This is a genomic window from Sphingomonas sp. (genome assembly GCF_964263785.1).
Taxonomy (GTDB): Bacteria; Pseudomonadota; Alphaproteobacteria; order Sphingomonadales; family Sphingomonadaceae; genus Sphingomonas.
The window spans coordinates 1-54,519 of sequence record NZ_CAXVWL010000080.1 but is presented as its reverse complement, the minus strand read 5'-3'; the positions used below and the strand labels follow the sequence as shown (position 1 = coordinate 54,519).

Here is a 54,519-nt window from a genome sequence, read left to right as displayed (position 1 = left end):
GTGCGCGCGAGATCAACGCGCTGCACGTTCCCGTTGGCGTGCCGGTCAGACTGGTGATGACCAGCCAGGACGTGATCCACAGCTTCTTCGTCCCCGCTTTTCGCTTCAAGCATGACGTGCTGCCGGGCCGCTATGTCGAGGCGTGGTTCGAGGCGACCAAGGTGGGAACGTTTCACCTGTTCTGCGCCGAATATTGTGGCACCGATCATGCGCGCATGGGCGGCGGCATCGTCGTGCAGACCCCCACCGATTACGCCCGCTGGACCGCCGCGCAACCGCAAGGCGACAGCCTGGCCGATCAGGGCGCGGTGCTATTCGAGCGAATGGGCTGTTCGGGGTGTCATGGTGGTTCCACCCGCATCCGCGCGCCGAACCTGCAAGGCATCTACGGCCGTCCACAACCGGTCGAGGGCGGCGGCTTCGTCACCGCCGACGAGAGCTATTTGCGCGACTCGATCCTGCTCCCGCAAAAGGACGTGGTCGCCGGCTACGCACCCATCATGCCCAGCTATCAGGGCGTCGCGTCGGAGGACGATCTCATCCGCCTCATCGCATACCTCAAATCGCCCAAGGTCACGGCGCAGCGCCCGGAGGCGCGGCCGTGAGCCGGGACGAAACCAGCGCGCTCGGCCGGGAGCCGGGGCAGGCAAGCTTCCTGACCGAAGGCGGCACCACCGTCCGGTCCTGGCTCTTGTCGACCGACCACAAGCGGATCGCGTTCCTCTATGCCGCGGGAATTACCCTCTTCTTCTTTCTCGGCGGCGCGGCGGCGACGCTGATCCGCGCCAACCTGGTGACGCCGCACGGGTTCCTCACCGCCGACCAGTATAACCGGGTCTTCACGTTGCACGGCGTAGTGATGGTGTGGTTCTTCCTCGTCCCCGCCATCCCGACCACGCTCGGCAACTTCCTGCTGCCGCTGATGATCGGCGCGCGCGAGGTGGCGTATCCGCGGCTCAACCTGTTCAGCTGGTATCTGTACGTTGCTGGCGGGCTGCTCACCGCCGCCGCCCTGCTCGCGGGCGGGGTGGATACGGGCTGGACCTTCTACACGCCCTTTTCCACCCTTTATTCCAATGGCTTCGTCCTGCTCGCGGCGGCTGGCGTGTTCGTTGTCGGCTTTTCGTCGATCGCCACGGGCATCAACTTCCTCGCAACGATCCACCTGCTCCGCGCCAAGGGTATGACCTGGATGCGGCTGCCGCTGTTCGTCTGGGCGATGTACACGACCAGCATCGTGATGGTGCTGGCGACGCCCGTGCTCGCAATCAGCCTGCTCCTGATCTTCGTCGAGCGCGCGTTCGGGCTGCCGATCTTCGACCCCCGCTCGGGCGGCGACCCGCTGCTGTTCCAGCACCTGTTCTGGTTCTATAGTCACCCGGCGGTCTACATCATGGTCCTGCCCGCGTTCGGCGTGGTCAGCGAGATCATCGCCTGCGAGGCGCGGCGGCGCGTGTTCGGCTATGAGTTCATGGTCTATGCGATGGTGTCGATCGCCGTAATCGGCTTCATGGTGTGGGGACACCATATGTTCGTGTCGGGCCAGTCGCCCTTCGCGAACCTGGTCTTCTCGTTCCTGAGTTTCGTCGTCGCGGTGCCGAGCGCGATCAAGGTGTTCAACTGGACGGGCACGCTCTACCGCGGGCAGATCCGCTTTTCGGCGCCGATGCTCTATGCACTCGGGTTCGTCGGGCTGTTTACCCTGGGCGGGCTGACTGGCTTGTTCCTGGCGTCTGTTCCGATCGACGTCCATGTCACCGATACCTATTTCGTGGTCGCGCATTTCCATTATATTATGGTCGGCGGCTCGGTATCGGCGTTCTTCGGCGGGCTGCACTTCTGGTGGCCCAAGATCACGGGGCGGATGTATTCGGAACGGCTGGCCCAGTTCGCCGCAATCTCGATGTTCTTCGGATTCAACTTCACCTTCTTTCCGCAGTTTATTCTCGGCTGGCTGGGGATGCCGCGGCGCTATCACGAATATCCGCCCGAGTGGCAGCCTTGGCACGTGATGAGCTCGACCGGCGCCGTGGTGCTGGCGTTCGCTTACCTGTGGCCGCTGTTCTATCTCGCGTGGAGCCTGGTGCGCGGCGAGCGAGCGCCCGACAACCCGCACGACGCGACCGGGCTGGAGTGGACGACGACATCGCCTCCGCCCAAGGACAATTTCGCGGTGCCGCCGGTGGTCACCGCCGAGCCCTATCTCTACCACGCCGAAGGCTTCGCCCCGCACGGGGTGGAGGACACCGCTGAGCCGCAAGCGTCGCAATGACCGACACCGCGCTCAACGAGCCCTGGGCGACGCCAGAGCGGCAGAAGGTCGCGACCGAGTTCGGCCTGTGGGCCTTTCTTGCGACCGAAACCCTGTTCTTCGGCGGCGTGATGCTGTTCTACGCGGTCGCGCGCCATGCGCACCCGGCCGGCTTCATCGCGGGCGCGCGCGAGGCGGAGGTGCTGTTCGGCACCATAAACACCTTTGTGTTGCTGACCAGCAGCCTCACCATGGCGATCGCCGAACGGGCCACGCGCGAGGCGCTGGTCCCGCTCGCGCGGTGGATGCTGATCGCGACCTGCGCGCTCGGAGTCGCGTTCCTGGTGGTGAAGGGGTTCGAGTACCGGTCGGATATCGAGAAGCACCTCGTACCCGGGCCCGGGTTCAAGCTGACGGAGACAGGAGCGAGCCAGTTCTGGGCGTTCTACTGGACCGCCACCGGGATGCACGCCTGCCATATGCTGATCGGGCTGGGCGTGGTTGGGCGGCTGCTGCTGATCCCGCGCGACCAGCTGGCGAGCCGCTGGACGACCGCAGAAGGCTCGGCACTTTACTGGCACCTCGTCGACGTGGTGTGGATCGTGCTTTACGCGCTCATTTACCTGGTGGGGCGATGACGAGGGAGCAGCGCGCGCACGTTCTTTACGGCCCGCTCAAGGTCTGGGCGGCGCTGCTCGTGCTGCTCGCGGCGACGCTCGGCTATGCCTACTGGCCGCACGCCCCCGCCAAGCCGGCGGTATCGCTGGCGATCGCCGCGACCAAGGCGGGGCTGGTGGCGATGCTGTTCATGCAGCTCAAGACCGCGCCCTGGCTCGTCCGCCTCGCCGCGCTGGCGGGGCTGGTGTGGTTGTCGTTCCTGTTCGCGATCACCTTCTCGGACTATCTGACGCGATAGCTCACTATCGTCGGCGAAGCATCGCGCGGTCAGTTGCCGAAACCGCGTGCGCAGACGTCGAGCGGTTCTCGCTTTTGTTACACCACACGTGCGCCCGCGCCATGCTTCGGTTCGCCAGAAAGGGCCTATAATCTCGCGCCGACCCGATCATCATTGCAGGTCGCTACACATAGCGGCGGATCAGAGCGCGGCGTAGAACGCGATCCTCGAGCGAGTAGTAGAGCGCGATCCGTTCGCCTTCCAGCAACGTCGATGCGGCGAAGGCGATGTCGGTCGAGCCGCGATGGGTCAGCGGCGGCGGCACGAGCACCTGCTCGAGCCCGCGTCCGGTAATGCAGGTGAAGTCGGGGTCGAAACTGACCCAGCGGATCCGCCAGCGCGCGTCGTGCGTCGCGCCATTATAGAACATTACCGGATCCTGCCCCTCGACCATCGTCATCGGGCCGGTCGATAGGTGCCAATTGTCCCAACTGTCCTCGCGGATGCCGAACGGGTCTGGCAGCACGGTCCAGGGCCCATCCGGGTCAGCGCTCGCCGCCAAGCCGATGCGTGAGGCGCCTTCGGCTGCATATTCATATAACAGCCGCCACTCGCCCGACGAAGTTTGGGCGAGCGTAGCCTCCTTGATGTTGCCTTCGCCCGGCGGCGCTTTGAGCACGAGCTCTGTCTTCTCCAACGAGTCAAGATCGCGGCCGGCGGCGAGGATCATCGAGCTCTGCTCGCGCGCCGCGTCCACGCCGGTGTAGAACACGCGGTATTGACCGTTGGCGAGCCTCACGACGGTTGGGTCTTCGCAGCCGCCCTGATCGTCCCGCCCCGGCCCTGGCGCGATCGCGAGCTTCTCATCCATCGTGAAGGACAGGCCGTCGCTGCCGCGCCCGCCGGCGATGAGACCGGTCGCATCGTGGGGACCAAGTGGATAGGGAACGCCGCGAACCATGATGCAGTAGCTGTCGTCCTCCCGCCAGACGAATGGGCTCATCAGGTCCATGGTCTTGTCCAGCGGACCTCCGGTCAACGTGACGTCATCGAGTTGTTCGACCGCGTAGGTCACCATGACCGATCGCCCCCGGTTACTGTCACGCTGCGGATCGTCACACTTTTCGGCATGCTCTCTCCCGCAGTCAGTCAGCACGCGACCGCGCGTCGCTCGATTCCGCGACTGGACACGACGATCCGGAACAGTCCGCCCGCGGACGGCTCACGCGTTAACGCGTCTTTGCTCAGCTTGTCCGAGGCGCTCGTGATGAAGAGGGTTTCGAGCTCCGGTCCAGCGAACGCGCACATCGTGGGCTGGCTCACCGGAAGATCGATGTCACGATCGAATGATCCATCGCCGTTGAACAGGCGCAGCTTCCCGCCGCCGTGCAGCGCGCACCGATAGCCGCCCTCCGCATCGACCGCCGCGCCGTCCGGAATCCCCAGCTCGTCGGGGATCGTGGCGAATACCCGCCTGTTCGAGAGCGTCCCGTCCTCGCCGGCGTAATCGGAGGCATAGATCGTCCGAGCGTTGCTGTGCGACAGGTAAAAGGTGCCGCCATCGGCGCTCCACGCCATGCCGTTGTGAAGCTCGGCGGCGTCTGGCTCGGCGCGCAGGCCGCCCGCCGCAGGCCGCCCGCCAGGGTGAAGCTGTGCAGGCCGCCGGCCTGTGCGGGCAAATCGCCTTCGAGTGGGTCGAACATCACGCCGATCCAGAACCGCCCGCGCGCGTCGCAGGCCCCTTCGTTGAACCGGAACAGCGCGGGATCGAACGGCGGCGACGCGAGCAGCGCGAGATCGCCGCTCGCGAGGTCGAGGCGGTGCAGGCCATGACGCAGCGCCACGAGCATGCCGCCGTCCTCCATAAGCGCGAACGCACCGACGTCGCTAGTCAGAGGCCATTGCCGCGTCGCGCCGGTCGCGGGTTCGTAGCGATGCAGCGCGGGCGCCTTGACGTCGATCCAATAAAACGCCGCCTCCGACGCCACCCAGGTCGGTGATTCACCGATGATGGCGTGCGCATCCAGCACCAGCTCGACCCGTGCGGTCATGTCAAAGATCCCACGGCGGCCAGCTTCCCGATCCGGTCGGCGGTACGCATCGCGATTGTCTGAGTTGTGAGCGACGGATTGACGCCCCCCATCGTCGGGAAGACCGAGTCGTCGCACACCCACAGGTTCGGGATATCCCAGCTGCGGCAATCGGCATCGACGACGCTGTGGCGACGATCCGCGCCCATCCGGGCGAAGGACGACCACGACCACCCCGAAGGCGTTTGGACACTGCCCCCGACTTACCAGTTGAAGGACGTCGACCGCGCGAAATATGCGGCGATTGGCGAGAGCGACCGGTTCACGCTCAAGTTCGTGAAGGCGCGATAGGCGCGCTGTTTCGCGCATTGTCCGGCACCAGGAAGGAGAACGCCATAAACCCGACCCACATACCGGGCAACGAGCCTGATCCCGGTGATATGTCGCCAGAGCAGGGCAGGACGCCCGACCCACCAGCCGTTCGCGAATGGCCTGCCGGATGATGAGGCCGAGGAGCTGGGCAACTTCGCCAGTCTCAGCGGGTCTCCGCGTAACTCCTGGCAAATCTCGAACGTTGCAGGTCAGACGAGGTCGTGACAAGTTGCTCACGGGGGTGACCATGCCGACGCAGCAAGAAGAACTGACCGATCTGGTGAACCGTCGTGCGCACCGTGTTTGGCTGAGCGCAACGACGCAAAAGTGAATGCACGCCTCGAATTCTGTGCGGCTATGATGAGCAGTTTCGCGAACGGCTGCGCCAGACCAGTATGATCAAGGGCATCGACTTCCGCTTTCATGCGGAGTTCAAAAGTATCGAACGCCAAGCCGACGGCAGGCTCAGGGTCGCAATTACCAATCACGACGACATCGAAGTCGACTGCGTGCTGTTCGCCACCGGTCGCGTGCTTAATATCGCCGGACTGGGGCTCGCCGAAGCAGGCGTCACACTCGACGGAAAGGGCGCGGTCGTAGTCGGCGACGACAACCGCTCCTCGCTGCCCAGCAGCTACGCAGTGGGCGACGTCACCGACCGCGTGCAACTGACTCCCGTTGCGATCCGCGAGGGTCAGGCGTCCGCCGACACCGAGTACGGCGGCAAGCCTACGTTGGTCGACTTCGATCGCCGGCGCGGCATGACCGCCGCCCAAGTCGCTGGCGGAAAGAAAGCCGTATCGGACCGCGTATCGAACTGATCGACAGCAATGATTTTGGGTGGACCCCACGCCGGTGTTCCCTCGTTCAACAGCGGAACCGTACGAGGAAACCCATGTCCGACCCTATCGCGCTGAATGCCCGCCCAGGTGGCGAGACGCATCAGGTCACCGACGCCGATCATCCGGTGCTGACCACCAATCACGGTACGCCGATCAGCGACAACCAGAATCAGCTCAAGGCGGGCGCGCGTGGCCCGGTTCTGCTGGAGGATGAGGTCTACCGCGAGAAGATCAACCACTTCGACCACGAGCGTATCCCCGAGCGCATCGTCCATGCCCGCGGGAGCGCGGCGCACGGCTATTTCGAGTGCACCGACAGCCTCGCCGGCATCACGTGCGCCGACCTTTTCCGGAAAAAAGGCCAGCGCACCGACGTGTTCGTCCGCTTCTCGACCGTCGCGGGCGGGGCGGGATCGCCCGACACGCCGCGCGACGTGCGCGGGTTCGCGGTCAAATTCTACACGCGGGAGGGCAATTGGGACCTGGTCGGCAACAACATCCCGGTGTTCTTCATCCAGGACGCGATCAAGTTCCCCGATCTGATCCACGCTGCCAAGATGGAGGCCGATCGCGGCTTTCCGCAGGCGGCGACCGCGCACGACACCTTCTGGGACTTCATCGGCCTGATGCCCGAGTCCACCCACATGATCATGTGGGCGATGTCCGATCGAACCTTGCCGCGCACCTTCGCCAACATGGAGGGGTTCGGCATCCACACCTTTCGTTTCATCAGCGCGGAAGGCAAGTCGACTTTTGTCAAGTTCCACTGGAAGCCCAAGGCCGGGCTCGCCTCGACCATCTGGGACGAGACGGTGAAGATCGCAGGCGCCGATCCCGATTTCCAGCGGCGCGACCTGTTCGAGCGGATCGGTCGCGGCGACTTCCCCGAGTGGGAGCTTGGCGTGCAGCTGTTCGACGAGGCGTTCGCCGACGCGCAGCCCTATGACGTGCTCGACGCGACCAAGATCATCCCCGAGGAGGTGCTTCCGGTACGGATCGTCGGCAAGCTGGTGCTTGACCGTTACCCTGACAACTTCTTCGCCGAGACCGAGCAGGCGGCATTCGTGCCGAGCCACGTCGTGCCGGGGATCGGCTTCTCGAACGACCCGCTGCTGCAGGGGCGGCTGTTCAGCTATACTGACACGCAGCTGTCGCGGCTCGGCAGCGTCAACTTCCATCAACTACCGATCAATGCCGCCAGGGGCAGACCCGAAGGCTGCCCGTTCATGAACCAGCAGCGCGACGGCCACATGCAGATGCAGGTGCCCAAGGGTCGCGCCAATTACGAGCCCAACAGCCTCGTCAAGGCGGGCGAGCCCGGCGGCGCACGCGAGGATCCCGAGAACGGCTACAAGACCTTTCCGTCCGAGGAGGGAGGCCAGAAGCTTCGGGTCCGCGCGGAGAGCTTCGCCGATCACTATAGTCAGGCGCGTATGTTCTGGCGGTCGATGGACCCGGCGGAGCAGGCGCACATCGCTTCGGCGTTCGTATTCGAACTTTCCAAGGTTTCCCTCGAGCACATTCGCACCGCGATGCTGGCCAACCTGCGCAACGTCGACGAGCAGCTTGCGCAGCGTGTGGCGGAAGGGCTCGCGGTCGACCTGCCCGATGCATCGCCGACCGCGGCGCCGATCCTCGACATGGCGGCGTCGCCCGCACTCAGGATCATTCGCGGGCCGCTGGAGAAGCACACGCTGGAAGGCCGGACGGTCGGCATCCTGATCGCCGATGGCACCGATGCCGATGCGCTGGCGACGCTGACGAGCGCCATCTCGTCGGCGAAGGGTCACACTCTCCTGATCGCACCCAAGGTCGGCAAGGTACCGCTGTCGGACGGCTCGGCGGTGGCGGCGGACGCGCAATTGTTCGGGCAACCCTCGGTCACGGTGGACGCGTGTGCGGTCGTGCTGTCGAGCGACGCGTGCGCCAAACTGGTGAAGGAAGGCGCCGCGGTGCAGTGGGTGATGGACGCGTTCGGTCACCTCAAGGCGATCGGCTGCAACGCGGCGGCCAAGCCGCTGCTCGACAAGGCGGGTGTCGAACCGGACGAGGGAGTGACCGATCTCGACGGCTTCGTCGAAGCGGCCAAGAAGCGGTATTGGGACCGCGAGCCGAACGTGCGCACCCTGGCCTGATTGACCCGGCGAACGGATGGCTGCTGCAAGGTCGACGTGACCTGCGGCAGCCGCCGGACTTGCGCCGTGGCGCCAAGGTGCTGGTACGCAGGCAAAAGCTGCTCGGCGCACTGCGTCGCGGCCCACGCCGCCGCAGATGCTCGCCGTGACGGGCGAACGGCGTGGAGGTGTCCTTGATACCGGTGACGAGCGGGGTGGGGCAGGCGATGTCGCCCAGACGACCGGCCAGCGCCACGTCGCGGATCGGCGCCGCAGCCGGCTTAGCCGCTGGACGCCATCGCCGCCAGCCCGCGGCGGACGGTGGCGGCGACGTCCGGTCGGCCGCAGCGATCCCGGGCGACGCGAAGCGCGTCATGGCGAGATGGACGACGCCTTCCACGCCTCCGCGACTTCCGTGCAGGTCCATCGCGCCGCCGCTGGCTGCCTGAGAGGCGCCTCAAGGATCGGTCGGCTGCAGACGCCGCCGGGCTGCATACACGCGCGCTGCGCCTTTAGCGCAGGCTGGCCAGCATGGCGCGGACGATGTGCCGAAGCAGCGGTTCGCGGTCCTGGTTGGCGTGATCGGCGATCAGCTTGGGATGGTGGAACGCAGCGGTCGCTTCCAGCAGGAGCGCCGCCTGGTCCTCCGGGGTGCCGACCGGCAGCGCGGCGTCGGCGAGCAACCTTGCGAGCTGGCTGCGGGTGGCTGCAAGATGTTCCTGGACATGCGGCTTGCGCAGCGCTGCGGCAGCGTCGAAGGCGCGATAGACCTCCGGCTCCGTCCGTGCCCGTCCGCGCTTCCGGCGATAGCGCTCGACGAGCCATTGCTCGATCCGCTCCAGCGGTGCCCCTTCGCCGTTGCAGATCGCCAGCAGCGCCGTCTCGGTCTCGGCCAGCCAACGTGCAGTGACCGCGTCGAGCAGCGCGCCGCGCCCGTCGAAATGGGCGTAGAGCGCCGCATGACTTACGCCCAAGGCACGGGCGACGTCGCTCAACCGCACCTTTTCGAACCCGTCGCGATTGACCCCGGCCAGCGCAAGATCGATCGCCCGATTCCTGAGTTCGGCGGCTGGCATTCCCGTACGCGGCATGGCCGGAGCGTCCCCTTGAGCAGCGGTCCTTACGATCTTGGCCAGCTGTAAGCTATCCTTGGTCCACCGCGCGATACGCGAGCGGCATCACTGCCCACAGTCGTGTATTTGTCTGTCGCCGCGACAGGGTCCAGTGCTATTCGCCTAGCCTGATCGAGCAAAGGACCGGACTTGGCCGAAATGCGGATGCTCGCGATCTCCGGGAGCTTGCGAAAGGGCGCGCTGAATACGGCGCTGCTGCGCGCGGCGCAGGGCCTCGCGCCCAAGGGTTGGGCGATCGATCTGTATGAGGGGCTCGCCACGATCCCGCCCTATGACGACGATGTGCGGCTCGCCGGCTACCCCGCGGCGGTAGAGGACCTGCGTGAGCGGGTGCGCCATGCCGATGCGCTGATCTTCGCGACGCCGGAGTACAATCGATCCTTCTCCGGCGTGCTCAAGAACGCGATCGATTGGGTATCGCGCCCACCCGACTCGCAACGGCGCTGAAGCCGCGGTGAACAAGGGCAGCCGACGGTCTGTCGCGCGCAAGACTCCGGCAGCAACGAGGGAGGCGACAATGAAAGCAGTGATGACATTGGGCGCGTTGCTGGCCTGTGTCGCCGGCGATGCGTCCTCGGCGCAGGATTCTACACCTGCGACGGCGCGCGCCGGTGGCGTGCCGTCCCTGCCGGTCGGTGCCGTGCAGGCCGATCGGCGGAGTTGGGCCGACCGCTATATCGACCGGGGAACGTTCGTCGAGACCGACATGGATGCCGACCGCGTCTATCTGTACGATCCCGCGAGCTTTCGGCGACTACCCGACGGACATGTCGTCGGCTTGATCCGCGCCGAGCTGATGCGCCCGCGCGTGGTCGCCGGGCGGGCGGTGCGGTCGGTGCGCAAAATGGCGGAGATCGATTGCGCCGCGCTGCGTTACCGCGAGCGGACGGTCGAGGGCTTCGCCGCCAGCAACCTGACCGAACCGGTGCCCGGGCTGCCGGTGAGCGGCAAATGGACCGACCCGGCCACCGCCGGTAGCCCGGCGGGGAGGCGGTTGTTCCCGGCCTGTGCCGACGTGACAGCCTTCGCCAAGGACCGCACCGCGCGTTTTGCATCGGTCAAGGCGGCGCAGCCCCCCCAGGAGGCGACCAATGCCGAGATCAAGGCGAAGACGGCCGCGCTGGTCGCCGCCGCCGGCCCGATCGGGGCCGCGGACCGTCCGCCGATCGTCTGGCGCACCTCCGACAAGCCGGCACTTGTTTTCGACGTTGCGGTCGGCCCGCGCATGGTGGTGGTGCCCGCGGGCGAGTTCACGATGGGGCGCGAACGGGTCCGGCTGACGCGGCCACTCGCGGTCAGCATGTTCCCGATCACCTACGGCGAGTACAGCTGGTTCGTCGCCGAGACGCGCCGGCCCACCATCGGCTCGTGCGTCACGCTGGAAGGCGGGCGTTTCAACGACCGACAGGTACGCGACTGGTACAATCCCGGTTTTGCGCAAGGCGGACGAAGCCCCGCCACGTGCGTCGGCTATGACGACGCGGTCGCCTACACCACCTGGCTCTCACGCAAGGCCGGGCACACCTACCGCCTGTTGACTGAGGCCGAGTATGAGTTCGCCAACCGCGCGGGCAGCGGTGCCGCTTATTGGTGGGGCAACGATCCGGCAGGCGCCTGCACGCGGGTCAACGGCTTCGATCAGGACGCCCGCGCCAACGCGCCCGCACTGAAGCCGGGGGGCTGCGGCGATGGCCACGCCTATACGGCGCTGCTCGACACGTCGAAGCCCAATCCGTTCGGATTGTACGACACGACCGGTAATGTCGCGTCCTGGACCTCGGACTGTTGGGCCCGACGGGCCTCGGCGACGTGCCGCGTGCGCGCGGTACGCGGTGGCTCGTGGGCCAGCCCGCCCGACGCGTTGCGCGCCGACGCCCGCGCCAAGGGCGATACGCGCAAGGCGGCCGCCTGGCTGGGCTTCCGCATCGCGCGCGAGCTGTAGTCAGGCTTGCGCAGAACCGTGCAGGTGACTGGTATCGTAGCACGCGAACTCGTAAGGCGTGCCGCTCTCGTTCAGCGTGCCGAGGACATATTTGACGTCGCCGTAGGTGTTCTGCACACGATGTCGCGCGTGCCCTCCAGCATCCGCGGCTCCCAGTCGTGCCGGACATCCTTGAAGCGCTTGAGCATCGGGAACAGGCCGAAGTTCATGCTGCACATGTAGAGGCTGGCGACCTCCGGCTTCCAAGCGGCGGCGGGGCCAACCCGCTCCTCCACCGTGCATCAAGAAACCGAGAGAGCCGCTTTTTTTCGACAGGATGATGATTGAGGGGATGATGGAAGGGCAGGCCACGATGGCGACGGCGCATGCAGCGGACGCTCCTTTGCTCGATCTCGACGTTTTCGCGGAGGCCAGCCTGCGCGATCCGTTCGCGGACTACCGGGCGCTGCGCGATGCAGGTGCGGCTCGAGCGGCCCGACGTCTATGCGATCGGGCGCTTCGCGGACGTGCAGGCCGCGCTGCGATCCTCCGACACGTTGATCAGCGGCGAGGATGTGGGCTTCGGCGACTCGTTCAACGCGTCCCAAGGGACTCAACGTCATCCAGACCGATGGCGAGCTTCATCGGCGGATGCGTATGACCGTCATGAAGCCGCTCTCGCCGGCACGGTTGAAGGAGGTACGGCCGGATCTGAAGGCGATGATCGTTGGCCGCATCGATGCGCTGGTCGGGCAGGGTTGGTTCGACGCGATGGCCGAGATCGCGCGCTTCCTGCCGGTCGAGGCGGTGTCGCACTTCATCGGCCTGCCCGATGTCGGGCGCGAGCGGCTGCTCGCATGGGCCGCGGCCGCGTTCAACGCGATCGGGCCCGACCAGGACCCGGCGGACGTAGTATCGGTGCGCGAGGCGTTCGCCTTCATGGCGAGCCTGAGCGAGGACAAGGTTCGCGACGGAAGCTGGGCTGGCGACTTGTTCGTCGCGGCGCGGACCGGGCGGCTGTCGATGGCGGAGGCGATGGCGGCGCTCAGCGCCTATGTGATTCCGAGCCTCGACACGACCATCCTCGCCAAGGGGCATCTGCTCGCCAATCTCGCACGACATCCCGAGCAATGGGCGATGCTGCGGGCGCGACCGGAGATGATCCCGGCCGCGGTTCTGGAAGCGGTCAGGCGCGATTCGGTGCTGCGCTGGTTCGCGCGGGTCGCGGTGCGCGATCACGACGTCGATGGCGTCGTCGTGCCGGAGGGCGCGCGCGTGATGCTGCTTTACGGCTGCGCCAACCGCGACGAGCGGCGCTACGCCGACCCGGACCGGTTTGACATCACCCGCGACGCGCGCGATCATCTCGCCTGGGGCACCGGCCCGCATATGTGTGCGGGAATGAACCTGGCGCGGATCGAGATGGAAGTGCTGCTCGAGGCACTGGTCGAGGCCGGCGTGACGCTGGAGGCAGGCAATCCGGTAATAAGCGCGAACCGCGGGCTATACGGTTTCGAGGCGTTGCCGCTCAGGATCGAACGCGGCTGACCCGCTGCCAAGGACGATTTGCATGATCACGTCTTTGCTGACCCGCGCTGGCCTGTGCCCCTGTCGCTGCTCGGTCGTGGCAAGACGCGCGCTGCCGACGCGGAGCACAGCCACACCCATGCCGCGCCGGAGCAATCGCCGGAGCTGCATTTCGACGGCGTCACCGTCGTCGATCCGCGCGACGGCAGCAAGACGCCGGGAATGACCGTGATCACCAAGATGGGTCGGATCACCGCCGTGGTGCCGACCGCGTCCAAGCGTCCGGCGAACGGCGCGAAGACGATCGACGCGCGCGGCAAGTTCGTCGCGCCCGGCTACAACGACATGCACAGCCATGTGCTGGAGCTCGCCGACCCGTCGGGCAGTCTCGCGCTGATGCTAGCCGAGGGCGTGACCGGGTTCCGCCAGATGTCGGGCTCGCCCGCGCTGCTCGCCAAGCGCAAGGCCGGCACGTTGCCGATCGGCAAGGCGGCGCCCCAGCTGCTCGAGACGCCGGGCTTGATCCTGTCGCCGTTCAATGCGGGCTCGCCCGAGGCGGTGCGCGAAGAGGTCCACCGGCAACAAGCGCAGGGCGCGGACTTCATCAAGATGGCTTTTGCCAATCCCGACTGCTTCTTCGCGGCGGTGGAGGAGGGGCGCCGCCTCGGCATTCCCGTGCTCGGCCATCTGCAGGAGGGCACAGACCCCAACGAAGCGACCGCGGCGGGCTTCCGCTGTGTCGAGCATCTCGGGCCCGGCAGCACGATGTGGGTCCGCTGCTCCGACGACGAGGCAGCGCTGCGCGCGGAAAGCTACAGCCGCGATCTCATCAAGCTGCCACCGTTCAAGATTCCGTTCCTCCAGCGGATCGTGATGAAGCGGCTCCAGCGCCTGCTGGTCAACCCGTCCGCCTTCACCAAGCCGGAGGACGTCGACCGTCTGCGCCGCGCGATCGACAGTTTCCGCGAGGACAAGGCGCAGGACATGGCAGGTCGGTTCGTGGCCGACGGCAGCTGGCAATGCGCGACACTGGTGCGGCTGAAGACCCAGACCTTTGCCGACGATCCTGCCTACCAGCAGGACGAGATGCTCGAATATCTGCCGGCGAAGAACGTCAAGCGGTGGCAGGAAGTGACCGCGCTCTGGAAGTCCAAGCCCGACGACTTCCGCCGCGCCTATCGCGAGGCCTATCCGCGCCAGCTCGCGCTGACCAAGCTGCTGTCGGACGCGGGGGTGCGAATGATCGTCGGCACCGATGGGGGATCGTATCTCGGCCCGGGCCTGACGCTCAAGCAGGAATTCGGGGAGCTGGCCGACGCCGGCATCTCGGCGCTGGCGATGCTGCAGATGGCAACGGTCAATGCCGCCGCTTATCTGCATCGCGAGGACACGATGGGGTTGGTCGAGAGCGGCTACGACGCCGATCTGGTGCTGCTCGATGCCGATCCGACCGCGCGGGTCGAGAACCTCCATGCGATCGCCGGCGTCGTGCGTGGCGGGTTCCACTATACGCGGCGGGAACTGGATGGGTTGAAGGCGGAGGTGGCCGCGACGCGGGGATATCTGCACTGAGCACAGCGTCACCCCGGGCTCGACACAGGGGTCCCGCTTCTTCTTCTCGGCCAGCAGTAGAAGAAGAAGCGGGGCCCGGCTCAAGGCCGGGGCGACGAGAGTGCCTCGGATGGTTGGATCAGGTCAGACGTTCGCGCCCAGCCGCACGCCGATCGTGCGTGGGTTACCGTGGAAGCAGGTGACCGCTTCCGACTGACCGGCGACGTCGAGCGCGCCGAGCTGCGGGCCGAACGGGAGGTAGCCTTCGTTGACGCAATAATGCGTGTCGGTGAGGTTCGCACCGAACACCGCGACCGAGAAACGATCCTCCGGCGCGAAGATCGAGAGGCGGCCGGAAAGCAGAGAACAACCGCGCTGTACCGTCGGCGGGCTGCTGTCGATCAGCGCATTGATGTTCTGGCTGCTGACAGTGGTCAGGTCGCCGCGCAGGCTGAAGCGATCGCCCGACGCGAAGCCGTGGCGGAGCTCGACGCCGTCGCTGGTCGACCATTTCTGCGCATAGGTCAGCCGCGTGCCGATCAGGTCCTGCGTCCCCGTGAACCACGGCAGCGGCGGCGCATTGCGATAGTTGGTGAATTTGGTGTCGTTATACGCAAATCCGGCTTCAATCTAAACCAGTCGGCCGAGATTGCGGCGAACTGCCGGTCGACACCCGGGCTGCGGATCGATCCGACGTTGCGGATCACCTAAGCCGTGCTGGTCAGCCCGCGCTCCTGAAACCGTCGACATCCATGCGGTGAACGGTGACGTTGGCGGTAATCGGGCAGTCGAGGAACTGCGAATTGATGCGCCTTCGTAATTCTTCACCGTCTCCGGCCCGTAGATGCGCTGCTGGTCGAGCCGGAAATCCTCCTGAAAGTAATGCAGCTCGCCGACGAAGCTCAAGCGGTCGCCGAGCAGCCGATCCGACCGGGCCGGCGCCGACCACCAGCACATCGGTCTCGATCGCGCTCATCGGACGCGTACCGTGTTCTCGATCGCGCCGATGCCCTCTACCTCGTAGCGGACGACATCGCCGTGCGCAGAAATGCGGTGGGATCATCGCCACGCCGACGCCGTCGGGCGTGCCGGTCGCGAGCAGGTCGCCGGGATCGAGCGTGAGCGCGGTCGACATATAGGCGATCTGATCCCACACGTCATAGACCAGCTCGCCGGTATTGCCGTCCTGGCGCGGCTCGCCGTTGACGAAGGAACGCAGGCGCAACGCGTGCGGATCGGCAATCTTGTCCGCGGTGACGATCCACGGCCCCAAGGGTCCGTGCGTGTCGAACGACTTGCCGATCGTGAAGGGTGGCGAATGCCGCTGCCAATCGCGCGCGGACACGTCGTTGCAGACGGTATAGCCGAACACGTGGTCCCTGGCCTGCTCGCGCGTGACGCCCTTTGCCGGCGCCTCGATTTCTATGCTAAGGCTGATCCACGCCGCACCGGCCGAACCCGAAGCGCCGCGTAGCCAGGCGAGCGTCAGGTATGCCCAGCTCAAGCCGGATATACTGGCGGGCAAGGTACGACCCGGCAACAAGCTGAAGATCAACGACCTCGCGGCCCAGCTCGGCGTCAGCCCCGGCGCGGTGCGCGAGGCGCTGTCGCGGCTGGTTCCGGAAGGCTTCGTGATCTCGCAGGACCAGCGCGGCTTTACCGTTGCGCCGATCTCGATCGACGACCTGCTCGATCTGACACGGCTGCGCTACGACATCGAGGAAATCGCACTCCGGCGCTCGGTCGCGGAAGGGAATCACGGGTGGGAGGCGCCGGTGCTCGCCACTGCGCATCGCCTGCGCCGGACGCCGAGGATCGTCGACGACGCGCCCAATTTCGACTGGCTTACCCAGCACGAGCTGTTCCACCGTGCGCTGGTCAACGGCGCGCACAGCCCGCGGCTGCTCGCCTGGAACGTCGATCGCAGCCGCGATGTCGATGCCGAGCACCAGGCGCTGGTCGATGCCGCGCTGGACCGCGATGCCGACGCGCTCGCCGCGCGCATTTCGAGAAGACGGCAACGCTGATCGTGAACGCGTCGCGCGATGCAACGGGCACCGCGGCGGGCTGAACGCCTGCGCCGCCAACGCAGGAACAAGGACGAGGATCATGCCGAGCGTATTCAGACTGGTCTATGTCGACTTGGCCACCCCGTCGCTGGACGCGTGCCGCGCCTATTACGACGGGGTACTCGGCGCCACGACGGTGGAGCAGGCTGGGGACGTCGCCTATCTCAGCCTGGGGTTCGACCATCACAATCTTGCACTGCGCCGGGCGGAGCGGCCCTGGCTGGCGGCGATCGGCTTCCTTACCGGCGGACTCGGCTTCTCGACCACCAGCTGGTTCGAGGACTTCGTGACCTTTGTCACCTGCAACCGCGATCATCACGTGCTGAACGTCATCCAGGCGCCGTTCGCGACCATGCACTGCCCTGCGTTCCAGCTCGACGGCCGCGACCATCAGTTCCGCGCGGCGAACCTGCTTACCCGTCATGCCGTGCCGACCCTGTGGGGGGCCGGCGCGGCACACCGTAGGGCACAACGTCGCCTCCTATCACTACGGTGCCCACGGCGCGGTGATCGAGCTCTACAACGATATGGACGTGTTCATCCCCGAACTCGGCGCCTGCGAGCCGCGGCCTTGGCACGCGGACCTGCCGCAGGTCCCCAAGCATTGGCCGATCACGCAGGTAAGCCGCTGGGAGACGCGCCACGAATTCGATCCCGCCACGGCCGCGCTCGGCGGGCCGCCTGCCTTACCAGGGGACAGGTAATGCAGATCCAACGATGCTCCCTCAGGCGAGCGGGTGCAACATGCCGGTCGGTCGATCTCGTTGATCGACCCGATAGCCGCGCCGCCTTCCGCATCGGCCTCGACACCTGACGGTCGCGGTGGAGCGGGCATGTGCGACGAAAATCGTCGTCTCCAAGGCTTGCAGAAGGCATTGGCGGAGCGGGAGGCCGCCACTCCCGCTCCTAAGTCCATGACTTTGTTGGTTTGCTCGAAGCTGGATTAAGCGCGGACTGCCTTCCGGACTGCACGGCGCGGCTCATCAAATCAACCGGTCATCGTATCGCGTCCGGTCTCAAACGGACTGGTGATCGGCAAGCCTCACGGTTCAGCCGCAACCTTATCCCATCGGCAAAGGCGCATGGCGGCTCCGGCCCCGGCGGATGTCGCCGAAGCGAGCGAACTGATCTTGCATCGCAGGCACCACCGACTATGTTGAGCGGGTATCCGGCGATAGCCCACTCCTCACGGTTGGCTATGCTTGAGTGACGCCTTAGCGGACATTCGGGTATACGCTTTGACGAGCCTTAACGGGTTCTCTTGGTTGACGACTCCTACGCAGATGGAGTTGTGGGTTGCCGGTACGAAGCAAAGGAGAACTGAGCTATGGAGAAAAAGCCTGCTCAAACTGACCTTGCTGACAGAACGATGTCTCTGTTGTTGGTGGGTATTCCCCTACTGACCGCAATCATCGAGCTCATCAGCAAGGTCGTCAACTATGGCCGTCCAGTTCGAGAACTTCGCATATAGCTATGAGAACGGTGGTAAGCCGTATTTTGCTCCCAGCGATCTGGGCAGAAAAATCGGTGAAGACATCAAGGCGCAGGTCGAAGACGCCCACAAATTTGACCCCTTTGTCTATCATCTGAAGAACGGCGGTCACGTCGCCGCGCTTCACTCGCACCGTCACCACCAACTATTTGCGCGCGTCGATATTCGGCGCTTCTTCTACGGCATAGCCCGGAGCCGGGTTCAGCGAGCGATTAGTGAAATCGGTATCCTGCGCTCGCGCCATTATGCCAAATGGTCATGCGTGAAAAATCGATATGGGGAGCCGAGCTACGCGCTGCCTTACGGCTTCGTGCAGTCGCCGATCCTCGCAACCCTCGTTTTGATGCAGTCCGCAGTGGGCGCATTCTTACGTAAGATAAGCGCTGATCCGGCGATGCAGGTTTCGGTCTACATGGACGATATCGCAATCTCATCCGACGACGCCGACAAACTGCGAGCGGCTTTCGACGGTCTTCTTGCAAGCCTAGCCGAGGCCCACTTTGAGATAAGCGAGGACAAGGTTCGCGAGCCGGGACCGGCAATGGACCTATTTAACTGCAATTTGAGCTTCGGTCACACCGAAGTACGCCAAGAGCGGGTTGATAAGTTCCTCTCGGAGCAGCGCTCGCAGGAGTCCTTGGACGGCTTTGCACGCTATCAAGTGAGCGTTGAAGACGGCAACATCTGACCGCGATAAGGCGCGGCGGGGGAGCCTAGCTCATCCCGCCGCCCCGCCGCACGAGCGCCAGTCCAACAACGCGCGCGCGGAGCCGGTTAGGCGACCCGGAGCAGCCGGATCGCGAACGGGTCCAGCACACCGCCGCCTACGCGCTTCGTGACGTAGAAGTTCACGAACGGCTTGTTGGTGTACGGGTCGCGAAGGATGCGGGTGCCGATGCGATCGTTGATGAGGTATCCCGCCTTGAAGTCGCCGAACGCGATGGCGAGGTTGCCGGAGGTCGGAGCGGGCATCGCCTCGTCAATCTCCACCGGACGCCCCAATAGCGTCGCGGGCTGACCGACGATGACGCTCTCGCGCCAGATGAGCTGCCCGTTGTTGTCCTTGAGCTTGGCGATGCGGGCGGCGGTAAGGCTCGACATGACCCAGCTGGCGTTTTGCCGATAGGCCGACCCCAGCCCGTAGAGCGTGTCCGTGAGCGGGTCGATATCCACGATCCCCGTCGCGACCTCCAGCGCGCCACCGGGATGCGTCGCGGCGTTCGCGCCGCCGGTGACGTAGGTGAGCAGCCCGGCGGGCTTGTTCACGCCGTCGCCGGAAATGAAGGCGATACCCTCCTGACGATTGAACTCGCGTTCGACACTCTGCGCCAGCCAGCTTTCCACGTTGATCGCCGAATCATCGAGCAGCCGCTGCGTCGCGGCGGGCATGGCGTAAATCTCCCCGGCGGCGAACGTGATCGGCGCCAGCCCGGCGGAGGTAGTGAGCGGACGTGCCGCCGTCTCGCCAACCCAGCCCGAACCCCAGTTGTCGAGGTTCCACAGAGTAGTGAACGCGCCCGTAGTCGTGGTTTGCGTCGTGGCTAGGCGACGCATGGGGGAGGTCGCGCGTTGGCGCTCCTGCAACTTGCGGTCCCATTCGACCGGCGCGAGATAACCGCCGTCCGTGTTGCTGCCCACGCTCATCGCCGCGTGAACGGTCGCGCGTTCGCCGGTCGCGTTCGCCGCCTTGAGCACGTCCACGCCGTCGCCGCGCCGGAAGTAGCTCGCGAACGCCTGCGTGTACGCCGGTTCGACGGGCAGGATCGTGCTGGTCCCGCTCACCGCGCCGTTGTTGATCTGCTCCTGCATCGCCTGCATCGCCGCTTCGAGGTTTTCGGCGCGTTCGCGGTTCTGGACGAACCCGTTCCGAAGCGTGTCGCTCAGTTCCGCGTACATCGCTTCGATGCTCTGCGGCCCGGCGGCGCGGATGGTGGAGCCGGTGCGGGCGAGCGCGGCGGGGATGGGGCGGGTAGCGATCATGGGTTCCTCCTGTGTCGGAGGGTAGATCGGCGGTTCGGGGTGGCGGGAATACGGTTGACGACAACCGACCGCTATCGTTTACGTCGTCTCCCACCCGCGAGGGCGAGCAGACGAGAAAGCGTTAGGCGGTGAAAGGCAGCTTCAACGAGCGTAGCGCGAGGGCTTTCGGTCGGGACAGCCGCAAGCGCTGTCGAGGTGAGCGGTCGTACAATGCCCGTCCTTAGCGCCATCGTGGCTAACTCAACGGCAAAGCCGAGTGTAGACGCACTATGGCCGGTTTGGATCACCGATCCGACCAGCATACCCTTCCTACATGCAGCGGACTTCTGGTTTGGATCGGCTGGATTTGTAATTACGCTTGCGACGTTTGGGCTAGGCTGGAGAAAGCTACTGAAGGTCGAGCGTGCGGCTAAGGCTGCGCAGAAAGCGGTTGAGGACATGAAGCTCCGAGTTAGTCGCTATGATGCCACGGTAGACGCATCAGAAGCACTGTACTCTTATCGCGAGATTTCTCGTCATCTTGACGCGCCCGATTGGCGAGGGATTGTCGTATCTATGTCCAACGTACGTCATTCAGCTATCAGGATGGATAAGATATTAGAAGAGGTAGATCAGACTACAGCCAAGGAGTTAAAGCGCGCTGCTAATAAGTTGGATAAACATATCAGAGTGATCGAGGAAGCTATTAGCAGTGCTTCGCCGTATCCCGAACAGCATGTCATCCGCGCGTCGATCAGGACAGGTGAAGAGGTTCTCGTAAAAGCGAAGCGCCTTATAGAGGATGTAATATCATGAATGACGATGTGGCAAAGAAGCACGCCGCTCTAGTAGAGCGCTTGTACAAGCGTACTAACGACAAGTCTCTGAAGTGGGTACTGGATGATAGTAGGCAGCCTAAGGCGGAGCTTGGTGATTATACGCTCACGTTATATGACGGAAACTCTAGGGGAAATCCGGTTGAGTATCTTACTATAGCAACGCAGTATAATGAAGTAATTGAGACTGTTGATGATGAGGACTTGTCAGAACTTACACCGAAGATTTCTAAACATGACTCTTATTATCCCTTAATGGAAGAACTACGTGCCCTTGCCTTCAGGCAGGCGGTTGGCGCCGATAGGGCCCTCGATGATCTGCTGGAGGAACTAGACGACGACGATCTTTAGCCATCTGGCTAAATCCCTGCGCTATACTGTGAATATTTCCACCCCTTTTTGAGGATAGTCAGACTGCGCGAAGGTGACGAAGGTAGCGACCCGTTAGCCGACGTTCCACCTCGTTAAGAATTGCGCGTCGCTCAACATCGTCGGCGCCAGACGAGTTCGCCCGACCAGCCCGCGCGCGAAGCCGCGCAACGCGCTCATCAACGAACAGCGCCAGCGTATCAATGTCCGGGTCGGTTGCCAGCGCCCGCGCCGGTGTCGGCATAGTGCGGCGCTGGAACTCCCCGAACGCCACTAACACCGGATCGTCCTCGGCAAGAAAGGCGGATAGCTCCTCCACGACCGCCCTCGCGAGCGCGCGCGCGAGAGGTTCGCGCGGCCCGGTCGCGTTCGCCACCGCTTGCCGGACCAAGCGCGCCTCTGCCGCCGGGCGTCCGGGTTGCCCGACTTTCACCGCGGGGTGATCGCGATGACGTTGAGGTGCTTCAACGCGAGCGTGAACTTGCGGGCATCGCCCCGGCTAAAGCCGACATTCTGGAAGGCGCGATCCAGCTCACGAGGGCCTAGCGGTGCCGATATCTCATCCAGCGCCTCTAGTGCGGGCGCACGGACGTGCGGCGGCAATGCCCGGAGCTTTTGCAGCGGAGTCACTGGACCGTATCCGCTTGGAGGGGCACGCCGTCCTCCATCACGTCCAGCGCCCGCCGCGCCCACGCTATCGCCGCGACGGTGCCGCCCGCGTGTCGCTGGGCAACGTCGATAGCGGAGTAGATCGCGGCGATGGCGATGTCGTCGGGACTGGCGCCGATACGCGCCTGTTGCTCGGCCATCCGTCGGTTGAGGGAGCGGCACTTGTCGATGACGATCATGGAGCAGGCTTCGCGGTCAGCGGTCATCGGAGCCTCCGCATGGGCCGTGGAAATGGGCTTTGCGTTCGTATTCGAGGCGAGCACCGGTCTGGACGTTGGGCGATCGTGAACTTTCGGATACCCCCTCCCTCTCGGCACCGCCGTCCTTGGCCGGAGGGGGTGGAGGAAGCGCGTTGGAGGCTTCGCCTGGGTCGAGGTACTGCCCCGAGCCTACCGCACACGGAACGTCCCCTTTGCGGCGGAAGCGGTACTGCCGCTCTTCGGCGCACCACACGATGGCAGGGTCAGCCGCCGCCGCCCGCCGCGTCTCGCGATCGAGCGCGCATAGGTTGAGGTGGCGCACCTTCCAGCGGACCTCTTCGCGCTTCGACATGAAGTCGGGTGGGAGCAAGCCGGGCATGTAGCCGGTACGGGCGTCGCAGATGATTTGAGGTTCGGTCACGGTCATGTCCTAAGTTCCACGGGAGAGTTGGCAGGGACGGGGGACGGCCCGGAAGGACGTTTCGAGCCTGTTCCCGTATTTACCTCCCTCCTCTTCTTCTCGAAGTAAATCTTGGTTCGAGTAAGAAAGAGGGGGTTTACCCGTCCCCCGTCCCCAATCCGAAGCTCGCGCTTTGATGTCAAAATGGCTCATCTAATCCCACCCCCGCTAAGTCGGTCAGATACTCCTTGAGATCAGCCCACTTGTCGCTGGGCGCGGGCGAGAAGTTCATCACCAGCGCTTCCTTGACGCCCGCGAACTTGACCCGCTTTGCATCTCCCCAACATGTGATACCGCGAACCTTCCGCATAACGCCGATAAGGGTGGCTTGCGCCTCAAGAAACCGATGCGAGAGGTCCGGCTGATCGCCACGCTTGAAGTCGCGCCGGAGCGCCACCCACTTGCGAACGTCGCTGACCTTCAAGATCACGCGCTTGTCGAGTTCTACCAGATGCTCGGCAAACTCTATGGCAAGCTGCTGACCCGGTGTCCGCGAACCATCGGCGATGGCCGACTTTCGTTGCGACAGTGGTGGGCGGTCCTCCGTCCGCACATACCGACCTGCCTTCACCCGCGCCGATGCCCATGTGAGGATTGCTCCCGGACCATCGGCCTTGAGCCAGGCATAGAAGTCTCGCCAGAACTCTTGCGGCTTCGTCTCTTCGGCTAACGTCGGCACAAACCATCGGCGGTCTTCGTCATCGATGTGCAGCGCCCTGTCCGAATTGGAACAGATGACGAAGTGCATGTAGTTCGGTATGTCGAAGCCGCTCAGAAACTTCTTATTGATCGGGATTGTGTCGTCCGTAACATACGGCTTCAAGGCGTCGTAAGTGTCGCGGCTATGGCCGGAGTATAGCTCGGCAAAGAACGCCAATCGCTTGCAGAAGGCCCAACTATTGAACTGAGCGGTAATGTCGCGAGCCGATGGAAAGCTGACGTTGGTAGAGCCTAGCAGGACGCGCAGAACCTCCCCGAGCGTCCCTTTACCGACACCCTGCGTCTGAGAGATCAGGAGCAAGCCCCAGCGCATGCGAATGTCGGGACGGGCGATGAGGGTCGCTATCCAGTCCGCCGCCGTCTCGCGCTCCGCCTCTACCGGGAACAGGTGTTCTAGGAACGTCAGCCAGAGCGCGAGGTCGCCCGGCTTGGCGACGATGCGGGGGCGCTCATACACGTTGAAATAGCGCCCGCCGTCGTGAACCACGGACCCCGCATCGCACCACGGCAGATAGACAATACCGGCGTGCTGGCATTGCAGTTCGGATAGCACCTTGGTCGCGGTATCCTTGACGTGCGAGAAGGGGGACGCGAGCGCGTTGAACTCGTCGGGCTTGCGGAGAACAGTGGGGGTGTGGCGCGAGATGAAGCGCAGCGGCTCTAGCGTGTAGGCGAGCGTGTCGAGGTATTCGGGCCGCAACACGGCTAGGGGTCGGTCGCGTCCGTTCGCCGGGTCCGGCGGGAGGAGGTCGGTGGCGCGCATCGCCGGGCGCAGGAAGTCGCGGTATGGCGGGCCTGTGTAGCGCCCTTTGCTATCGAAGAGCGTGACCGGCCATTCGTCACCGAGATCAAAGCCCTCATCAAAACGCTGGTCAAATTGAAGGATGTAAACCTCGCAATCGAACTTGCGCGCGATGTTGACTGCGGCTTTGATCCCGAGGTTGTCATTATCCGCGACGATGACGACGCGCTTCCAGCCCAAGCTGGTCAGCTTGTCCCAATCGGACCCTTCAACGGAATGAACCCCGCCCAGCCAGCCGACGTGATGCCCCCACTTCATGTCCTCCAGCCAAGGAAATGAGGAGTTAGGCTCACCCGCCAGTATGCGCTTGACCCGCGCGGCGGCTCCCGCGCCTTCGTGCAGGAACAAGGTGCTATGCTCCTGCCATCCGGGAAGGCCGAAAAACGGGAGAGTATCCGGCTCCATGAGGCGCCAGCGCCCGTCAGACCAGAATGTGTATGTCAGAAAGCCCTTGCGCCCGTCCTGCGTGTCGTACCGCTTCTGGACCAGTGCGATCTGACCGGCAAAGTCGTGGCAGATGAACACTTTCGGATCATGGACGTCGATGCCGGGCGGAGGATCGGCGATAGCGGTCAGCGTGGCAAGCTTGGGGAACTCGACCAGCGCGAACGCTTGCTTGATCGCCTCCGCCTCTTCGGACGTAGGCGCGGCTGCATCGTCTTTGACCGTCACGCTGCCGTCAGCGGCGAAGCTGATTCTGCCGACCGTCTTAGGATAGCCGTTCACCATCCGCTCGACCTTGGCGGACACGAAGTTGATCGGCTCGGCACCGGCCCGACGAAAGTAGGCGGCGACGGCTGGCACGTCGTCTAGGTCGGATACCAGGCCGATGCGGGTAGTGCCTTCCGTTTGGATCATCGCAGCGCGAGAGGGCGCTTGCGGCTTCCCCTCCGCACCCCCCGCGCCCGTCGATCCCATGTCGGCGGGCGCTTCGCTTCCCAGCTCACTCGGCATCGTCGGCGATCATCGCGGCGTCCACCGCCGCGCGATAGGCGCGAAGGTCGAAGGTGAGGCGGAAGCGACGCGGCCCTGCGACCGTGGCGGCCTCCGGCGGTTCGTCGGTGGTGAAGGCGAAGCTCGCCCCGTTCGCGCGGAACTCGATATGTAGCGTCGGGGCGTTCGGATCGAACGAGAGGCTTTCGGCGATGCGATCAGCGACCCGGCCCGCCAGCGGAGACTTGATGCCGAAGCGCACAAGGTCGCCAGCGATCATCATAAGGAACGCTTGACGTTCGTTGAACATGCACGTCCTACCCGCGAACTGCTGTTCGGGACGGATGCTCTGGAACTCGGCTCGCGTCAGCATCTGCTGTACGGGGATCACCGGCATACGCATAGCGTCCGCAAGTTTCGCCGTGGTAATCTCTCGCATAATCATAACTCTTTCTCCTCACGGCTTTGTAAAGGCGTGAATTACGGTCCAGAGAGAACAGGATAGTTCGCGCGATCGTTATCGCGGCAAAGTGCGGCCCCAATTACCGCTACTCTCGTCCATGAAACCGAGGCGGTGATCCTGCCAAAGCTCGCGTGCGTAACCGAACGCCGCATCACGATGAAGCGCCGGGAACTCGCGACGATACTGCGCGCCATTGGGCAAGGGCGGGTCGATCAACACTTGCAGGCCGTCGCTACTTGAGCGGAGCCGCACGATCGGCCCGGCGTAGGGCAGTTCCTCCGTTTCGCACTCCACGTGCGCGACGGCGCGTTGGTGTCGCTGAAAGGTCACGGCGCGGCGCTCAGGCGGCGGAGCGAGCGACTTCATACCGGGCGGCGCGCTCGGCATCGGTCAGCGGGTTCGGCACTGCCGGGTCGATGTAGTGGGCGCGGGCAGCGGCGCGCTCGGCAATCCAAGCCATAATGCTGTCTCGGCTCCACGCCTTCGCCTTCACGCCGATGAGGAAGGGGCGGGGGAACAGATCGGCCCGGATTGCGCGGTCTATCGCGTGGGGCTTCAGACCAACAAAGTCAGATACCTCCTTCATACGCATGAAGTATGGCTGGGTCACATACAGTCCTCTCTAGTCGCATCAGCGCGGCGTCGTTGAGAAAGGATGTATTCGCTCCATTTAGAACACGAAAGAACAATAACGCTTCCGTCCGCATCTAACAAGTAACTGTATTGTAGCGAATGCAGTCACAAGTCCATGCTTGAGCGAGGCCAGCCTTGCGATATTCAGACCATGCCAATTGCGCGAGCTTGGCGGCATCGTGGCGCGATGCGGCATACCGCTGTGCGATGATCCGCTTGTACTCCGCCTCACCGCCGGGGAGATGAACCTGTCGCCCGCGCCGTTCCGGCCAGAAGCGCGGGAGGATGACGACCCGTATCAGCCACACGTCCCACGCTGCCCGGATCACGGCGCGGCGTTGATCGTCGGGGTCAACGCGGCGCGCGGGGCCGCGACGCCTCCTGCCCGAAGCCAGCGCCTCCGCATCGTTGCTCATGGCGCGTTCGATGGCTTTGAGGTCTGGCGAGCGCCCACCTTTCGTCATCTGCATGGCTTTCAGCGCATATCGTTGCCCAACTCGGACGAAGTCGATGCGCGACAACGAGGTATGCAGTGCTTCCGCAAGAGCAGGGAGAGCCGTTTCAAGGGCGGCGGCACGCGCAGCCCTGAGCCTTCCCGCCGACAGGTCAGCGGGTTCGAACTCTTCCAGGCGCGCGACCAGCCAGGAACGAAAGGTCACGTTAGCGGCGTAAGGCCACGGCGGGCGATGGGGCGGCATCCATTCCGGCTCGAACGCAGGGTCAGCGAACCGCCGAGCGGTGTCCTGCCATCGATCATCGCTCACGCCGCCGTCCGCTGTTCGAGGTATGCGCGGTGCGTTTCTTCGCCGCCCAGCCAAGCCGCCCACTCATCCATGAGCGGCCCGCGCCGGTCGAGAAAATCCGTCCTCTGGTATGCGGCACGGACGCGGTTGGTGTCCTTGTGGTGCAGCGCCGCTTCGATCAACTGCGAGTCATAGCCGCGCTCCGCCGCCCAAGTGCTCATGGTGGCGCGGAAGCCGTGCGGCACCGCCTCTTCGCCCATATCGCTCATGATCTTGTTGAGCGTGTTATCGGACATCGGAGCGCCCGCCTTGGTCGGGGACGGGAACACAAGGTTGGAGGCTTGCTCCCGATACAGCGAGCGGAGCAGGGTAACGGCGGCGGGCGCGAGCGGAATGCGGTGATCGCTATGACGCTTCTTCATCCGGTCGCGCGGCGCGGTCCACAGCCCGCGCTCCAAGTCGATTTCATCCCAAGTCGCGCCGCGCACCTGCCCGGACCGCGCGCCCGTCAGGATCAAGAATTGGAGCGCCTTCGCGCTGATTGCCTCTTTCTCGCGCAGACGGGCTATGAACCCCGGCGCGCTGTCGGCGGACATCGACTTGTGGCCCTCCTTGCCGTCGTCGCTCAACTTCTTGAAGTCGGCCATCGTGCGCGACAGCTTTGCCAGCGTCGCCTCCGCCAACCAGTCGTGCCGGGCGGCATAATCGAGAACAATCTTGATTCGCTGCTTCAACTTCATGCCGGTGTCGATCTTGGGGCGCTCCTTCGGATCGCTTGGCGACCATAGAGCTTCGAGGATGCCCGCCAAGTCAGATGGGGTGATCTGATCGACCGGGACGCCTTTCAGCTTCGGATATGCATATGTCTCCAAGGTCGAGCGCCATTGAGCCTTGGCCTTTTCATTCGTCATCTTCGCGGTGCGTTGGGGCAGCACCTTCTCCACCATCTCATCGAACGTCGGCACGCGCTTCGCGGCAACGGCAACGGGCGCAATGCCGAGGTTCGCGGCCCGCTCGGCTTCCTGCTGCGCCAGCGGGTCGATGCCGCGCTTGACGAGGTCGCGCAGCCGGAGGGCTTCGTTGCGCGCCTGATCGAGCGATAGGAGGTCGATGGACCCAAGGCCCATGTGCCGTCGCTTCTTGTTGATCGTGTAGAGGAAGGCCCATGTCTTACGCCCATTCGGATCAACCATAAGCCAAAGGCCGCGCCCGTCGCCTAGCCGGGCATGGCGGCGGTGGCCGGTGGTCTGCGGGGCGGGCTTGGCGGCCCTGATCTTCGCGAGGGTGAGCTTCATGGTCGGCTCCGTGTGATTTCACGGACCCTCTTAGGACTGTCTTTTCTAAAGCGAAAGCACGAATACAAACGCACACAGACGCACTAAGCGCTTCTCTCTACCGCGCCAGAAACCACGCATTTACGTGGGTTTTGGGCAAGAACGGCGATGTATGGAGAACAGACTTGGCGGAGCGGGAGGGATTCGAACCCTCGATACGCTTTTGGCGTATACTCACTTTCCAGGCGAGCGCCTTCGACCACTCGGCCACCGCTCCGCAGAATTTGCCCGGAGAGGCGCGCCTAATGCCCGGGGCACGCTTGCGCAAGCGATTGCGTGCGCCGCGGTGCTGGGGCAGGTTGGCGCGATGATCGTTCTTGCCCTCACACTAGCGGCAGCCGCGCAGGCCGCGCCGCTCCCTTCCGATCCGATCGCGGCCGATTGGCGCGCGATCCCCGACGACGAGATCATGATCGTCACCTTGCGCGGCGGCCGCGCGGTCGTCGTTCGGCTTGCGGCGCGGTTCGCGCCCGAGCATGTCGCCAACATCCGGACGCTGGCGCGGGCGCACTGGTGGGACGAGGCCAGCGTCTACCGCGTGCAGGACAATTGGGTCGCGCAATGGGGCGACGTTACCGAGCGAAAGCCGTTGCCCGCGGGCGTCACCGAACATCCGGCGGCGGAATACCAGGGTACCCCGTTCGCGGTCGCGCAGCGGCTGCGCAAGGCCGATGCCTATTCGGCCGCGTCGGGGATCACTGCCGACGGCTGGCCGATGGCGTCCGACGGCGCCACGGGCTGGCTGACGCATTGCTACGCCAGTGTCGGCGTCGCGCGCGACGCGACGACGACCGGAAGCGGCGCCGAACTCTACACCGTCATCGGCACGCCTGCACGACGGCTCGACCGCAACTATACGGTGGTGGGGCGGATCGTCGAGGGGATGGCCTACATGTCCGCCATGCCGCGCAGTGCCGCGAAGATGGGTTTCTATGCCGAGGCGGCCGAGCGGACCCCGATCGTGTCGGTGCGGCTCGCCGCCGACCTACCCGCCGCGCTTCGCCCGCATTTCGAATATCGCAGCCCCGACACGCCGCGCTTCGCCGCGCTGATCGCGCGCGCCGAACGTCCCGACCCGCCGACGGTGGCATCGGGCGGGGTGGACGTGTGCGCGGTGCCGCTGGAGGTGCGGCGCGCGCGCTAGGCTCCCGGAACCTAGGTGTCGCCGGTCAGCGAGGATTTGCGCGGGATGGTTTCCTCGTCGGGCTGGCCGCGATCCAGGGTGTCACTGGGACGGCGCGCGTCGCCCTGTTTCTGATGTTCGGTCGACAGATTGGGGTCCCTGGTCTCGGTCGTCGGCTTGATCGCGTCGGTCATGATCGTCTCCTTGCGTGTCGTAACCCGCAAGGCCGCAAAATCGTTGCCGGCACCGCATCAGCGCAGAGGCTGGCCCGAATCCTTCCAGCGATCGAGCACCTGTGAGGCGGCGGGAAGAGCGTCGGTCCGTATGGGCCGGTCGCGTGGCGTTCCGGTGGCGGCATACGGCGCGCGAATCGTTGCTGGCGGCGTGACGAGCGGCACCGCGATCGCGACCGCGGTCGGCACGAGCGGGGTCGCGACGCCCGGATGCGGCCCGGGCAGCGGCTCGCCGCCCCGGTACCGCTGGCGGAAAGCCGCCGCGGTGCCCCAATAGCCTTTCCACCGGTGAAAGAAGTGCGCGCCGACGACGTCGGTCATCACCAGGCTGCGGTTCCACGCGGGCGTCACCGCATAGGTGTGATAATGCGTCGCCAGCCCCACCGGCGCATAGACATAACCCGCCAGCGCCGCCCCGGCCGCACGAGCGGCGCGCGCCCAGGCCGATCGTGCGGGGACGCGTGCGGTTGCGCCGTCGCAGGCGAAGCTGAACTGGCAGCCGGCGCGCTCCGATCCCTGATAGACGACTCCGCACACGGTAGCGGGAAAGGCGGGATGGCGGACGCGGTTGAGGACCACCTGCGCCACTGCGGCTTGCCCGGCGTCGGGCTCGGACGCGGCCTCGTAATAGATCGCGGCGCTGAGGCATTCGAGCGCGCGGCCACGATCAAGCGCGCTGGCACCGGCAAGCGCGAAGGGCGCGGCGGGAACGATGCCGATGTCGGCGGCCATCGCGGCGACAGCGGCTGCGGGCGGCAGCGGAAGCGCGGGCAGCGCGATGGTGCCGGTCACGCCGGTCGCCGGAGCGGCGGTCGCGCGATCTGCGCCCGTATCCTCCCGATCGGCGTACAGCAGCGCCGCACCGGGGAAATGATCGTCGGCGTCGTAGCCGGTGGCGAGCGAGGGCGCGGGCACGACCGCGCGCGCCTGCTGGGCGGCGATCGCGCGCAGCGCGGCGTGTGCGGACATGGCCACGGTTATCGCCAGCGCCACCCCCACCGCGGCAATCCAGGTCCAGACCAATCGGCGCAGCAGGCGGAAGGAGATGCGGGGCGCTTTCACGCCCGGCGGCATAGCCGATCGAACCCTAACCGTCCGCTATGCTTTCGGTGGCGTCCCGAGGTGGGACGAAGGGGGCTCGAGTAAATCCGGCACGGTGATGCGATCCGGTCGAAGTGCTTGCAACCCCTGCTTGTGCCGGCCACGCTTCACGGCCACTCTGCGGCGATGAAACGCTGGCTTCCCTTGCTCCTCCTCGCCCTCACGGCCGCGACCGATCCGGCGCCGCCGATCCTGTCGGCCGCCCGGATCAAGGCGGACGTGAAAATCCTCAGCGCGGACGATTTCCATGGTCGCGGGCCGACCCAGGCCGGCGAACCGGTGACGCTTGCCTTTCTGGAGACGCGATTTCGGCAGTTGGGCCTCAAGCCCGGTGGCGACGATGGCTACCGCCAGACCGTGCCGATGCTGCGCTGGACGCGCGAACGCGCGAGCTTCACGCTCGACCTCGGTGGAAGCAGGCGGACGCTCGTTCCCGGCGTCGAGATCGCCGCGACGTCCCGGATCGTCGGCACGTCCACGCTGGATCGTGCGGCCGTCGTCTTTGTCGGCTACGGCGTCGTCGAACCCACCCTCGGCTATGATCCGTATCGCGGCGTCGACGTGCGCGGAAAGGTCGTCGTTGCGCTGGCGGGCGATCCCGACGTGGACGCGGGACGCGATCTCGGGTTCGGCGGCCGCGCGTCGAGCCCGGCTGCGCGAACCAAGCTTGCCGAGGCGCAGAAACGCGGTGCCGCCGCATTTCTGACGATCCACGAAACATTTCCCTCCAGCTATCCATGGCTCCAGCTCGCCAACGGCGACGCGGTGCCGGGCTATGCACTCGACACGGGAGTCGTGCCGCCGGCCTTCGGCGTGCGCGGTACGATCCGCAACGATGTGGGCGTCGCGATGCTCCGGCAGGGCGGGATCGACTATGCCGCCGCCAAGCTCGCCGCGCAGCGGGCCGATTTCCGCGCGGTGGAGGTGAAGGGCGCGTTTCTCAGCGCGTCGACGACGGTCGGCCTCGACCGGGTGGTCAGCCACAACATCGTCGGCGTGTTGCCGGGCGCGGACGCCGCGGCCGGTAGTATCCTTTATGGCGCGCACTGGGATGCGTATGGCGAAAACGCGTTCGATCCACCCGCCGACCGCATCCGCAACGGTGCGATCGACAACGGCACCGGCACCGCGACCCTCCTGGAGATCGCACGCACCTTCGCCGGCGCCGAGCGCCCCCGCCGGTCGGTGGTGTTCGCGTTGTGGACAGCCGAGGAAAAGGGTCTGCTCGGCGCGACCTGGTATGCCGACCACCCCTTCCTCCCACTCGCGACCACCGCGGCGCAGTTCAACCTCGATCCCCACGTCGTGCTTGGGCGGACGCGTGATCTGGAGTTGATCGGTGTCGGCAGGACGCCCCTGGAGGCAGACCTCGCGCGCGTCGCCGCCGCGCAGCGGCTGGCGATCGTACCGGAGGAGAATACCGAAGCAGGATGGTATTACCGGTCGGACCATTACGCCTTCGCGCAGAAAGGCGTGCCGGGTGTCTACTTCCGCGCGGGTCGCGATCTCGTGAACGGCGGCCTAGACGCCGGGGAGCGCGAGCGTGCCCGCTACAATGCGCGATGCTATCACCAGGTCTGCGACCAATTCGACGCCCGCTGGGACATGACGGGTGCCGCGCAGGAGGGCAGCGTCGCCTATGCGCTGGGTCGGGAGATCGCCACGGGCCGTAACTGGCCCAGCTGGAACGCGGCGGAACCGTTCGCCGCGGAACGGGCCAGGACGCAGGACGCGCGTCGGCCCTAGCAGGCTGGTCACCGTCTCGTCTTGTTCGGCAGTGGTGGCGAGCACGAGCCTGGCCAGCGACGTCAGGCCGCATCTCGCATCGTTCGCCGCCTGCCCATGGCAAGTGTCCGACACCGGTGTGCCCACACTTTCGTCCGCCTCTAGCCGGATCGGCGCGACGCCGTCCTTCGTCTCGGCCGCACGAGCCTGTTGAGCGCGGCGGTATTCTACATCGGCGTCGCCAGCGAATGGAAATCGTTTCAGGGCCCGAGCTGGCCATCGCTGTATGCCGGGCTCGATCTGCTGCCCGCCACGCACGATCCGCTCGCCGCTTACTTCGGGGAGCAGGCACTGCGGGCTGCGGGCTGCGCTGGCGCGAATGCGCGGGTCGATCCCCGCAATCGTCGCTTCCGCCCCGAGCCACGCAGCCTGTACCGCTGCGCACTGCGCCGCGGCAGTGCCCCAATGGCGCGCGTGATGCGACGCGCCATCGGATGGCACCGAACGCCGATCCGTTTCGGAAATGCCGAATGCAGGTGCCCGGACGGACCTTCCACAAGATGCATTGCACCGTTCGGAAATAACCGCCTGTTACGGGAAGCTCTCCGGGCGGCCGGTGCGCTGCGAATGGGGTTGAGCGCGGGGCTGCGTTCGCGCAGGATAGTTGCCGAGCCTGATCGCGGCGGCTGCGAGTGCGGACGTCGGCTCCGGTGAGCCGCCACCCATCCTCAGTCCGAAATGCAGATGACCGACTTCGCCCCCGAGCCCCTTGTGCCGATCGAATCCGGGACCGCGCGCGGCCGCGCGATCCAGCGGCTGTTCGACGACACCCGCAAGCGCCTTGTCGAGACGGGTACACGCAATCGGCTCGTCCATGTAAATCGGGCAAACGCCCGTGGGAACGTCCTGAACATCGTCAACGAGCGATCGGACGATGTCTACGCATTGCTGTGCGGCAACCGGTCGATGCGCTTTCGTGCTCTGGGGACGGATACGCACACGGAGGGCGAGATCGTGCTTGCCGACGCGGCGGACGGCGTCGTCGCGGAACACCGCTACACCGACAATCAGCTCGAAACGCGGCTTGGGCCCGATGCCCTCGCCAAGAAGCTGCTCAAGATCGCGCGCGAGGCGAAGACCGCCGAGGAGGAGCAGGGGATCAACATCCTGTACCTCGCACTGGGTTTCGCCACTTGGTTCGAGGACAAGGATTCCGGTGTCGCGCGCGAGGCGCCGCTAGTCCTCCTGCCGGTCGAGCTCGTGCGGGACCAGCGCCGCTCCACCTACGATCTCAGGGTCCGCCCCGAAGACATGATGACGAACCTGCCGCTCCAGCAGCGATGGCAGGACGATTTCGCTATTCGGCTGCCCGAACTGGACGCGGACGAGGACGGCTGGAGGCCGCGCGACTATCATGCCCGGGTCGAGGCCATCGTCGCCGAACGGCGAGGTTGGAAAGTGGATCGCGACGCCATCCAACTCGGCTTCTTCTCCTTCTCCAAGTTGCTGATGTACCGGGACCTGGCGCTCGACGCCTGGCCGGAGAATGCGCTGGAAACGCACGAACTCACCCAGGGCCTGCTGCACGAGGGATTTGCGCATGAGGCGCCGCTGTTCGGGCCGGAGGACCGGCTGGATGCCGTCCTTCCGCCCGAGCGGCTGTTCCACGTCGTCGACGCCGATGCCAGCCAGGCCAAGGTGATCGAGGAGGTGCGCGCCGGACGCAACCTGGTGGTGCAGGGGCCTCCGGGTACCGGCAAGAGCCAGACGATCACCAACATCGTCGCTGCCGCCGCCAAGGAAGGCAAGCGCGTGCTCTTCGTCGCGGAGAAGATGGCGGCGCTGTCGGTCGTGCATGACAGGCTGGTCAAGGTCGGCCTGCGCGACCTGATCCTGGAGCTGCATTCCAAGACCGCCAACAAGAAGGCGGTGCTGCTGGAGCTCGCGCGGACGCTGACCGCCGGGCAGTCGGTGCCCGCGGTACCGCTCCCACCCGATGCGCTCCGCGGCGCCCGCGACCGCCTGAACGATCTTGCCGAAGCGCTGCACGCGCCGATCGGCCGCAGCGGCGAGACGCCGTTCAGCGTTCTCGGCAGGCAGGCGCGATATCTGGGCATGGGCGCGCCGATGCCCACACTCGAGGCCGGTGCCGTGGCGGCGATGTCGCGGGAGAAGGAGGCAGCCGCCTGCGAGTCGATCGCGCGGTACGGCGCGCTGGTCGCCGGGGCCGGTCCCCAGGCGCAGCACCCGTTCGACGGCGTCCGCGCAACGGGTCTCCAGCCGGTTGCCGTGACGCGGCTGGGCCGGGACCTTGCCGTAACCGCGTCGAAAGCGACCGAGCTGCGGTCGACGCTGGACGAGCCGATGTCCGCGGCCGGGCTGGACGGCGCACGTTCGATGGCGGCGGTCGCGATCGTCCGCGACCTGCTGGAGCGCGTGAAGGGGTTCGATCCGGCGGATGGCGCGCTTGCCCGGCGCCTGATCGCCCTCTGCGACCTGCCAAGACTGCGGGAGGGGGTGGGCGCGGCTGCTGCATGGCGGTCCGCACGCGACGACGCCGGCGCCCATTTCGTCGACGAGGCGTTCGCGGCCGATCTGTCGATGTTGCGCGAACCGCTGGTCGGCGGCACCGCTTCGTTCTTCGCCCGGTGGGGCGGTGCCTACCGCGGTGCCTCGCGCGCGCTCGCCGGCCTGCTTCGTGGCCCGCTGCCCAAGAGCGCCGCCGACCGGCTCGCATTCGCCGACCGGTTGGGCGGGGTACAGGCGCTGCGCCGCGACTGGGGTGTCGACGAGGCCTGGCTGGCCTCCACCCTCGACGGCGACTGGCGTGGCGAGCGCACCGACTTCGCGCGGATCGCTCGCGTCGCGCGCTGGTACGAGGCCGCCGCGGGCGGAGAGCTCGATGTTGCCCCCGATCGGCTGATCGCGATTGCCAGCGACGGTCCGTCGCGCGCGCGCTGGTCGGCGGCGTTGGACATGGCGCTCCCGGACGTACGCGACCGCGTGGCGGCGGCGGTGAAGGTGCTGGCGCTCGACGAGCGGCGCTTTGGCGCAAGTCACGTCGAAACCGACCTGGCGACGGTCTCCGTGATCTTTGCCCGAATGGCGGACGCGATCGATCGTTATGGCGAGTGGGCGGCGCTCTGCCAGGCCCGCGACGCGCTCGAAGGTTCCGGACTGGGCACGCTGGCCGAGCGCATCGCCTCGGGCGATCTCGACGCGAGTGCTGCCGCGATCGAGCTGAAGTTCGCGCGCGCGGAGCAGCTGTGGAACGCCGCGCTGGCGACGAACCCGGCGCTCAAGGACGTGGCGACGCTCGACCGGCACGCGCTTGTCGACGATTTCACGCGTCTGGAACGCGCCCGCTTGAAGGAGAACGTCGTCTCCATTCTCGCGCATCACCTCGCGCAGTTGCCCCAGGGCGCACAGGGCGAAATGAAGGTGCTGAGGGGCGAGATCGGCAAGAAGCAGCAGCACATGGCGCTGCGCAAGCTGTTTCTCGCCGCGCCGGCCGCCATCCAGCGGATCAAGCCGGTGCTGCTCATGAGCCCGATCTCGGTGGCGCAGTTCCTGACCCCGGGCGTCGTGACGTTCGATCTGCTGGTCATCGACGAGGCCAGCCAGGTGCGGCCCGAGGACGCGCTGGGGGCGATCGCGCGATCGCGGCAGATCGTCGTGGTCGGCGACAAGAAGCAGCTGCCGCCGTCCTCCTTCTTCGACCGGCTCCTCGCCGATGGCGAAGGCGAGACGGATGCCATGGACGAGGAGGCCGCAGGCGAGCCGGCCGAGGATCTGCTCGGGAATGCAGCGGCGCTGGGTGCGTCCGAAAGCATCCTGACGCTGTGCGAGGCGCGGGGCCTGCCAGGCCGCATGCTGCAGTGGCACTACCGCTCGCGCGACCCTTCGCTGATGCACGTGTCCAACGCCGAGTTCTACGACAGCGCGCTGGTGCTACCGCCATCGCCGCTGGAGAAGGACCCGGCCTACGGGCTGATCTTCACGCAGGTCGAGGGGGTCTACGATCGCGGCGGGCGGCGCGACAATCGCCGGGAAGGCGAAGCGCTCGTCAAGCGCGTGGCCGAGCACGCGCGCAGGACCCCCGACCTGTCGCTCGGCATCGTGACCTTCAGCCATGCGCAGAAGAACACGGTCACGGAGTTGCTGGAGCTCGCCCGGCGCGAAGACACGGCGTTGGACGCCTTCCTGCGTGAGGGCCGCGCGGAGGACGTGTTCGTCAAGAACATCGAGAACGTGCAGGGCGACGAGCGCGACGTCATCCTCATTACCGTCTGCTACGGCCCGACGCAGCCGGGAGGCGCGATGCTCGGCGCGAGCTTCGGACCGGTGAACGGCGAGGGCGGGGAGCGCCGCGTCAACGTCCTCTTCACGCGCGCGCGTCTGCGGTGCGAGGTGTTCGCGTCCTTCGATCCCGGGCAGCTGGACGTGAGTCGGGCCAGTCAGCCGGGCCCGAGAATTCTAAAGCGGTTCCTGGCCTATGCGAAATCGGGCGTGGTCGAGCAACCGGTCGCGACGGGGCACCAAGCGGACACGCCGTTCGAGGAGGACGTTGCCGAGGTGATCCGCAGTTTCGGCTACCTCGCCGATCCGCAGGTGGGCTCCGCGGGGTTCCGCATCGACATCGGCGTGCGCCACCCCGACCGGCCCGGCAGCTACCTGCTGGCTGTCGAGTGCGACGGCGCGACCTATCATTCGGCGTTGTGGGCAAGGGAACGTGACCGGTTGCGCCAGGACGTGCTGGAACATCTCGGATGGCGCTTCCACCGCATCTGGAGCACCGACTGGTTCTACGATCGGCGCAGGCAAATGGAGCGGCTGCGCGCCGCGCTCGATGCGGCGCGGACGGCGGAACAGGGCGAACACGTCGCCGGCGGTGCGAACGCCGCTGGAGCGGACGCCGGCGGAGCGGACGGGGGCGTCATCGAGCCCGAGCAAGTCCCGCGATCCGAACCGATCGAACTGCCCGGGATCGCGGGACGAACGATGCCCGCGTACGTCCGCGCGCAACCGCAGGCGGGGGTCGGGATCGATCCGCATGAGGCACCGATGCACCTGCTCGTTCCTCTGGTCCGCGAGGTGGTGACGGTCGAGGGGCCGATCCACATCGACGAGGTCGCGTGCCGGATCGCCGCAGCCTTCGGCAAGAAAAGAACCGGCCGGCGTGTGCTTGCGGCCACGCATCAGGCGCTGGTCGCGGCCAGACGGAGCAATCCCGAGATACAGAGCGATGGGGAGGACTTCTGGTGCACGGCGGGTCAGGCTGCCGAGCCGCCGGTGCGCGACCGGTCGGCGGAAAGCGGCGCGACCGCGAAAGCGGAAACGATCTCGCTGGCCGAGATCCGGGCGGCGGTCAGGCTGGCGCGCGAGGACAATCCCGGCGGCGGCGACGGCGACCTCGTCCGAGCCGCTGCCCGCCTCCTTGGCTTTCGCCGGGTCGGGGCAGAGTTACAGGCCCGGATCGGTGAAGGACTTGGCTGATGCAGAAACCGGCGGCTGGCTTGCCGCGCGCGATTCCCTGGGTTCCGGCGTGCGCCAATGCCGCGATCATCGGCCGGAGCATCCCTGCCGCTAAACCTTGGGCGGTGCGGCTGCGGCAAAGGCCGCCAGCGCGCCGGCCCGGTCGGCCATATCCGTCACTCGCGGAAAAGGCGTGAGGTCGACCTTGAAGCGCCGCGCGTTGTACATCTGCGGCACCAGGCAGGCGTCGACGATGTTCGGCGCATCGCCACCGGCGAACGGCGTGTCGGGCAGCAACCGCTCCAACGTCGCGAAACCCTGTTCCACCCAGTGCCGATACCAGCCGTCGACCGCCGGCTTGTCCTGCGCCATGTCGTGTTCGAGATATTGCAGGATGCGCAGATTGTTGATCGGGTGGATGTCGCACGCGATGGTCAAGGCCATCTCCATCGCCCGCGCGCGCGCCACCGGATCGGCGGGGATCATGCGCGGTTCGGGGTGGACCGCATCGAGATAGTCGATGATCGCGAGACTCTGCCCGAGCCGCAGGCCGTCGGTCTCCAGCGCGGGGACGAGCCCGGCCGGGTTGACGTCGAGATAGGCCGGCGCGCGCTGCTCGCCCGCGCGCAGGGCGTAGTTGCGCTTCTCGTAGGCCAGCCCTTTCAGGTTGAGGACGATGCGGACTCGGTAGCTGGCGGAGGACAGCGGGAAATCGTGAAGAATCATGCGGAGCTCGCTTCCTTGTCGCTGAAATGCCTGTCGCTGAAATGGCCGTTTGCGGTCTCGGGTAGATAGGGCAGGACGGCCGCATTGGCGACACGCGTGTCGGCTCGAACCCTTCGCGCTTCGGCCGAACAGGCGAGGGCGCTACTTCCGCAACATCGTCTGGCGGTACAGCAAGGTGATCGCGACCCGGCGATTGCGCGGGTCCGATGGATGGTCGGCGATCATCGGTTCGCGGTCGGCGACGCCTTCGATCCGCGCGAAGCGGCGCTCGGGGATGCCGCCGAGCGCGAGCCGCCGCCGCGTCGCTTCGGACCGCCCCGACGACAGCATCCAGTTGTTCATCGCGCGCGGATCGCCGTAGGGCAGGCTGTCGGTGTGGCCGCGGATCATGATCTGGTTGTCGGTGCCCGCGATCGACGCGGCGATCAGCCCGATCAGCTCGGACGCCTTGCCGTCGAGCATCGTCGTGCCGAGCGCGAACATCGAATAATCGGCATCGTCGACCAGGTCGATCCGCAGTCCTTCCGAAGTCGGGATGAAACGGACGTGGCTGGCGAGCTTGGCCAGCGGGCCGCCCTTCATCATCGCGCGGGCGATTTCTTCCTTGGTCTTGATGAAGTTCTTGCGATCCTCGGCAGCGGTGCGTTCCTTCAATGATCCCTTCTCGCCCGAGCCGACGTCCTTGCCGCCTTCCGCGCCCGCGGGGATGGTCAGCGACTTGGTGCCGGTCTGCGCGGCCTTGTGCGGGTAATTGTCGCGGTCGATGATCGATTCGCCGCCGAACAGGCCGTTGCCGCCGGCGCCGCCGACCCGCTTGGTGATCATCGTCGGCGCGAAATAGTCGGCGATCGACTTGCGCTGCTTCTCGGTCGTCGCGCCGAGGATCCACAGCAGCAGGAAGAACGCCATCATCGCGGTGACGAAATCGGCATAGGCGACCTTCCACGCGCCGCCGTGATGCGCGCCGTGGCCGCCGTCGACGATTTTCTTGACGATGATGATCTTGGGCGGCTGGTTGCTGCCGTGGGGAGCGCGCGCGGCCATGTCAGCGTCCGCGCAGGCCGTCGAAGACCTCGGCGAAGCCCGGCTGGTTGCTGTGCTTGATCCCCGAGCGCGCGGCCTCGATCACCAGTGGCTGCGGGTGGCCGTGGAGCGAGGCGATGATGATCTGCTTGACGACATGGTAGATCGCGCCGTCGGCGTCGATGATCTGCTTGAGGCGGCTGGCGAGTGGCGCGACCAGACCATAGGCGAGCAGCACCCCCATGAAGGTGCCGACCAGCGCCGACCCGATCATCGCACCCAGGATCGACGGCGGCTTGTCGATCGAGCCCATCGTCTTGACCACGCCGAGCACCGCGGCGACGATGCCCAGCGCGGGGAGCGCGTCGCCCAGGCCGTTCAGCGTGGTGTGCGGCCCTTCCACCTCGTGGTGATGGGTCCGAATCGCGTTATCCATCACCTCCTCGACCGCGTGGACATCGAGCGTGCCCGACGACACGACGACCAGGCGCAAAGTGTCGGCGATCAGCGCGACCAGCGTCGGATCGGCGAGCAGCCGCGGGTATTCGGCGAACACCGCGGAGGACTTGGGGTCCTCGACATGCGGCTCCAGCGCGATGGGGCCGTCGGTGCGCAACATCTTCATCAGCTTGCTGACGAGGAAGATGACGTCGAGGAAATCCTGCTTCTTCCACCGCGGCCCCTTGAACACTTTCGCCAGCCCGCCGCCGACGGCTTTCAGTTCCTTGCCCGAATTGCCGATGATCAGCGCGCCTGCGGCGGCGCCGCCGATGATGAGCATCTCGTGCGGGATCGCCTCCAGCACCGGGCCGAGCGCGCCGCCGGTGATCGCAAATCCACCGAACACCATGACGAAGAGGACGACGATGCCGATGATGGGAAACATGCAACTACCCCGGGAACACGCGGCCACACAGAAGCGGCACCGGTTCTAGGTAAGGGGATAAGGTAGCCAAGCCGTTACCGATGTTGGGGCGGGCGGCAAATTTTGGCGGAAGGGGCGGCAAGGTTTTGCCGGGTCGCTCCGCAACTCCGTTCGCCCTGAGCGAAGTCGAAGGGCATGGCTCTTGGCGATGTGCTTCGACTTCGCTCGGCACGAGCGGTATCGGGTGCCGGCGTCGGCACGGACGCTACGATCAGCGCAGATAATCGAACAGCGACAGTTGCGACAATTTGCCGAAGCTCGCCTGCGTCGCCGACAGGATCGTCATCGTCTTCTGGAGTTCCACGATCGCGGCGGTGTCGTCGTAGCCGTCGATCGCCGCTTCGCTCGCCTCGCGGTCGACCGCGACGGTTTTCAGGTCGGTCATCATCAGGTCGACGCGGGCGGCGCGGGCGCCGATCGAGCCCTGGATGTTGGCGACGGTGTCGGTCGCGCCGACGAGGCCGTCGATCGCGGCATTGGCGGCGTCGGTCGTCGCGTCGCCCGCCTGGAGCGCGGCGGCGAGCTGGGCGATGACCGCGAGCGCGTCGCCGCTTCCGGTCGCGAAGATGCGCGCGGCGGTCTCGTTGGCCTGGACGCTCTGGCCGTCGCCGACGGGGACGGTGGAGACGGGTTTGTCGGCGAGCTTGTAGCTGCCGTCGGCTTGCTTGACCGCGCCCGCGCCGCCGTCGGCGCCGCCGAACAAGGGTTCGCCGCGTGCGTCGACGGTGTTGGCGAGGCCTGCGAGCTGCTCGACGATACCCGCCAACTGGTCGCCGATCGTTTTGCGGTCGACCGCGGTCAGCGTACCGTTGGCGGCGCGGGTGGCGAGTTCGGTCGCCTGCTGGAGCTGGTTGGTGATCGCGGTGAGCGTCGAGTCGCTCTGCGCGAGCACCGAGGCGGCGACCGCGAGGTTGCCGCCATACGCCTTGTCGTCGGCGCCGGCGCGGGCGAGACCCTGAAGCCGCTGATAGGCGACGCTGTCGTCGGAGGGGGCGAGCAGTTTCTGCCGCGAGGAAATCTGGGTCGACACCCGGTCGGCACGCGCGGCGATCGCCGCCATCGCACTGGCGGAACGATCGTAAAAGCTGCTGGTCGAGATGGTCATCAGTTGATCCCGATGATCGTCTGAAAGATGTCGCGCGCGACCTGGATCACCTTGGACGACGCCTGATACGCCTGCTGGAAACGCAGCAGGTCGACCGCTTCGGTATCGAGGTTGACCCCGGAGACCGAATCGCGCGCGGACACCGCACCGTCGCGAATCGCACTCTGCGCGTCGGCGACCAATTTGCGCTGCTCGATCGCGGCGGCGTTGTTGGCGACCAGCGTCGTCGTGCGCCCCTCGACCCCGGACGCGGCGCGGCTTGCCTGAAGGGTCGCGAGGTTCGATCCGTCGCGCGGGCCCCCGCCGACGCTCGCGGCAGCGATATCGTCGGGGTTGGTGAGCGACAGTTTGAACTCGGTCGGCACCGATGCCGGAGCAATGTCGAACATCTTCGGCGGAGGGGCGCCGCCGCCGAGCGTTTGCCCACGCGCCTGGAACGCGTTGACGTCGGTCGTGAACGCGCCCGCGATCGTGTTGAGGGCGGCGCGCGCGTCCGCCACCTGCTTCGCGCCGTCGACAATGCCGCCGAGCGCGCCGCCGTTGGGCAAGACGGCCCCCGAAACGCCATCGCGGAACATCGCCAACGTCACTTTGTCGGCGTCGCGCGCATAGGTCACCGCACCCGCGCTGGTGCCCGACACGAACACCGCACCCGAAGCATCGCCGAGCTTCACCGTCGCACGACCGATCGAGTCGGTGGTGACGGTGACGTCGACGAGGGTCGACATCTGTTCGAGCAGCTGGTCGCGCTGATCGGCAAGGCTTGCCGCGGCCGCCGAATCGGGAGCGGTGCGCGCCAAGCCGTCGTTGACCTTGGCGAGCGCGGCGCCGAAGCGGTTGAGCGCGGCGGTGCCCTGGTCGGCGGTCGAATCGAGATCGGCGGCGACCTGGTCGAGCGCGCGGCCGGTGGCGGAGAAGGCGCCTGCGGCGGTTGTCGCCGATTCGAGCAACGCGGTGCGCGCCGCGCTCGACGTCGGATCGGCGGCCAGCGTGCTGGCGGCGGTGAAGAAGCCGGTGACGCGGGCGGTCAGCTGGTTGCCGGTGAGCGCGCCCTGGATACGTCCGAGCCACGCCGAAGCCGATTCGGTGCGCGCGAGATCGGTGCCCGCGGTGCGGACCGCGGCGGTCTTGTAGGCGTCGGCGGAGCGCGCGATGCCCGTGATCGTGACGCCCATGCCGGCATTGACGGCGCCGGAGCGGTAACTGCCCGAGGCGGCGCCGACTTCGGCGAGGCGGGCGGAGCGCTTGGCATAGCCCTCGACACCGGCATTGGCGATGTTCTCCGACGTCGTCGTCAGCGCGCCCTGATAGGCCCGGACGCCCGAAGCGCCGATCGCAAGGAGATCGCTCATCGCTAGGGCGTAGGCGCCGGATCGTTAAGATCGGGTTGCGGTGGGGCGGGGTCGCTCTCCGCGTCGCGCGAGAGGAAGTCTGTCCCAAGAAACTTTACAAGGGCCTTGCCGATGCCGAGCGGGGTGTGCTCGGCCATCGCCTTGACGGTCAGCTGGTCCTGCATGTCGCGGAACGTGTCGAGCGCTTTCGAGTCGAACAGGGGGTCGGCGAGATGGGTTGCGCGCATCGACTTCAGCATCATGCCGGTGAAGACCGATTCGAACTGCTGCCCGGCCTTGGCCAGATTGTTCTTGCCGGCGAGGCGGCTGGTGTCCGCGGTGACGGCACCGACGGTGGCTGGGGCTGAAACCGGGGTCACAGGATGATCAACTCGGCCTTGAGCGCACCCGCTTCCTTGAGCGCTTCGAGGATCGCAACGAGGTCGGCGGGCGATGCGCCGATCGCGTTCACCGCCTTGACCACGTCGGCGAGCTTTGGGCCGGGGGCGATGAGGAACATCGGCTTCTTCTCCTCCTCGACCTGGACGTTCGATCGCTGCTCGACCGCGGTCTGGCCGTTCGACAGTGGCGCGGGCTGGCTGATCCGCTGGCTCTCGTCGATGCGGACGGTCAGCTTGCCGTGGGTGACCGCAGCGGGGCCGACGCGGACCGCGGAATTGATCACGACGGTACCGGTGCGCGCGTTGACGATGACCTTGGCGGAGGGTTCGGCGGACACGACGTCGAGGTTCTCGATGGTCGACATGATCGTCGCGCGAGTGTCCGCGCCGGGCGGTGCGCGGACTGCAACGGAGACGGCGTCGATCGCCTGCGCGCTGCCTGCGCCGAGCGTCCGGTTGATCGCACCCGCGACATTCTGTGCGGTCGTGAAGTCGGCACGCGCCAGGTTGAAGGTGAGGACGGGGGCGGAATCGAACCCGGTGGCGACCGCGCGCTCGACGGTGGCGCCTTCGGGGATGCGGCCGGTCGAGGGCACATTGACGACGATCCTGGACCCGTCGGCGCCTTCCGCGCCGAGCCCGCCGACCGCGAGGTTGCCCTGCGCCATGGCATAGACCTGCCCGTCGGCGCCGAGCAAAGGCGTCAGGATCAGGCTGCCGCCGCGCAGCGACTTGGCCTTGCCCATCGACGCGACGGTGATGTCGAGCCGCTGGCCGGGCTTGGCGAACGGCGGCAGCTCGGCGGTGATGAGCACGACGGCGGCGTTCTTGAGGCCGGGATTGGCGGACGGCGGCAGTTGCAGGCCGAAGCGCGATGCGACCGCCTTGACCGATTGGACGGTGTATTCGAGGTTGTCGTCGCCGGTGCCGGGCAAGCCGACGACGATGCCGTAACCGGTCAGCTGGTTCGACCGGATGCCCTGGAAGCCGCCGAGATCCTTGATCCGATCGGCAGATGCGGGGCTCGCCATCAGAAGTGCAGCAAGAGCGGCGAGAACGGTACGGATCATGCCCGGCATCCTGCGACGACGATGGTTAAGGCCGGGCTAACCATCAGAACGGGCTCACCACCGAGAAGAAGCGCCCGAGCCATCCCTGGCGTCCGGCGCGCGCGACGTCGCCCTTGCCGGTGTAGGCGATCTGCGCGTCCGCGACGCGGGTCGAGAGGACGCGATTGTCGGCGGAGATATCGGCGATGCGGACGATCCCCTTGATGCGGACGAACTCGTCGCCGCGGTTGAGCGTCACCCGCTTCTGCCCCTGCACCAGCATCGTGCCGTTGGGGAAGACCTGCGCCACCGTCACGCTGACCTCGCCCGACAGCGAATTGGACTGGTCGGCGGCGCCCTGGCCGTTGAAGCCGCGCCTGCCGCTGATGCTTGCGTCGGTGTTGTTGAACAGCGCGAGCGGGCCGGTCGACGGCGGGGTGATGCTGAGGTTGCCGGCCGAATCGAGCTTCGAGCTCGACGATTTGGACGCGGCGGTGCGCTCGACCAGGACGATGGTCAGCGGGTCGCCGACCCGCCGCGCGCGCCAGCCTTCGTACAGCGCCGAATAGCCGTCCGAGACCTGGAAGATCGCGCCGTTCGCGGGCGCCGCCACGGGCAGCGCGACGGGCGCACGGGCGACCGAGAAGTCCTCGGGCGGTTTCTTCTTGAACAGGCTTGCACCCGCCGGGGTCGCGACGAGTGCGACGACGATGACAGCCGCGTACCTCACAGGTTCTGGTTCACGTATTTGAGCATGTCGTCGGTCGCGGAGATCATCTTGGAATTCACCTCATACGCGCGCTGGGTCTCGATCATGTCGACGAGCTCCTCGACGACATTGACGTTGCTGGCCTCGAGCATCCCTTGGCGCACCTTGGCGCGTCCGTCGGCACCGGCGACGCCAAGGTTGGCGGTGCCGCTCGCGGCGGTCTCGACCAGGTAATTGTCGCCCGCCGGCTGCAGCCCCGCTGCGTTGGGGAAGGCTGCGACCTGGATCTGCCCGAGCTGCGTCGGCTCGGTCTGGCCGGCGACGGTTGCGGAGACGGTGCCGTCGTTGCCGATCGTGATCTGGGTCGCGCCCTCGGGCACGGTAATTCCGGGCTGGACCTGATAGCCTTCGCTGGTGACCAGCAGCCCCTCCGCCGAGCGCGAGAAATTGCCCGCCCGCGTGTAGCCGAGCGTGCCGCCGGGCATCTGCACCTGAAAGTATCCGTCGCCGTCGAGCATCAGGTCAAGCGCATTCCCCGTCTGGTTAGCGGAACCCTGCGTGTCGATCCGCGCAGTGCCCTGAATACGCACGCCAGTGCCGAGATTGAGGCCGGTCGCGTATTTGGTCTCGCTCGTCGACTGCGCGCCAGGTGCGGTGACAGTCTGGTAGGCGAGCGTCTCGAACGCCGCGCGGTCGCGCTTGAATCCCGTCGTGTTGACGTTGGCGAGGTTGTTCGAGATCACCCGCATGCGCGTATCCTGAGCGTCGAGCCCGGTCCGCGCGATGTGCATGGCTGCAGAAGTCATATCTGTTTTCCCGATGGATGCCGTTCGTGCTGAGCGCAGCCGAAGCACCTTGTGGAGGGCTGCCCTTCGACTTCGCTCAGGGCGAACGGAATGGTGGTGGTCCTCATGAAGGCAGGCGCATGAGGGAGGCTGCGCTTTCGTCCATCGACTTCGCCTCCTTCATCATGTTCGCCTGCACTTCGTAAGACCGCTGATTCTCGATCATGTCGACCAGCGCCTGGGTCATGTTGACGTTCGATCCTTCGAGCGCGCCCGCGGTGACCTTGGCGTCGAGGTCGGCGGGCAGGGTGCCGCCGTCGCGGACCTTCAGGAGGTTGTCGAGGCCCTTGACCGTGTCGGTGCCCTTGGTGCTGACGACTTTCAGCCGGTCGAGCACCTGCGGGTTTTTCGCATCGCCGCCCTGCGGCACGATCGACACCGTGCCGTCGCTCGCGATCGAGAGCGATTCGTGCGGGGGCACGGTGATCGGCCCCGACTGGCCCTGGACGACAAAGCCGTCGCCGGTCTGGAGCACGCCCGATGGCGCGACTTCCAGATCGCCGCGGCGCGTGTAGCTTTCGGTGCCGTCCGACGCCTGCACCGCCAGCCAGCTGTCCGCACCGGTCAGCGCGACATCGAGACCGCGGCCGGTCTGCTGGAGCGCGCCCGCGGTGCGATCGGCGTCGGTGACTTCCTCCGACGTCGGCGAACGCGCCTCCAGCTGGGTGCCGCCGCCCTTCAGCTGAATCTGGTCGAAGACGACGCGGTCGGCGCGGAAGCCGATGGTCGACACGTTCGCCATGTTGTTGGCAATCGCGGCCTGCGCGGCCATGTGCGCGCGCAGGCCGGTCGCCGCGGTGTAGACCAGTTTGTCCATCTAAGCCTTCCGAACTCTCGATCACGAGCGGATGTTGAAGCCCCGCAGCGTCAGCTGCGAATATTGAAGATCGTCTGCGAAATCTGGCTGGCGGTGTCCAAGGCCTTGGCGTTCGCCTGAAAATTGCGCTGCGCCGCGATCAGGCCGACCAGCTCTTCGGTGATGTCGACGTTGGAGCGTTCGATTGTGCTGCTCATCAGCTTGCCGAAGCCGTTCGATCCCGCCGTCCCGAGCACCGGATCGCCCGACACGCCCGATGCCTGCCAATAGCTGTTGCCTTGCTGGCGCAACCCTTCGGGGCTGGAGAAATTGGCGAGCATGACTTGGCCGAGCGCCTTGGTATCGCCGTTCGAGAAGCTTGCCTTGACGAGGCCGTCGACGCCGACCGTCACGCCTTCGAGCTGACCGACCGCCTTGCCGTTCTGGGTCCTGTCGACGACGTTGAAGGGTGCCGACAATTGCGTCGTGTTCGCGCCGATCATCAGCGACAGCTGCTGCTCGGTCTTGGACGTCGTTGTCAGCACCGGATCGAAGGTGGTCGTCGCGGTAGGCGCGGTGAGCGCGTTGGTCGAATCGAAGGTCAGCGCGACCTTGTCGCTGCCGCCGCTTTTCAGCGGCTGGTCGCCCAGGAAGCTGTAGGCGTTCCAGGTGCTGGTATTGCTGTTGGCGGTGGTCGGCGTCGTCGCGCGCGCCAGATAGGTCGTCATCGTCAGGGCATTGCCGTTGCTGTCGTAGACGGTGTTCTGTATCGACTGGCTATACGTCGTCGGATCGAACCGATCGAAATCGGCGGTTGTCGGCTGAGTGTTTGCGTTGAGCTGGAGCGTCAACGCGGTCGCAGTCGTAGGCACCGCCAAACCGCTGGTCTGCGGCAGGCGAAGCGACACCGCCGAGTCGAGCCCCGTCGCCACCACCGCGCCCGAACCGTCGACTGGATACACCTGCAGATGCCCGCCGGTGGAATCGACGACGTAGCGGTCGTTGTCGACCTGAAAGCCGCCGTTGCGGGTGAAGTTCACCTGCTGCGCATTCAGGTCGGTCTTGACCGCGAAGAAGCCGTCGCCCGAGATCGCGAGGTCGAGGGTGTTCGACGACTGGATTAGGTTGCCTTGGCCGAACTGCTGGCGGTTCGCCTTCACGACGGTGCCCGATCCGACCATCTGGGTGGGCGACAGCGACAGCGACGACGAGATGACGTCGGCGAATTCGGTGCGGCTCTTCTTGAAACCGTTTGTCGAGACGTTGGCGAGGTTGTGCGAGATGGTCGACATCTCGGTCTGCGACGCCTGGAGGCCGGAAAGCGCGGTGTAGAAGGACATGGGGTTACTCCTGTACGAAGAAAAAGGGGGTGATCAGCCGATCTCGCGGACAGCGGAGACCTGGACGGTGCCGATGCCGGCGACGTTGAGGACGGGCGAGCCGCCGGGCGGCACCGATACGGATTGGACGGGCGCCCAGACGAGGCCGGTGGCGGGCACCGTGGCGCCGTTGTTCTGCGCGGTGACGGTGATCTTGAAAGGCCCCGAGCCGGCGTCCTCGCCCGCTGCGGTCAGGCCGTCCCAGTCGTAGGTCGAGGTTCCCTTGGGGCTGGCGCCGAGTGAAATCTGCTTGACCACCGCGCCGCTCTCGGATTCGATCGTCACCTTGACGTCCGACGCCGCGCCCGACAGCTCGACCGCGCCCGACAGCCCGCCGGTGGTGCGGCCGTAGGCGGTGTCGCCGGCGGTCAGCACGGTACGGCCGATGTAGCTGCTGGCGTCGGACACGCTGGTGGTGCCGAGCTTGTCGGAGATGCCTTTCAGCGTCGACGACATCTCGCTGATCCCGGCGAGCGACGAGAATTGCGCCATCTGCGCGACCATCTGGGTGTTGTCGACGGGGTTGAACGGGTCCTGGTTCTGCATCTGCGCGGTCATCAATTTCAGGAAATCCGACTGGCCGAGCGTCGTCGAAGCTGAGGCCGCGACGGTTGGCGAGGTCGAATTGCGCTTGATGCCGAGATTGGACAGCGTGGTGTCGAACGAGGTGGCGGCGGTGGAGACGGTCATGGTCAGCGGCCCAGCTTGAGGGTGTCGATGATCAGCGACTTGGCGGTCTGCATGACTTCAACGTTGTTCTGATAGGTGCGCGCGGTCTCCATCATGTCGACCAGCTCGCGGGTCTCGTCGACCGCGGCGTCGAAGACGTTGCCGTCCTTGTCGGCCATCGGATTGGACGGGTCGTAGCGTTTGGTGGGGGCCTCGCCCGCGGTGACGACGCGCTCGACGTCGACCGTCGACATGCCGCTGGCCGCGTCGAAGGTGGTGCGGAACACCGGCTTCATCGTGCGGTAGGCGGCAGCTTCCGAGCCGGCGACGACGCCTGCGTTGGCGAGGTTCGACGCGGTGGTGTTCATGCGGACGAGCTGCGCGGACATCGCGCGGCCCGACACCTGGAAGATCGAGAGCGGCTGTCCCATCCTATTCGCCCTTCAGCGCGCGGGTGATCTGGCCGATCCGCCCGTTGAGAAAGGAGAGCGTCGTCTGATACTGGACCGCGTTCTCGGCGAAGGCGGTCTGTTCCTGGCTCAGTTCGACGGTGTTGCCGTCCATCGACGTCTGGGTCGGCACGCGGTATTTGATCGCGCCGCTCATGCCTGCGCCGTCCGACTGCTCCATCGACTTGAGTGCGCTCTGGAAGTCGATGTCGCGCGCCTTGAACCCGGGGGTCGAGGCGTTGGCGATGTTGGAGGCGAGCACCCCCATGCGCTGCGAGCGCACCGCCAGGGCCGCCCCGTGAACTCCGAACAACGTGTCGCCGGCCATCGCCGTGAACTCCTTGGGCGCTCGATTGCGCGTCGGGAACCTCGCAAGGGATGTGCCAGATGGCGCAACGACTGCGGGACGCGGGTTGTGGCCTTGTCGGGCGGCAGGGATTTGCCGGGGGCGGCAAGTGACAGTCTTGCCGTTGCAGGCTGTCCTACAGGTCGCGACTGTGCGCAGGATCAAGAATGATGCGCATCCTCGCCTCCAGCCCTCGACATCGGGGTACGCGCCTCGTTAGTTACGCAGGTACGTGTCAACGGGTGTCAACGTCTTCGGAACGCAGACCGGTTTCACGTGTCAACGAGTGTCAACGTGCTCGGCACGTGGCGCACTCTTGTCCGCCCGTGAAAGTGCGGCCTTCGGCTCACGTCCACGCGTCAACCGGTGTCAACGTCTCGCGTTTGCATCGTTCGGGGCGGACTTGGCCCACTGCTTGCACATGTCCTCGTGACATGATCGCGTTCGCCCACTTCCTCGACCCAACCGCCTTCGCCATCGTCGGTGGTGGCACGGCGCTGGTTACCTTGCTCAGGGCGCCCGCAACGGATGTCGGCCGCGCGCTTGCCGCCTTGCGAACACTCGGGCGAAAACGGTTCGATGGCGACACGCTTGTCGCGCAAGTCGCGGTGCTCGCGCGCACGGCGCAGCGGCAGGGGGTGGTCGCGCTCGACAAGGCGGTGATCACAGACGCCGACGTCCGCGCTGCGGTGGAGCACATCATTGACGGCCGGGGCGGCGAAGCGGTCGCGGCGATGCTCGACCATCATCGGCGCGCGAGGGTCGAGCGGCATCTCGCCGCCGCCGAGGTCTGGGCGGGGGCGGCGGAGGCGGCCCCGGCGATGGGAATGGTCGGCACGCTGATCGGGCTCGCGGCGATGTTCGCGACGATGACCGATCCGGGTGCGATCGGCGGGGCGATGGCGGTGGCGCTGCTGGCGACGCTTTATGGCGCGTTGATCGCCAATCTGGTCGCGATGCCGATCGCCGCCCGGTTGCGCGCGGCGGCGCGGTGCGAGGCGTTCGAGCGCGCGCGGCTGGTCTCGCCGCTGGCTGCGCTGGCCGCGCGCGAGACGCCGCGGAGACTCGCGGCGTGAGCGACTTTCCCGATATCGCCCCGCCGCGCGCGCTGTGGGTGGTGACGCTGGCCGATCTGGCGCTGCTGCTCGTCGGCTTCCTGCTGCTCGTCCAGGTCAGTGGCGATCGCGCGGCGCTGGCGAAGGGCTTGCGCGAAGGTTTCGGCGAGACGCCTGCTGCCGCGATGCCGGTACTCGCGACAGCGACGCCCGAATTCGCAGCAGGATCGGCGACGTTGCCACGCGACTTGGCGCTGGTCGCATGGGCGCGTGATGCGGTGCGCGATCCGCGGGTGATGCTGACGATCACCGGTGCCGTGGACGGCACCCCGGACGATATCGACCCGGCGACCGGTAGCGGCGCGGTGCTCGCCGCCGATCGCGCGCGTGCGGTCGCAAGCCTGCTCGCGGGCGCCGTGCCCGCGGGGCGGCTAACGATTGCAACCACCATTGCTCCCGGCCGACGCGCCGCGGCGCTGACGCTCGCGTTCGCGGGTGAGAGGAAACCATGATTCTATTCCTTCTGCTGCTGGCGGCAGCGCCGGCGTTCCAGGACATCGGCGGGCTCGACCGCGCGGTGGCGTCGTTCACCGGGCGGCCGATCGGTGTCGAGGGCGGCGCGCGCACCTCGGTCGATGCGCGGCTGCGGCTGGCGCAATGTCCGACGGTCGCGATGTCGTGGCGGACCGAGGCGCACGATGCGGTGGTCGTCACCTGCTCCGGCCCCGACTGGCGCATCTTCGTGCCGGTCGTGCGCGCGTCGGCCGCGCCCGGAGCACCGGTGCGAGCGGCATATGTCGCGCCGGTCAAGCTCGAGCCCGTCGTGCGGCGCGGCGATCCCGTCGTGATCGAGGCGGGATCGGACGGCTTTTCGATTCAGCGCGAAGGCATCGCCATGGCCGATGCGGCGCCGGGCGCACGCTTCCTGGTGCGGGTCGCGGATGCCAAGGCACCGGTGCAGGCGGTGGCGGTCGCCAGCGGCCGCGCGACGCTGCCCGGATGGAGCGAATAAAAAAGTTCTAAAGCTGCCGCGCAAGCGGCCGTTTCTGCTCATGTCACGAAACCCGAAAGGTGCGGACATGGTCGAATCGATAGGCGCAAGGCCGGTTACCAGCGAGACGAAGGTCACTCGCGTCGTGCAGGCACAGCCCGTGCCGAAGGTCGCTGGGATGGCGGTGCCGGACGGCGACACCACCGCTCTCGGCGGCGTCGCCAAGGCGCTCGCGAGCAAGCCGCCGGTCGATGTCGACCGGGTCGCACTGGTCCGTCGCGCCATCGAGCGCGGCGACTTCCCGATCCTGCCCGCGACGATCGCCGACCGGATGATCGCGCTGAAATACGACTGGATGAGTGCCGATGACCAGGCGTGACGCGCTGATCCGAACGATCGACGCGCTGCAGGCCGAGATCGCGGCGCTCAAGACCAACGACGTCGTCGCACTGGAGCGCGCCACCGCGGACAAGCTGGCGTGCATCGAGGCGGTCGCGGCGCTGGGCACGGGGCCTGCTTGCGCCGACCTGCGCGAGCTCGCCGACGAGGCGAATCGGCTGAACGAAACCTGCCGCATCTACGTCAACTTGATGGCGGCAAATGTCCGCCGCCGCCTGCAAACCCTGACCGGCGATGCCGGGTTCGGGGCCGGAGCGGGCTATGGGCGTGGGGTAGCGCGGGCGTACGCCTAACGGTTGGCACGTCTTTTGCTGAGTCGTGCTCAGCATGACGATTTCCTCCATTTCCACAGCCCGCGTCCAGTCGGCGATCGTCGCCGCGAGTTCGCGGACGGGCGTCGATTTCAATTACCTGCTGGGACAGGCGAAGCTCGAAAGCGGGCTGCGCGCCAACGCCAAGGCGGCGCGGTCGAGTGCGTCGGGGCTGTACCAGTTCATCGAATCGAGCTGGCTTGCGGTCGTCAAGAAACATGGCGCTGAGCATGGCCTAGGCTGGGCGGCGGATGCGATCGGGCCCGGCAACCGGGTGGTGGACGCGAGCACGCGGCAGGCGATCCTCGCGCTGCGCAACGATCCGGCCGCGGCATCGCTGATGGCGGCGGAGCATGCGTCCGACAACAAGGACGCGCTTCAGGCGACGTTGGGGCGCGATGCGACCGGCACCGACCTCTACATGGCGCATTTCCTGGGGCTCGGCGGGGCCAAGAAGTTCCTGACCAAGATGGCCGCGAGCCCGAATGCAAGCGGTGCGGCGCTGTTCCCGCAGGCGGCGAGCGCAAATAAGGGGGTGTTCTACGCCAAGAACGGTCAGCCGAGATCGCTAACCCAGATTTACGACCGTTTTGCCGACAAGCTGGCGGGAAGCGATGCGGCCGGGACGGCCTCGGCCAACCGCGACTTCGCGACGCGGGTATTGGGGCTGAACGGCGACACGACGGTGGTGACTGGAAGCGAGAGCGCGGAGGACGCCTTGTCTTGGGCGAGCTCTACCATCGGCCAATTGGACAAGCGCAAATCCGTTGATCTGCTGCGCCCCACACCGAACACAGCCCGACTTGCGTACATGATGCTGGCGGGGCTCTGACATGAAGTTCCTCGCCTCTGCGCGCCAAGCCGTGCTGCCCGGCTCGATCCTGCTGCTCGTGCTCGTCATGGTCGTGCCGATCCCCGCGGCGATGCTCGACATCTTCTTCGTCGCCAATATCGCGATCAGCCTTGCGGTGCTGATGGTCGCCTTGAACGCGCAGAAGCCGCTCGATTTCTCCGCTTTCCCGACCGTCCTGCTGTTCGCCACGCTGTTCCGGCTCGGCCTCAACGTCGCCTCGACGCGCATCGTGCTGGTCCACGGGCATGAGGGCGAGGCGGCGGCGGGGCATGTCATCGAGGCGTTCGGGACCTTCCTGATCGGCGGCGATTACGTCGTCGGCATCTTCGTCTTCGCGATCCTGATGATCATCAACCTGATCGTCGTGACCAAGGGCGCGGGGCGCGTGTCCGAAGTGTCGGCGCGGTTCACGCTGGACGCGCTGCCCGGCAAGCAGATGGCGATCGACGCCGACCTCAACGCCGGGCTCATCACCCCCGACGAGGCCAAGGCGCGGCGCGTCGAGGTGTCGACCGAGGCCGATTTCTACGGATCGATGGACGGTTCGTCCAAGTTCGTGAAGGGCGACGCGATCGCCGCGGTGCTGATCCTCGCCGCCAACGTCATCGGCGGCCTGATCCTCGGCCCCGTCAGCCACGGCCTCTCCATCGCCGAGGCCGCCAAGACCTATATCCTGCTCGCGATCGGCGACGCGCTCGTCGCGCAGCTCCCCAGCCTGATGCTATCGATCGCCGCCGCGGCGATCGTCACCCGCGTCAATTCCGACAAGGATCTGGCCGGCCAGATCGGCGGCCAGTTCGGCGCATCGAAGACCTGGATTCCGGTCGCGGCGATCCTGACCCTGCTCGGCCTGTTCCCGGGCATGCCGCACGTCCTGATCCTCAGCGCAGCGGGCATCGCCGGGTTCGCCGCGTGGAAGCTGCGCCAGATCGAGCGCCGCCCGCCGCCGGTCGTCGAACAGATCGTCGAACCCGTCGACGCCTCGAGGATCGGCTGGGACGAGGTGACCGACGCGATGCAGGTCAACCTCGACATCGGCTACGGGCTCGTGCCGCTCGCGGACGAGCGCAAGGGCGCGCCGCTGATGGGCCGGATCACCGGCGTCAGGCGGCAGCTCAGCAAGGAACTCGGCTTCGTCGTACCGCAGTGCCGCGTGCGCGACGACATCAACCTCGCGCCCTT

Annotated in this window: 57 protein-coding genes, 1 tRNA gene and 3 pseudogenes (1 of these 61 only partly in view); 27 read left to right on the top strand and 34 right to left on the bottom strand. The window is 66.2% G+C overall.

The window, feature by feature from the left end:
• The 4 genes in view from coxB to ACE5C1_RS11070 are tightly spaced (each overlapping or abutting the next) and all read left to right on the top strand, a layout consistent with a single transcriptional unit that may run on beyond the window.
• On the top strand, positions 1–605 hold the 3' portion of the coding sequence (gene coxB, locus ACE5C1_RS11085) for a cytochrome c oxidase subunit II (protein ID WP_374944134.1). Its footprint begins 337 nt before the window's first position; only the last 605 of its 942 coding nucleotides appear in the window; the start codon falls outside the window, past its left edge; its stop codon occupies positions 603–605.
• On the top strand, positions 602–2,272 hold the full coding sequence (locus ACE5C1_RS11080) for a cbb3-type cytochrome c oxidase subunit I (RefSeq protein WP_374944133.1): 1,671 nt from the start codon (positions 602–604) through the stop codon (positions 2,270–2,272). The genes coxB and ACE5C1_RS11080 overlap by 4 nt, the downstream gene beginning before the upstream one ends.
• Positions 2,269–2,889 (top strand): cytochrome c oxidase subunit 3, encoded by a 621-nt coding sequence (locus ACE5C1_RS11075; RefSeq protein ID WP_374944132.1) that lies wholly within the window; start codon positions 2,269–2,271, stop codon positions 2,887–2,889. The genes ACE5C1_RS11080 and ACE5C1_RS11075 overlap by 4 nt, the downstream gene beginning before the upstream one ends.
• Positions 2,886–3,167: a cytochrome C oxidase subunit IV family protein gene (locus ACE5C1_RS11070; RefSeq protein WP_374944131.1), complete on the top strand. Its 282-nt coding sequence runs from the start codon at positions 2,886–2,888 to the stop codon at positions 3,165–3,167. The genes ACE5C1_RS11075 and ACE5C1_RS11070 overlap by 4 nt, the downstream gene beginning before the upstream one ends.
• Positions 3,168–3,330: 163 nt before the next feature.
• Here ACE5C1_RS11070 and ACE5C1_RS11065 read toward each other — a convergent pair whose 3' ends face one another.
• The 4 genes and pseudogenes from ACE5C1_RS11065 to ACE5C1_RS11050 all read right to left on the bottom strand — a co-directional run bounded on the left by ACE5C1_RS11065 (position 3,331) and on the right by ACE5C1_RS11050 (position 5,385).
• The gene (locus tag ACE5C1_RS11065; protein ID WP_374944130.1) at positions 3,331–4,224 is read right to left on the bottom strand and encodes a glycosidase; all 894 of its coding nucleotides are present in this window, start codon (positions 4,222–4,224) and stop codon (positions 3,331–3,333) included.
• Between the two features lie 71 nt (positions 4,225–4,295).
• Positions 4,296–4,724 carry an SMP-30/gluconolactonase/LRE family protein gene (locus tag ACE5C1_RS11060; RefSeq protein WP_374944129.1) on the bottom strand — a complete coding sequence of 143 codons (429 nt, stop codon included), beginning with the start codon at positions 4,722–4,724 and terminating at the stop codon, positions 4,296–4,298.
• Between the two features lie 110 nt (positions 4,725–4,834).
• Positions 4,835–5,197 (bottom strand): annotated as a pseudogene (locus tag ACE5C1_RS11055) (SMP-30/gluconolactonase/LRE family protein); the annotation flags it as partial.
• Complete coding sequence (locus ACE5C1_RS11050) at positions 5,194–5,385, bottom strand: GMC oxidoreductase (RefSeq protein WP_374944128.1); 192 nt, start codon at positions 5,383–5,385, stop codon at positions 5,194–5,196. The pseudogene ACE5C1_RS11055 and the gene ACE5C1_RS11050, both read right to left, overlap by 4 nt.
• 7 nt (positions 5,386–5,392) lie before the next feature.
• Between ACE5C1_RS11050 and ACE5C1_RS11045 the strand changes: the two are divergent.
• The 3 genes and pseudogenes from ACE5C1_RS11045 to ACE5C1_RS11035 all read left to right on the top strand — a co-directional run.
• Positions 5,393–5,527, top strand: a pseudogene (locus ACE5C1_RS11045) (methyltransferase); the annotation flags it as partial.
• Positions 5,528–5,889: 362 nt separating this feature from the next.
• A pseudogene (locus ACE5C1_RS11040) lies at positions 5,890–6,297 on the top strand (FAD-dependent oxidoreductase); the annotation flags it as partial.
• A gap of 146 nt (positions 6,298–6,443) precedes the next feature.
• The gene (locus ACE5C1_RS11035) at positions 6,444–8,525 is read left to right on the top strand and encodes a catalase (protein WP_374944127.1); all 2,082 of its coding nucleotides are present in this window, start codon (positions 6,444–6,446) and stop codon (positions 8,523–8,525) included.
• 491 nt (positions 8,526–9,016) lie between these two features.
• Here ACE5C1_RS11035 and ACE5C1_RS11030 read toward each other — a convergent pair whose 3' ends face one another.
• Complete coding sequence (locus ACE5C1_RS11030; protein WP_374944126.1) at positions 9,017–9,595, bottom strand: TetR/AcrR family transcriptional regulator; 579 nt, start codon at positions 9,593–9,595, stop codon at positions 9,017–9,019.
• Between the two features lie 180 nt (positions 9,596–9,775).
• Here ACE5C1_RS11030 and ACE5C1_RS11025 point away from each other — a divergent pair, with 180 nt between their 5' ends.
• Together ACE5C1_RS11025 and ACE5C1_RS11020 are read left to right on the top strand one after the other, a co-directional pair.
• On the top strand, positions 9,776–10,084 hold the full coding sequence (locus tag ACE5C1_RS11025; protein ID WP_374944144.1) for an NADPH-dependent FMN reductase: 309 nt from the start codon (positions 9,776–9,778) through the stop codon (positions 10,082–10,084).
• Between the two features lie 70 nt (positions 10,085–10,154).
• Positions 10,155–11,579: a formylglycine-generating enzyme family protein gene (locus ACE5C1_RS11020; RefSeq protein ID WP_374944125.1), complete on the top strand. Its 1,425-nt coding sequence runs from the start codon at positions 10,155–10,157 to the stop codon at positions 11,577–11,579.
• A 71-nt stretch (positions 11,580–11,650) separates the two neighbouring features.
• On the opposite strand, the gene ACE5C1_RS11015 is transcribed toward ACE5C1_RS11020, so the two are convergent.
• Positions 11,651–11,788 carry a hypothetical protein gene (locus ACE5C1_RS11015; protein ID WP_374944124.1) on the bottom strand — a complete coding sequence of 46 codons (138 nt, stop codon included), beginning with the start codon at positions 11,786–11,788 and terminating at the stop codon, positions 11,651–11,653.
• Between the two features lie 421 nt (positions 11,789–12,209).
• Here ACE5C1_RS11015 and ACE5C1_RS11010 point away from each other — a divergent pair, with 421 nt between their 5' ends.
• The 3 genes from ACE5C1_RS11010 (at position 12,210) to ACE5C1_RS11000 (ending at position 15,347) form a co-directional block, all read left to right on the top strand.
• Complete coding sequence (locus ACE5C1_RS11010; RefSeq protein WP_374944123.1) at positions 12,210–13,106, top strand: cytochrome P450; 897 nt, start codon at positions 12,210–12,212, stop codon at positions 13,104–13,106.
• A 54-nt stretch (positions 13,107–13,160) separates the two neighbouring features.
• Positions 13,161–14,657, top strand: coding sequence for an amidohydrolase family protein (locus ACE5C1_RS11005; RefSeq protein WP_374944122.1), 1,497 nt, complete (start codon positions 13,161–13,163; stop codon positions 14,655–14,657).
• A gap of 168 nt (positions 14,658–14,825) precedes the next feature.
• Entirely contained in the window at positions 14,826–15,347 is a 522-nt protein-coding gene (locus ACE5C1_RS11000; protein WP_374944121.1) for a hypothetical protein, read from the top strand.
• 10 nt (positions 15,348–15,357) lie between these two features.
• On the opposite strand, the gene ACE5C1_RS10995 is transcribed toward ACE5C1_RS11000, so the two are convergent.
• A complete protein-coding gene (locus ACE5C1_RS10995) occupies positions 15,358–16,008 on the bottom strand; it encodes a fumarylacetoacetate hydrolase family protein (protein WP_374944120.1) in 651 nt (216 codons plus the stop codon).
• A gap of 52 nt (positions 16,009–16,060) precedes the next feature.
• On the opposite strand from ACE5C1_RS10995, the gene ACE5C1_RS10990 reads away from it, so the two are divergent.
• The 3 genes from ACE5C1_RS10990 to ACE5C1_RS10980 all read left to right on the top strand — a co-directional run bounded on the left by ACE5C1_RS10990 (position 16,061) and on the right by ACE5C1_RS10980 (position 18,885).
• Positions 16,061–16,663 carry a GntR family transcriptional regulator gene (locus ACE5C1_RS10990; RefSeq protein ID WP_374944119.1) on the top strand — a complete coding sequence of 201 codons (603 nt, stop codon included), beginning with the start codon at positions 16,061–16,063 and terminating at the stop codon, positions 16,661–16,663.
• 82 nt (positions 16,664–16,745) lie between these two features.
• The gene (locus tag ACE5C1_RS10985) at positions 16,746–17,519 is read left to right on the top strand and encodes a hypothetical protein (protein ID WP_374944118.1); all 774 of its coding nucleotides are present in this window, start codon (positions 16,746–16,748) and stop codon (positions 17,517–17,519) included.
• Positions 17,520–18,144: 625 nt separating this feature from the next.
• On the top strand, positions 18,145–18,885 hold the full coding sequence (locus ACE5C1_RS10980; RefSeq protein ID WP_374944117.1) for a reverse transcriptase domain-containing protein: 741 nt from the start codon (positions 18,145–18,147) through the stop codon (positions 18,883–18,885).
• An 86-nt stretch (positions 18,886–18,971) separates the two neighbouring features.
• Here the strand turns inward: ACE5C1_RS10980 and ACE5C1_RS10975 are convergent, their stop codons facing one another.
• Positions 18,972–20,177, bottom strand: coding sequence for a phage major capsid protein (locus tag ACE5C1_RS10975; RefSeq protein WP_374944116.1), 1,206 nt, complete (start codon positions 20,175–20,177; stop codon positions 18,972–18,974).
• A 210-nt stretch (positions 20,178–20,387) separates the two neighbouring features.
• On the opposite strand from ACE5C1_RS10975, the gene ACE5C1_RS10970 reads away from it, so the two are divergent.
• Both ACE5C1_RS10970 and ACE5C1_RS10965 read left to right on the top strand, forming a co-directional pair.
• Complete coding sequence (locus ACE5C1_RS10970; protein WP_374944115.1) at positions 20,388–20,972, top strand: hypothetical protein; 585 nt, start codon at positions 20,388–20,390, stop codon at positions 20,970–20,972.
• Positions 20,969–21,343: a hypothetical protein gene (locus tag ACE5C1_RS10965; RefSeq protein ID WP_374944114.1), complete on the top strand. Its 375-nt coding sequence runs from the start codon at positions 20,969–20,971 to the stop codon at positions 21,341–21,343. Before ACE5C1_RS10970 ends, ACE5C1_RS10965 begins: the two co-directional genes overlap by 4 nt.
• 58 nt (positions 21,344–21,401) lie before the next feature.
• Here ACE5C1_RS10965 and ACE5C1_RS10960 read toward each other — a convergent pair whose 3' ends face one another.
• From ACE5C1_RS10960 to ACE5C1_RS10915, 10 genes are all read right to left on the bottom strand, one after another.
• Positions 21,402–21,737, bottom strand: a complete 336-nt coding sequence (locus ACE5C1_RS10960; RefSeq protein WP_374944113.1) for a hypothetical protein — start codon at positions 21,735–21,737, stop codon at positions 21,402–21,404.
• 250 nt (positions 21,738–21,987) lie between these two features.
• Positions 21,988–22,236 carry a hypothetical protein gene (locus ACE5C1_RS10955; RefSeq protein WP_374944112.1) on the bottom strand — a complete coding sequence of 83 codons (249 nt, stop codon included), beginning with the start codon at positions 22,234–22,236 and terminating at the stop codon, positions 21,988–21,990.
• Positions 22,226–22,657 (bottom strand): hypothetical protein, encoded by a 432-nt coding sequence (locus tag ACE5C1_RS10950; RefSeq protein ID WP_374944111.1) that lies wholly within the window; start codon positions 22,655–22,657, stop codon positions 22,226–22,228. The genes ACE5C1_RS10955 and ACE5C1_RS10950 overlap by 11 nt, the downstream gene beginning before the upstream one ends.
• Before the next feature lie 172 nt (positions 22,658–22,829).
• On the bottom strand, positions 22,830–25,070 hold the full coding sequence (locus ACE5C1_RS10945) for a primase-helicase family protein (protein ID WP_374944110.1): 2,241 nt from the start codon (positions 25,068–25,070) through the stop codon (positions 22,830–22,832).
• Between the two features lie 85 nt (positions 25,071–25,155).
• Complete coding sequence (locus ACE5C1_RS10940) at positions 25,156–25,536, bottom strand: hypothetical protein (RefSeq protein ID WP_374944109.1); 381 nt, start codon at positions 25,534–25,536, stop codon at positions 25,156–25,158.
• A 126-nt stretch (positions 25,537–25,662) separates the two neighbouring features.
• Complete coding sequence (locus ACE5C1_RS10935; RefSeq protein ID WP_374944108.1) at positions 25,663–25,974, bottom strand: hypothetical protein; 312 nt, start codon at positions 25,972–25,974, stop codon at positions 25,663–25,665.
• A complete protein-coding gene (locus ACE5C1_RS10930; protein WP_374944107.1) occupies positions 25,949–26,218 on the bottom strand; it encodes a helix-turn-helix transcriptional regulator in 270 nt (89 codons plus the stop codon). Before ACE5C1_RS10930 ends, ACE5C1_RS10935 begins: the two co-directional genes overlap by 26 nt.
• Before the next feature lie 97 nt (positions 26,219–26,315).
• Complete coding sequence (locus ACE5C1_RS10925) at positions 26,316–26,900, bottom strand: hypothetical protein (RefSeq protein ID WP_374944106.1); 585 nt, start codon at positions 26,898–26,900, stop codon at positions 26,316–26,318.
• Positions 26,901–27,001: 101 nt separating this feature from the next.
• Positions 27,002–28,279, bottom strand: coding sequence for a tyrosine-type recombinase/integrase (locus tag ACE5C1_RS10920; protein WP_374944105.1), 1,278 nt, complete (start codon positions 28,277–28,279; stop codon positions 27,002–27,004).
• A 165-nt stretch (positions 28,280–28,444) separates the two neighbouring features.
• A tRNA-Ser gene (locus ACE5C1_RS10915) sits at positions 28,445–28,535 on the bottom strand.
• 90 nt (positions 28,536–28,625) lie between these two features.
• Between ACE5C1_RS10915 and ACE5C1_RS10910 the strand changes: the two genes are divergently transcribed.
• Entirely contained in the window at positions 28,626–29,462 is an 837-nt protein-coding gene (locus tag ACE5C1_RS10910; RefSeq protein ID WP_374944104.1) for a peptidylprolyl isomerase, read from the top strand.
• A gap of 11 nt (positions 29,463–29,473) precedes the next feature.
• Here the strand turns inward: ACE5C1_RS10910 and ACE5C1_RS10905 are convergent, their stop codons facing one another.
• Together ACE5C1_RS10905 and ACE5C1_RS10900 are read right to left on the bottom strand one after the other, a co-directional pair.
• Complete coding sequence (locus ACE5C1_RS10905) at positions 29,474–29,635, bottom strand: hypothetical protein (protein WP_374944103.1); 162 nt, start codon at positions 29,633–29,635, stop codon at positions 29,474–29,476.
• A gap of 57 nt (positions 29,636–29,692) precedes the next feature.
• Complete coding sequence (locus ACE5C1_RS10900) at positions 29,693–30,736, bottom strand: cell wall hydrolase (protein ID WP_374944102.1); 1,044 nt, start codon at positions 30,734–30,736, stop codon at positions 29,693–29,695.
• Positions 30,737–30,901: 165 nt separating this feature from the next.
• Between ACE5C1_RS10900 and ACE5C1_RS10895 the strand changes: the two genes are divergently transcribed.
• Together ACE5C1_RS10895 and ACE5C1_RS10890 are read left to right on the top strand one after the other, a co-directional pair.
• The gene (locus ACE5C1_RS10895) at positions 30,902–32,521 is read left to right on the top strand and encodes a M28 family peptidase (RefSeq protein ID WP_374944101.1); all 1,620 of its coding nucleotides are present in this window, start codon (positions 30,902–30,904) and stop codon (positions 32,519–32,521) included.
• 723 nt (positions 32,522–33,244) lie between these two features.
• A complete protein-coding gene (locus tag ACE5C1_RS10890) occupies positions 33,245–37,996 on the top strand; it encodes a DUF3320 domain-containing protein (RefSeq protein ID WP_374944100.1) in 4,752 nt (1,583 codons plus the stop codon).
• Between the two features lie 90 nt (positions 37,997–38,086).
• Here ACE5C1_RS10890 and maiA read toward each other — a convergent pair whose 3' ends face one another.
• The 14 genes from maiA to flgB all read right to left on the bottom strand — a co-directional run bounded on the left by maiA (position 38,087) and on the right by flgB (position 49,710).
• Positions 38,087–38,701 (bottom strand): maleylacetoacetate isomerase, encoded by a 615-nt coding sequence (maiA, locus tag ACE5C1_RS10885; RefSeq protein ID WP_374944099.1) that lies wholly within the window; start codon positions 38,699–38,701, stop codon positions 38,087–38,089.
• 141 nt (positions 38,702–38,842) lie between these two features.
• Positions 38,843–39,745 (bottom strand): flagellar motor protein MotB, encoded by a 903-nt coding sequence (locus ACE5C1_RS10880; RefSeq protein WP_374944098.1) that lies wholly within the window; start codon positions 39,743–39,745, stop codon positions 38,843–38,845.
• Position 39,746: 1 nt separating this feature from the next.
• On the bottom strand, positions 39,747–40,610 hold the full coding sequence (gene motA / locus ACE5C1_RS10875; protein WP_374944097.1) for a flagellar motor stator protein MotA: 864 nt from the start codon (positions 40,608–40,610) through the stop codon (positions 39,747–39,749).
• 250 nt (positions 40,611–40,860) lie between these two features.
• Positions 40,861–41,754 (bottom strand): flagellar biosynthesis protein FlgL, encoded by an 894-nt coding sequence (locus tag ACE5C1_RS10870; RefSeq protein WP_374944096.1) that lies wholly within the window; start codon positions 41,752–41,754, stop codon positions 40,861–40,863.
• Positions 41,754–43,106: a flagellar hook-associated protein FlgK gene (gene flgK, locus ACE5C1_RS10865; protein ID WP_374944095.1), complete on the bottom strand. Its 1,353-nt coding sequence runs from the start codon at positions 43,104–43,106 to the stop codon at positions 41,754–41,756. The genes ACE5C1_RS10870 and flgK overlap by 1 nt, the downstream gene beginning before the upstream one ends.
• 2 nt (positions 43,107–43,108) lie before the next feature.
• Positions 43,109–43,465: a rod-binding protein gene (locus ACE5C1_RS10860; RefSeq protein WP_374944094.1), complete on the bottom strand. Its 357-nt coding sequence runs from the start codon at positions 43,463–43,465 to the stop codon at positions 43,109–43,111.
• Complete coding sequence (locus tag ACE5C1_RS10855; protein WP_374944093.1) at positions 43,462–44,556, bottom strand: flagellar basal body P-ring protein FlgI; 1,095 nt, start codon at positions 44,554–44,556, stop codon at positions 43,462–43,464. The genes ACE5C1_RS10860 and ACE5C1_RS10855 overlap by 4 nt, the downstream gene beginning before the upstream one ends.
• Before the next feature lie 43 nt (positions 44,557–44,599).
• On the bottom strand, positions 44,600–45,265 hold the full coding sequence (locus tag ACE5C1_RS10850; protein WP_374944092.1) for a flagellar basal body L-ring protein FlgH: 666 nt from the start codon (positions 45,263–45,265) through the stop codon (positions 44,600–44,602).
• Positions 45,262–46,050: a flagellar basal-body rod protein FlgG gene (gene flgG, locus ACE5C1_RS10845; protein ID WP_374944091.1), complete on the bottom strand. Its 789-nt coding sequence runs from the start codon at positions 46,048–46,050 to the stop codon at positions 45,262–45,264. The genes ACE5C1_RS10850 and flgG overlap by 4 nt, the downstream gene beginning before the upstream one ends.
• A 103-nt stretch (positions 46,051–46,153) precedes the next feature.
• On the bottom strand, positions 46,154–46,906 hold the full coding sequence (locus ACE5C1_RS10840; RefSeq protein ID WP_374944090.1) for a flagellar basal body rod protein FlgF: 753 nt from the start codon (positions 46,904–46,906) through the stop codon (positions 46,154–46,156).
• Between the two features lie 50 nt (positions 46,907–46,956).
• On the bottom strand, positions 46,957–48,225 hold the full coding sequence (locus tag ACE5C1_RS10835) for a flagellar hook protein FlgE (protein ID WP_374944089.1): 1,269 nt from the start codon (positions 48,223–48,225) through the stop codon (positions 46,957–46,959).
• 33 nt (positions 48,226–48,258) lie between these two features.
• On the bottom strand, positions 48,259–48,954 hold the full coding sequence (locus ACE5C1_RS10830) for a flagellar hook assembly protein FlgD (protein ID WP_374944088.1): 696 nt from the start codon (positions 48,952–48,954) through the stop codon (positions 48,259–48,261).
• A 2-nt stretch (positions 48,955–48,956) separates the two neighbouring features.
• Positions 48,957–49,364, bottom strand: coding sequence for a flagellar basal body rod protein FlgC (gene flgC, locus ACE5C1_RS10825; RefSeq protein ID WP_374944087.1), 408 nt, complete (start codon positions 49,362–49,364; stop codon positions 48,957–48,959).
• A 1-nt stretch (position 49,365) separates the two neighbouring features.
• Positions 49,366–49,710: a flagellar basal body rod protein FlgB gene (gene flgB, locus ACE5C1_RS10820; RefSeq protein ID WP_374944086.1), complete on the bottom strand. Its 345-nt coding sequence runs from the start codon at positions 49,708–49,710 to the stop codon at positions 49,366–49,368.
• Between the two features lie 452 nt (positions 49,711–50,162).
• Here flgB and ACE5C1_RS10815 point away from each other — a divergent pair, with 452 nt between their 5' ends.
• From ACE5C1_RS10815 to ACE5C1_RS10785, 7 genes are all read left to right on the top strand, one after another.
• Entirely contained in the window at positions 50,163–50,804 is a 642-nt protein-coding gene (locus tag ACE5C1_RS10815) for a MotA/TolQ/ExbB proton channel family protein (RefSeq protein ID WP_374944085.1), read from the top strand.
• Positions 50,801–51,295 (top strand): flagellar motor protein MotB, encoded by a 495-nt coding sequence (locus ACE5C1_RS10810; RefSeq protein WP_374944084.1) that lies wholly within the window; start codon positions 50,801–50,803, stop codon positions 51,293–51,295. The genes ACE5C1_RS10815 and ACE5C1_RS10810 overlap by 4 nt, the downstream gene beginning before the upstream one ends.
• Entirely contained in the window at positions 51,292–51,795 is a 504-nt protein-coding gene (locus ACE5C1_RS10805) for a flagella basal body P-ring formation protein FlgA (RefSeq protein WP_374944083.1), read from the top strand. The genes ACE5C1_RS10810 and ACE5C1_RS10805 overlap by 4 nt, the downstream gene beginning before the upstream one ends.
• Positions 51,796–51,862: 67 nt before the next feature.
• On the top strand, positions 51,863–52,153 hold the full coding sequence (locus tag ACE5C1_RS10800) for a flagellar biosynthesis anti-sigma factor FlgM (protein WP_374944082.1): 291 nt from the start codon (positions 51,863–51,865) through the stop codon (positions 52,151–52,153).
• On the top strand, positions 52,140–52,466 hold the full coding sequence (locus ACE5C1_RS10795; RefSeq protein WP_374944081.1) for a flagellar protein FlgN: 327 nt from the start codon (positions 52,140–52,142) through the stop codon (positions 52,464–52,466). The genes ACE5C1_RS10800 and ACE5C1_RS10795 overlap by 14 nt, the downstream gene beginning before the upstream one ends.
• Before the next feature lie 34 nt (positions 52,467–52,500).
• Entirely contained in the window at positions 52,501–53,316 is an 816-nt protein-coding gene (locus tag ACE5C1_RS10790) for a lytic transglycosylase domain-containing protein (RefSeq protein ID WP_374944080.1), read from the top strand.
• 1 nt (position 53,317) lies between these two features.
• A partial coding sequence (locus ACE5C1_RS10785) for an FHIPEP family type III secretion protein (RefSeq protein WP_374944079.1) occupies positions 53,318–54,519 on the top strand: 1,202 nt, incomplete at its 3' end.

Bases quoted from the DNA above. Each gene is read 5' to 3' on its own strand.
- ACE5C1_RS11075 (WP_374944132.1), top strand. From the start codon at position 2,269: ATGACCGACACCGCGCTCAACGAGCCCTGGGCGACGCCAGAGCGGCAG.
- ACE5C1_RS11070 (WP_374944131.1), top strand. From the start codon at position 2,886: ATGACGAGGGAGCAGCGCGCGCACGTTCTTTACGGCCCGCTCAAGGTC.
- ACE5C1_RS11065 (WP_374944130.1), bottom strand. From the start codon at position 4,224: ATGGTGACCTACGCGGTCGAACAACTCGATGACGTCACGTTGACCGGA.
- ACE5C1_RS11060 (WP_374944129.1), bottom strand. From the start codon at position 4,724: ATGGCGTGGAGCGCCGATGGCGGCACCTTTTACCTGTCGCACAGCAAC.
- ACE5C1_RS11050 (WP_374944128.1), bottom strand. From the start codon at position 5,385: ATGGGCGCGGATCGTCGCCACAGCGTCGTCGATGCCGATTGCCGCAGC.
- ACE5C1_RS11035 (WP_374944127.1), top strand. From the start codon at position 6,444: ATGTCCGACCCTATCGCGCTGAATGCCCGCCCAGGTGGCGAGACGCAT.
- ACE5C1_RS11030 (WP_374944126.1), bottom strand. From the start codon at position 9,595: ATGCCGCGTACGGGAATGCCAGCCGCCGAACTCAGGAATCGGGCGATC.
- ACE5C1_RS11025 (WP_374944144.1), top strand. From the start codon at position 9,776: ATGCGGATGCTCGCGATCTCCGGGAGCTTGCGAAAGGGCGCGCTGAAT.
- ACE5C1_RS11020 (WP_374944125.1), top strand. From the start codon at position 10,155: ATGAAAGCAGTGATGACATTGGGCGCGTTGCTGGCCTGTGTCGCCGGC.
- ACE5C1_RS11015 (WP_374944124.1), bottom strand. From the start codon at position 11,788: ATGAACTTCGGCCTGTTCCCGATGCTCAAGCGCTTCAAGGATGTCCGG.
- ACE5C1_RS11010 (WP_374944123.1), top strand. From the start codon at position 12,210: ATGCGTATGACCGTCATGAAGCCGCTCTCGCCGGCACGGTTGAAGGAG.
- ACE5C1_RS10990 (WP_374944119.1), top strand. From the start codon at position 16,061: ATGCTAAGGCTGATCCACGCCGCACCGGCCGAACCCGAAGCGCCGCGT.
- ACE5C1_RS10985 (WP_374944118.1), top strand. From the start codon at position 16,746: ATGCCGAGCGTATTCAGACTGGTCTATGTCGACTTGGCCACCCCGTCG.
- ACE5C1_RS10980 (WP_374944117.1), top strand. From the start codon at position 18,145: ATGGCCGTCCAGTTCGAGAACTTCGCATATAGCTATGAGAACGGTGGT.
- ACE5C1_RS10975 (WP_374944116.1), bottom strand. From the start codon at position 20,177: ATGATCGCTACCCGCCCCATCCCCGCCGCGCTCGCCCGCACCGGCTCC.
- ACE5C1_RS10970 (WP_374944115.1), top strand. From the start codon at position 20,388: ATGCCCGTCCTTAGCGCCATCGTGGCTAACTCAACGGCAAAGCCGAGT.
- ACE5C1_RS10965 (WP_374944114.1), top strand. From the start codon at position 20,969: ATGAATGACGATGTGGCAAAGAAGCACGCCGCTCTAGTAGAGCGCTTG.
- ACE5C1_RS10955 (WP_374944112.1), bottom strand. From the start codon at position 22,236: ATGACCGCTGACCGCGAAGCCTGCTCCATGATCGTCATCGACAAGTGC.
- ACE5C1_RS10950 (WP_374944111.1), bottom strand. From the start codon at position 22,657: ATGACCGTGACCGAACCTCAAATCATCTGCGACGCCCGTACCGGCTAC.
- ACE5C1_RS10945 (WP_374944110.1), bottom strand. From the start codon at position 25,070: ATGATCCAAACGGAAGGCACTACCCGCATCGGCCTGGTATCCGACCTA.
- ACE5C1_RS10935 (WP_374944108.1), bottom strand. From the start codon at position 25,974: ATGAAGTCGCTCGCTCCGCCGCCTGAGCGCCGCGCCGTGACCTTTCAG.
- ACE5C1_RS10920 (WP_374944105.1), bottom strand. From the start codon at position 28,279: ATGAAGCTCACCCTCGCGAAGATCAGGGCCGCCAAGCCCGCCCCGCAG.
- ACE5C1_RS10910 (WP_374944104.1), top strand. From the start codon at position 28,626: ATGATCGTTCTTGCCCTCACACTAGCGGCAGCCGCGCAGGCCGCGCCG.
- ACE5C1_RS10905 (WP_374944103.1), bottom strand. From the start codon at position 29,635: ATGACCGACGCGATCAAGCCGACGACCGAGACCAGGGACCCCAATCTG.
- ACE5C1_RS10895 (WP_374944101.1), top strand. From the start codon at position 30,902: ATGAAACGCTGGCTTCCCTTGCTCCTCCTCGCCCTCACGGCCGCGACC.
- ACE5C1_RS10890 (WP_374944100.1), top strand. From the start codon at position 33,245: ATGACCGACTTCGCCCCCGAGCCCCTTGTGCCGATCGAATCCGGGACC.
- maiA (WP_374944099.1), bottom strand. From the start codon at position 38,701: ATGATTCTTCACGATTTCCCGCTGTCCTCCGCCAGCTACCGAGTCCGC.
- ACE5C1_RS10880 (WP_374944098.1), bottom strand. From the start codon at position 39,745: ATGGCCGCGCGCGCTCCCCACGGCAGCAACCAGCCGCCCAAGATCATC.
- motA (WP_374944097.1), bottom strand. From the start codon at position 40,610: ATGTTTCCCATCATCGGCATCGTCGTCCTCTTCGTCATGGTGTTCGGT.
- ACE5C1_RS10870 (WP_374944096.1), bottom strand. From the start codon at position 41,754: ATGACCATCTCGACCAGCAGCTTTTACGATCGTTCCGCCAGTGCGATG.
- flgK (WP_374944095.1), bottom strand. From the start codon at position 43,106: ATGAGCGATCTCCTTGCGATCGGCGCTTCGGGCGTCCGGGCCTATCAG.
- ACE5C1_RS10855 (WP_374944093.1), bottom strand. From the start codon at position 44,556: ATGATCCGTACCGTTCTCGCCGCTCTTGCTGCACTTCTGATGGCGAGC.
- flgG (WP_374944091.1), bottom strand. From the start codon at position 46,050: ATGACTTCTGCAGCCATGCACATCGCGCGGACCGGGCTCGACGCTCAG.
- ACE5C1_RS10840 (WP_374944090.1), bottom strand. From the start codon at position 46,906: ATGGACAAACTGGTCTACACCGCGGCGACCGGCCTGCGCGCGCACATG.
- ACE5C1_RS10835 (WP_374944089.1), bottom strand. From the start codon at position 48,225: ATGTCCTTCTACACCGCGCTTTCCGGCCTCCAGGCGTCGCAGACCGAG.
- ACE5C1_RS10830 (WP_374944088.1), bottom strand. From the start codon at position 48,954: ATGACCGTCTCCACCGCCGCCACCTCGTTCGACACCACGCTGTCCAAT.
- flgC (WP_374944087.1), bottom strand. From the start codon at position 49,364: ATGGGACAGCCGCTCTCGATCTTCCAGGTGTCGGGCCGCGCGATGTCC.
- flgB (WP_374944086.1), bottom strand. From the start codon at position 49,710: ATGGCCGGCGACACGTTGTTCGGAGTTCACGGGGCGGCCCTGGCGGTG.
- ACE5C1_RS10815 (WP_374944085.1), top strand. From the start codon at position 50,163: ATGATCGCGTTCGCCCACTTCCTCGACCCAACCGCCTTCGCCATCGTC.
- ACE5C1_RS10805 (WP_374944083.1), top strand. From the start codon at position 51,292: ATGATTCTATTCCTTCTGCTGCTGGCGGCAGCGCCGGCGTTCCAGGAC.
- ACE5C1_RS10800 (WP_374944082.1), top strand. From the start codon at position 51,863: ATGGTCGAATCGATAGGCGCAAGGCCGGTTACCAGCGAGACGAAGGTC.
- ACE5C1_RS10795 (WP_374944081.1), top strand. From the start codon at position 52,140: ATGACCAGGCGTGACGCGCTGATCCGAACGATCGACGCGCTGCAGGCC.
- ACE5C1_RS10790 (WP_374944080.1), top strand. From the start codon at position 52,501: ATGACGATTTCCTCCATTTCCACAGCCCGCGTCCAGTCGGCGATCGTC.